Annotated in this window: 45 protein-coding genes and 2 tRNA genes (1 of these 47 running past the window's edge); 29 read left to right on the forward strand and 18 right to left on the reverse strand. The window is 71.3% G+C overall.

Features of this window, described 5'->3' with window-relative positions; translation table 11 throughout:
* Positions 1-313: 313 nt before the first annotated feature.
* On the reverse strand, positions 314-2,887 hold the full coding sequence (gene pepN, locus ABZY33_RS21030) for an aminopeptidase N (protein WP_356493133.1): 2,574 nt from the start codon (positions 2,885-2,887) through the stop codon (positions 314-316).
* A gap of 131 nt (positions 2,888-3,018) precedes the next feature.
* Between pepN (ABZY33_RS21030) and ABZY33_RS21035 the strand changes: the two genes are divergently transcribed.
* The gene (locus ABZY33_RS21035; RefSeq protein WP_356493134.1) at positions 3,019-3,531 is read left to right on the forward strand and encodes a DUF1203 domain-containing protein; all 513 of its coding nucleotides are present in this window, start codon (positions 3,019-3,021) and stop codon (positions 3,529-3,531) included.
* Between the two features lie 200 nt (positions 3,532-3,731).
* Here the strand turns inward: ABZY33_RS21035 and ABZY33_RS21040 are convergent, their stop codons facing one another.
* A complete protein-coding gene (locus tag ABZY33_RS21040) occupies positions 3,732-4,751 on the reverse strand; it encodes an aspartate-semialdehyde dehydrogenase (protein WP_356493135.1) in 1,020 nt (339 codons plus the stop codon).
* A 184-nt stretch (positions 4,752-4,935) separates the two neighbouring features.
* On the opposite strand from ABZY33_RS21040, the gene ABZY33_RS21045 reads away from it, so the two are divergent.
* Positions 4,936-5,463 carry a sigma-70 family RNA polymerase sigma factor gene (locus tag ABZY33_RS21045; protein WP_356493136.1) on the forward strand — a complete coding sequence of 176 codons (528 nt, stop codon included), beginning with the start codon at positions 4,936-4,938 and terminating at the stop codon, positions 5,461-5,463.
* 1 nt (position 5,464) lies between these two features.
* Positions 5,465-6,169 (forward strand): hypothetical protein, encoded by a 705-nt coding sequence (locus tag ABZY33_RS21050; protein WP_356493137.1) that lies wholly within the window; start codon positions 5,465-5,467, stop codon positions 6,167-6,169.
* 59 nt (positions 6,170-6,228) lie between these two features.
* On the opposite strand, the gene ABZY33_RS21055 is transcribed toward ABZY33_RS21050, so the two are convergent.
* Positions 6,229-9,558: a S8 family serine peptidase gene (locus ABZY33_RS21055; protein ID WP_356493138.1), complete on the reverse strand. Its 3,330-nt coding sequence runs from the start codon at positions 9,556-9,558 to the stop codon at positions 6,229-6,231.
* A gap of 268 nt (positions 9,559-9,826) precedes the next feature.
* Between ABZY33_RS21055 and ABZY33_RS21060 the strand changes: the two genes are divergently transcribed.
* Positions 9,827-10,279, forward strand: coding sequence for an NUDIX hydrolase (locus tag ABZY33_RS21060; RefSeq protein WP_356493139.1), 453 nt, complete (start codon positions 9,827-9,829; stop codon positions 10,277-10,279).
* A 250-nt stretch (positions 10,280-10,529) separates the two neighbouring features.
* On the forward strand, positions 10,530-12,290 hold the full coding sequence (locus tag ABZY33_RS21065) for a TIGR03767 family metallophosphoesterase (protein ID WP_356493140.1): 1,761 nt from the start codon (positions 10,530-10,532) through the stop codon (positions 12,288-12,290).
* 13 nt (positions 12,291-12,303) lie between these two features.
* Here the strand turns inward: ABZY33_RS21065 and ABZY33_RS21070 are convergent, their stop codons facing one another.
* On the reverse strand, positions 12,304-13,368 hold the full coding sequence (locus ABZY33_RS21070; protein ID WP_356493141.1) for a hypothetical protein: 1,065 nt from the start codon (positions 13,366-13,368) through the stop codon (positions 12,304-12,306).
* A 212-nt stretch (positions 13,369-13,580) separates the two neighbouring features.
* Positions 13,581-16,160 (reverse strand): aminopeptidase N, encoded by a 2,580-nt coding sequence (pepN, locus tag ABZY33_RS21075; protein ID WP_356493142.1) that lies wholly within the window; start codon positions 16,158-16,160, stop codon positions 13,581-13,583.
* A gap of 167 nt (positions 16,161-16,327) precedes the next feature.
* On the opposite strand from pepN (ABZY33_RS21075), the gene ABZY33_RS21080 reads away from it, so the two are divergent.
* The gene (locus ABZY33_RS21080; protein ID WP_356493143.1) at positions 16,328-16,969 is read left to right on the forward strand and encodes a DsbA family protein; all 642 of its coding nucleotides are present in this window, start codon (positions 16,328-16,330) and stop codon (positions 16,967-16,969) included.
* An 18-nt stretch (positions 16,970-16,987) separates the two neighbouring features.
* On the opposite strand, the gene ABZY33_RS21085 is transcribed toward ABZY33_RS21080, so the two are convergent.
* From ABZY33_RS21085 to ABZY33_RS21100, 4 genes are all read right to left on the reverse strand, one after another.
* On the reverse strand, positions 16,988-17,212 hold the full coding sequence (locus ABZY33_RS21085) for a hypothetical protein (protein WP_356493144.1): 225 nt from the start codon (positions 17,210-17,212) through the stop codon (positions 16,988-16,990).
* A 132-nt stretch (positions 17,213-17,344) separates the two neighbouring features.
* Positions 17,345-17,995 (reverse strand): superoxide dismutase, encoded by a 651-nt coding sequence (locus ABZY33_RS21090; protein WP_356493145.1) that lies wholly within the window; start codon positions 17,993-17,995, stop codon positions 17,345-17,347.
* A 247-nt stretch (positions 17,996-18,242) separates the two neighbouring features.
* Positions 18,243-19,664, reverse strand: a complete 1,422-nt coding sequence (locus ABZY33_RS21095; RefSeq protein WP_356493146.1) for an amino acid permease — start codon at positions 19,662-19,664, stop codon at positions 18,243-18,245.
* Positions 19,665-19,820: 156 nt separating this feature from the next.
* Positions 19,821-21,200 carry an amino acid permease gene (locus ABZY33_RS21100; RefSeq protein WP_356493147.1) on the reverse strand — a complete coding sequence of 460 codons (1,380 nt, stop codon included), beginning with the start codon at positions 21,198-21,200 and terminating at the stop codon, positions 19,821-19,823.
* A 279-nt stretch (positions 21,201-21,479) separates the two neighbouring features.
* Between ABZY33_RS21100 and ABZY33_RS21105 the strand changes: the two genes are divergently transcribed.
* Positions 21,480-22,076 (forward strand): biotin transporter BioY, encoded by a 597-nt coding sequence (locus ABZY33_RS21105; RefSeq protein ID WP_356493148.1) that lies wholly within the window; start codon positions 21,480-21,482, stop codon positions 22,074-22,076.
* 3 nt (positions 22,077-22,079) lie between these two features.
* Here ABZY33_RS21105 and ABZY33_RS21110 read toward each other — a convergent pair whose 3' ends face one another.
* Both ABZY33_RS21110 and ABZY33_RS21115 read right to left on the reverse strand, forming a co-directional pair.
* Positions 22,080-23,414 (reverse strand): FAD-binding protein, encoded by a 1,335-nt coding sequence (locus ABZY33_RS21110; RefSeq protein WP_356493149.1) that lies wholly within the window; start codon positions 23,412-23,414, stop codon positions 22,080-22,082.
* A gap of 71 nt (positions 23,415-23,485) precedes the next feature.
* Positions 23,486-24,922, reverse strand: a complete 1,437-nt coding sequence (locus tag ABZY33_RS21115) for an amino acid permease (RefSeq protein WP_356493150.1) — start codon at positions 24,920-24,922, stop codon at positions 23,486-23,488.
* Between the two features lie 194 nt (positions 24,923-25,116).
* On the opposite strand from ABZY33_RS21115, the gene ABZY33_RS21120 reads away from it, so the two are divergent.
* Positions 25,117-25,605 (forward strand): ribose-5-phosphate isomerase, encoded by a 489-nt coding sequence (locus ABZY33_RS21120; RefSeq protein ID WP_356493151.1) that lies wholly within the window; start codon positions 25,117-25,119, stop codon positions 25,603-25,605.
* A gap of 97 nt (positions 25,606-25,702) precedes the next feature.
* Positions 25,703-26,530, forward strand: coding sequence for a DNA-formamidopyrimidine glycosylase family protein (locus ABZY33_RS21125; RefSeq protein WP_356493152.1), 828 nt, complete (start codon positions 25,703-25,705; stop codon positions 26,528-26,530).
* Here ABZY33_RS21125 and ABZY33_RS21130 read toward each other — a convergent pair.
* Positions 26,527-27,756, reverse strand: coding sequence for a GNAT family N-acetyltransferase (locus ABZY33_RS21130; protein WP_356493153.1), 1,230 nt, complete (start codon positions 27,754-27,756; stop codon positions 26,527-26,529). The genes ABZY33_RS21125 and ABZY33_RS21130 overlap by 4 nt on opposite strands.
* A gap of 141 nt (positions 27,757-27,897) precedes the next feature.
* Between ABZY33_RS21130 and ABZY33_RS21135 the strand changes: the two genes are divergently transcribed.
* Positions 27,898-29,070, forward strand: coding sequence for a PP2C family protein-serine/threonine phosphatase (locus tag ABZY33_RS21135; protein WP_356493154.1), 1,173 nt, complete (start codon positions 27,898-27,900; stop codon positions 29,068-29,070).
* A 406-nt stretch (positions 29,071-29,476) separates the two neighbouring features.
* Here ABZY33_RS21135 and ABZY33_RS21140 read toward each other — a convergent pair whose 3' ends face one another.
* Positions 29,477-30,643: an acyltransferase family protein gene (locus ABZY33_RS21140; RefSeq protein ID WP_356493155.1), complete on the reverse strand. Its 1,167-nt coding sequence runs from the start codon at positions 30,641-30,643 to the stop codon at positions 29,477-29,479.
* 668 nt (positions 30,644-31,311) lie between these two features.
* Between ABZY33_RS21140 and ABZY33_RS21145 the strand changes: the two genes are divergently transcribed.
* On the forward strand, positions 31,312-31,506 hold the full coding sequence (locus ABZY33_RS21145; protein ID WP_324769983.1) for a hypothetical protein: 195 nt from the start codon (positions 31,312-31,314) through the stop codon (positions 31,504-31,506).
* Positions 31,507-31,594: 88 nt separating this feature from the next.
* On the opposite strand, the gene ABZY33_RS21150 is transcribed toward ABZY33_RS21145, so the two are convergent.
* Positions 31,595-31,665 (reverse strand) — tRNA-Gly (locus ABZY33_RS21150).
* 163 nt (positions 31,666-31,828) lie between these two features.
* Here ABZY33_RS21150 and ABZY33_RS21155 point away from each other — a divergent pair.
* From ABZY33_RS21155 to clpX, 5 genes are all read left to right on the forward strand, one after another.
* Positions 31,829-31,905 (forward strand) — tRNA-Pro (locus ABZY33_RS21155).
* A gap of 174 nt (positions 31,906-32,079) precedes the next feature.
* Entirely contained in the window at positions 32,080-33,474 is a 1,395-nt protein-coding gene (tig, locus tag ABZY33_RS21160) for a trigger factor (protein ID WP_356493156.1), read from the forward strand.
* 308 nt (positions 33,475-33,782) lie between these two features.
* Entirely contained in the window at positions 33,783-34,388 is a 606-nt protein-coding gene (locus tag ABZY33_RS21165; protein WP_356493195.1) for an ATP-dependent Clp protease proteolytic subunit, read from the forward strand.
* 71 nt (positions 34,389-34,459) lie between these two features.
* On the forward strand, positions 34,460-35,119 hold the full coding sequence (locus tag ABZY33_RS21170; protein ID WP_356493157.1) for an ATP-dependent Clp protease proteolytic subunit: 660 nt from the start codon (positions 34,460-34,462) through the stop codon (positions 35,117-35,119).
* Between the two features lie 194 nt (positions 35,120-35,313).
* Positions 35,314-36,600 carry an ATP-dependent Clp protease ATP-binding subunit ClpX gene (clpX, locus tag ABZY33_RS21175; RefSeq protein WP_356493158.1) on the forward strand — a complete coding sequence of 429 codons (1,287 nt, stop codon included), beginning with the start codon at positions 35,314-35,316 and terminating at the stop codon, positions 36,598-36,600.
* Between the two features lie 75 nt (positions 36,601-36,675).
* Here clpX and ABZY33_RS21180 read toward each other — a convergent pair whose 3' ends face one another.
* Positions 36,676-37,653: a hypothetical protein gene (locus ABZY33_RS21180; RefSeq protein WP_356493159.1), complete on the reverse strand. Its 978-nt coding sequence runs from the start codon at positions 37,651-37,653 to the stop codon at positions 36,676-36,678.
* A gap of 115 nt (positions 37,654-37,768) precedes the next feature.
* On the opposite strand from ABZY33_RS21180, the gene ABZY33_RS21185 reads away from it, so the two are divergent.
* Complete coding sequence (locus ABZY33_RS21185; RefSeq protein ID WP_356493160.1) at positions 37,769-40,399, forward strand: valine--tRNA ligase; 2,631 nt, start codon at positions 37,769-37,771, stop codon at positions 40,397-40,399.
* Between the two features lie 71 nt (positions 40,400-40,470).
* Here the strand turns inward: ABZY33_RS21185 and ABZY33_RS21190 are convergent, their stop codons facing one another.
* Positions 40,471-41,016: a hypothetical protein gene (locus tag ABZY33_RS21190; protein WP_356493161.1), complete on the reverse strand. Its 546-nt coding sequence runs from the start codon at positions 41,014-41,016 to the stop codon at positions 40,471-40,473.
* Positions 41,017-41,110: 94 nt separating this feature from the next.
* Positions 41,111-42,118 carry a rod shape-determining protein gene (locus ABZY33_RS21195; RefSeq protein WP_356493162.1) on the reverse strand — a complete coding sequence of 336 codons (1,008 nt, stop codon included), beginning with the start codon at positions 42,116-42,118 and terminating at the stop codon, positions 41,111-41,113.
* A gap of 133 nt (positions 42,119-42,251) precedes the next feature.
* Here ABZY33_RS21195 and ABZY33_RS21200 point away from each other — a divergent pair, with 133 nt between their 5' ends.
* The 10 genes from ABZY33_RS21200 (at position 42,252) to ABZY33_RS21245 (ending at position 55,082) form a co-directional block, all read left to right on the forward strand.
* The gene (locus ABZY33_RS21200; RefSeq protein ID WP_356493163.1) at positions 42,252-43,787 is read left to right on the forward strand and encodes a folylpolyglutamate synthase/dihydrofolate synthase family protein; all 1,536 of its coding nucleotides are present in this window, start codon (positions 42,252-42,254) and stop codon (positions 43,785-43,787) included.
* A 6-nt stretch (positions 43,788-43,793) separates the two neighbouring features.
* A complete protein-coding gene (locus tag ABZY33_RS21205) occupies positions 43,794-44,138 on the forward strand; it encodes a DUF4233 domain-containing protein (protein WP_356493164.1) in 345 nt (114 codons plus the stop codon).
* Positions 44,139-44,384: 246 nt separating this feature from the next.
* On the forward strand, positions 44,385-44,798 hold the full coding sequence (ndk, locus tag ABZY33_RS21210; protein ID WP_356493165.1) for a nucleoside-diphosphate kinase: 414 nt from the start codon (positions 44,385-44,387) through the stop codon (positions 44,796-44,798).
* A 328-nt stretch (positions 44,799-45,126) separates the two neighbouring features.
* On the forward strand, positions 45,127-46,146 hold the full coding sequence (locus tag ABZY33_RS21215; RefSeq protein WP_356493166.1) for a rod shape-determining protein: 1,020 nt from the start codon (positions 45,127-45,129) through the stop codon (positions 46,144-46,146).
* Between the two features lie 118 nt (positions 46,147-46,264).
* Entirely contained in the window at positions 46,265-47,215 is a 951-nt protein-coding gene (gene mreC / locus ABZY33_RS21220; protein WP_356493167.1) for a rod shape-determining protein MreC, read from the forward strand.
* Positions 47,216-47,233: 18 nt separating this feature from the next.
* Entirely contained in the window at positions 47,234-47,908 is a 675-nt protein-coding gene (gene mreD, locus ABZY33_RS21225) for a rod shape-determining protein MreD (protein ID WP_356493168.1), read from the forward strand.
* Between the two features lie 74 nt (positions 47,909-47,982).
* Entirely contained in the window at positions 47,983-50,160 is a 2,178-nt protein-coding gene (gene mrdA, locus ABZY33_RS21230; RefSeq protein WP_356493169.1) for a penicillin-binding protein 2, read from the forward strand.
* Between the two features lie 6 nt (positions 50,161-50,166).
* Positions 50,167-51,366 (forward strand): rod shape-determining protein RodA, encoded by a 1,200-nt coding sequence (gene rodA, locus ABZY33_RS21235; protein WP_356493170.1) that lies wholly within the window; start codon positions 50,167-50,169, stop codon positions 51,364-51,366.
* A gap of 178 nt (positions 51,367-51,544) precedes the next feature.
* Complete coding sequence (locus ABZY33_RS21240; protein WP_356493171.1) at positions 51,545-53,059, forward strand: CYTH and CHAD domain-containing protein; 1,515 nt, start codon at positions 51,545-51,547, stop codon at positions 53,057-53,059.
* A gap of 40 nt (positions 53,060-53,099) precedes the next feature.
* Positions 53,100-55,082 (forward strand): TIGR03960 family B12-binding radical SAM protein, encoded by a 1,983-nt coding sequence (locus tag ABZY33_RS21245; RefSeq protein ID WP_356493172.1) that lies wholly within the window; start codon positions 53,100-53,102, stop codon positions 55,080-55,082.
* 76 nt (positions 55,083-55,158) lie between these two features.
* On the opposite strand, the gene ABZY33_RS21250 is transcribed toward ABZY33_RS21245, so the two are convergent.
* Positions 55,159-55,746, reverse strand: coding sequence for a TerD family protein (locus tag ABZY33_RS21250; RefSeq protein WP_356493173.1), 588 nt, complete (start codon positions 55,744-55,746; stop codon positions 55,159-55,161).
* Positions 55,747-55,873: 127 nt separating this feature from the next.
* On the opposite strand from ABZY33_RS21250, the gene ABZY33_RS21255 reads away from it, so the two are divergent.
* On the forward strand, positions 55,874-56,875 hold the full coding sequence (locus ABZY33_RS21255) for a hypothetical protein (protein ID WP_356493174.1): 1,002 nt from the start codon (positions 55,874-55,876) through the stop codon (positions 56,873-56,875).
* A gap of 46 nt (positions 56,876-56,921) precedes the next feature.
* Positions 56,922-57,671: the 5' portion of a TIGR03936 family radical SAM-associated protein gene (locus ABZY33_RS21260; RefSeq protein WP_356493175.1), read on the forward strand. Its footprint extends 33 nt past the window's final position; 750 of the gene's 783 nt are visible here — the first part of the coding sequence; it begins with the start codon at positions 56,922-56,924; its stop codon lies beyond the right edge, outside the window.

Below are 57,671 nucleotides of genomic sequence, written 5' to 3' on the forward strand. Positions count from 1 at the left end.
GGCTGGTCGCGCAGTTCCCCGCGCCCCTGAGATGCGCACTGCGTGCGCCATCTCCGGGGCGCCCCTGGGGGGGGGCAGCGGCGAAGCCGCAAGCCCCCCAGGGGCGCGGGGAACTGCGCGAGAAGCCCCACCGGCGCGTCAGCCGAAGGACAACCGAGGGGCGCGAGGAACTGCGCGAGCAACCACGGCGGCGCGGCAGTCGAAGGACAACCGAGGGGCGCGGGGAACTGCGCGAGGAGCCCCGCCGGACGCGCGGCCGGACCGGAAGCCCCCCGGGCCCCGGGCCGGCCAGGACCCGCACCCCGCGGAGCGGCTACGCGTCGGCGGACTGCGCCCGCAGCGCCCGGTCCACCCCCGCCCGCGACTCGGAGACAAGACGCCGCAGCGCCGCGCTCGGCGACCCCGACGCCAGCCACGCGTCCGTCCGCTCCAGCGTCGCCCCGGACACCTGCACCGCCGGGTACAGACCGACCGCGATCTGCTGCGCCATCTCGTGGGACCGCGACTCCCAGACCTCCTGGAGCACCTCGAAGTACTTCTCGGTGTACGGAGCCAGCAGCTCCCGCTGGTCGGTCTGGACGAACCCGCCGATCACGGCCTCCTGCACCGCGTTCGGCAGCGTGTCCGACTCCACGACCGAGGCCCACGCCTCCGCCTTCGCCTCGGGCGTCGGCCGCGCGGCCCGGGCGGTCGCCGCGTGCCGCTCACCGGCCGCCGTACGGTCCCGCTCGTACTCGCTCGTGATCTCCGCCTCGTCGAACCGGCCGACCGCCGCGAGCCGCTGCACGAACGCCCAGCGCAGCTCCGTGTCGACGGCCAGCCCCTCGATGGTCTGCGCGCCCTCCAGCAGGCCCTCCAGCACGTCGAGCTGCTCCGGCGTACGGGCCGTCGCCGCGAAGGCGCGGGCCCACGCCAGCTGGTGGTCGCTGCCCGCGTCCGCGGTCCGCAGATGCGTCAGCGCCGCCTCGGTCCAGCGGCCGAGCAGCGTGTCCCGGTGGGCCGGGGCCGCGTACATGTCGATGGCCAGCTTCACCTGGCGGTGCAGCGACTGCACCACGCCGATGTCGGACTCCTTGGCGATCCCGGCCAGCACCAGGTCCAGGTAGGCGCTGGTGGACAGCTCGGCGTCGCGCGTCATGTCCCAGGCCGACGCCCAGCACAGCGCGCGCGGCAGCGAGGACTCGAAGTCGCCGAGGTGCTCGGTGACGACGGCGAGGGAGCGCTCGTCGAGCCGGACCTTGGCGTAGGAGAGGTCGTCGTCGTTGAGCAGGACCACGGCGGGGCGGCGCTTGCCGACGAGCGCGGGCACCTGCGTCGACTCGCTCGCGGTGACATCGAGTTCGATCCGCTCGCCGCGCAGCAGCTTGCCGCTGGCCTCGTCCAGGTCGTAGAGGCCGATCGCGATGCGGTGCGGGCGCAGCGTCGAGGTGCCCTTGGCGCCCTCGGGCAGGGCCGGGGCCTCCTGGCGGACCGCGAAGGACGTGATGACGCCGTGCTCGTCGGTCTCGATCTCGGGACGCAGGACGTTGATGCCCGCCGTCTCCAGCCACGCCTTCGACCAGGCCTTCAGGTCCCGGCCGCTGGTCTCCTCCAGGGCACCGAGCAGGTCGGACAGGCGGGTGTTCCCGAAGGCGTGCCGCTTGAAGTACGCCTGCACGCCCTGGAAGAACTCGTCCTCGCCGACGTAGGCGACGAGCTGCTTGAGGACGGAGGCGCCCTTGGCGTAGGTGATGCCGTCGAAGTTGACCAGGACGTCGTCGAGGTCGTTGATCTCGGCCATGATCGGATGCGTGGAGGGCAGCTGGTCCTGCCGGTAGGCCCACGTCTTCATGGAGTTGGCGAACGTCGTCCACGAGTGCGGCCACTTCGACTCCGGCGCGTACGCCTGGCAGGCGGCCTCCGCGTAGGTGGCGAACGACTCGTTCAGCCACAGGTCGTTCCACCACTCCATGGTGACCAGGTCGCCGAACCACATGTGCGCCAGCTCGTGCAGGACCGTCGCCGCCCGCACCTCGTACGCCGCGTCCGTCACCTTGGAGCGGAACACGTACTGGTCGCGGATGGTGACCGCGCCCGCGTTCTCCATCGCGCCCGCGTTGAACTCCGGCACGAACAGCTGGTCGTACTTGGCGAACGGGTACGCGTAGTCGAACTTCTCCTGGAACCAGGCGAAGCCCTGCCGCGTCACCTCGAAGATCGCGTCCGCGTCGAGGTGCTCGGCGAGGGACGGGCGGCAGTAGATGCCGAGCGGCACGCGCTGCCCGGTCTCGGCGTTCTCGTACGCCGAGTGCACCGCGTGGTACGGGCCGGCGATGAGCGCCGTGATGTACGTGGAGATGCGCGGCGTCGGCTCGAAGCTCCAGACGTCGTTCTCCGGTTCGGGCGTCGGCGAGTTCGAGATCACCGTCCAGCCGCTCGGCGCCTTCACGGTGAACCGGAACGTCGCCTTCAGATCCGGCTGCTCGAAGCTCGCGAACACGCGCCGCGCGTCCGGCACCTCGAACTGCGTGTACAGATAAGCCTGTTGGTCGACCGGGTCGACGAAGCGGTGCAGCCCCTCACCCGTGTTCGTGTACGCGCACTCGGCGACGACCCGCAGTTCGTTCGCACCCTCCTCCAGACCGCTCAGCGCGATGCGCGAGTCCTGGAAGACGGCGGCGGCGTCGAGGGAGCGGCCGTTGAGGACGACCTCGTGCACGGCCGGCGCGATGAGGTCGATGAACGTCTCGGCGCCCGCCTCCGCGCTCTCGAAGCGCACGGTGGTCACCGACCGGTAGGTGCCGCCCTCCTGCGCGCCGGAGAGGTCGAGATCGATCTCGTACGAGTCAACGGTGAGCAGCTTCGCCCGCTGCTGCGCCTCTACGCGGGTCAGATTGGTGCCAGGCACGCGGTCATCTCCTAGTGCGGTTGCGTGATCGACGCTTGTGACGTCGCCGGTCATCCTTCCACGGAGGGACGGACGAGCGCGATGTCCGTTTTCCGCCGGTGGGCAGGCGCGCCCGGTACGAGGCTGTGGCCATGACCAGGTACACCGCACGCCCCATCGGAGCGACCGCCCTCAAGGAACTGCGCACGACCGACGACGCGGGCCGGCCCTGCGTCCCGTACACCGCCACCGCCGGCGACGCGGGCTCCCCGCTGCGCTGCTGCCTGACGCCGGTCCGCGCGGGGGAGCGGATCGCGCTCGTCTCGTACGCGCCGCTGCGCCGCTGGGCCGCCGTGACGGGCGCGGACCCGGGCGCCTACGACGAACAGGGCCCGGTCTTCCTGCACGCGGACGCGGCGGACTGCGCGGGCTACGTCCCCGACCCCGGCCACTACCCCTTCGACCGGCCCGGCGCCCTGCGCACCCTGCGCCGCTACGACGCCCGCGGGCACATCGCGGGCGGCCGCCTCCTGGAGATCCCGGCCGCCGCGACGGCGGGCTTCGACGCGGCCCTCGACGAGGCGTTCGCCGACCCGGCCGTCGCGCTGGTCCACGTCCGTGCCGTCGAGTACGGCTGCCTGCACTTCGAGGTACGCCGACCTTGAGTACGAGTGCCGGGTCCGGGCAGCCAGGGGCGGGCTGTCCGGTCGGGTCGCGGGTGGTCGGCTGTCCGCGGCTCCGGTGGGGCTCCTCGCGCAGTTCCCCGCGCCCCTGGAAGGCGCACTGCGCGACCGGCCACGGCACGAGCCGCACCCGGCGACGGCCAGGGCCCGGCAGACGCGACCCCGCGTCAGACCCCCCGCACCTACTTGGCCCGGAGCTCCTCGGCCACCAGCTCCGCGATCTGCACGGCGTTCAGCGCAGCGCCCTTGCGGAGGTTGTCGTTCGAGATGAACAGCGACAGACCGTGCTCGACCGTCTCGTCACCACGGATGCGGCCCACGAAGGAGGCGTCCTTGCCCGCGGCCTGGAGCGGCGTCGGGATGTCGGAGAGCTCCACGCCGGGCGCGCCGCCGAGCAGCTCCGTGGCGCGCTCGGCGGAGATCGGGCGGGCGAAGCGGGCGTTCACCTGGAGCGAGTGGCCGGAGAAGACCGGGACGCGCACGCAGGTGCCGGAGACCTTGAGCCCGGGGATCTCCAGGATCTTGCGGGACTCGTTGCGGAGCTTCTGCTCCTCGTCCGTCTCGTTCAGACCGTCGTCGACGATGTTGCCGGCCAGCGGCAGCACGTTGAACGCGATGGGCCGCTTGTAGACGTCCGGCTCGGGGAAGTCCACGGCACCGCCGTCGTGCGTGAGCTTGTCGGCCTCCGCGACGACCTTCTGCGCCTGCCCGTGCAGCTCGGCGACCCCGGCCAGGCCCGAACCGGAGACGGCCTGGTACGTGGCGACGACCAGCGCTTCGAGGCCGGCCTCGTCGTGCAGCGGGCGCAGCACCGGCATGGCGGCCATCGTCGTGCAGTTCGGGTTGGCGATGATCCCCTTGGGACGGTCCGTGATCGCGTGCGGGTTCACCTCGGAGACGACGAGGGGGACCTCGGGGTCCTTGCGCCAGGCCGAGGAGTTGTCGATCACGACGGCGCCCTGTGCTGCGACCTTCTCCGCCAGCGCCTTGGACGTGGCGCCGCCGGCGGAGAAGAGCACGATGTCCAGGCCCGTGTAGTCGGCCGCCGAGGCGTCCTCGACCGTCACGCCGTCCACCACGGTCCCGGCGCTGCGCGCCGACGCGAACAGGCGCAGCTCGTCGACCGGGAAGGCCCGCTCCACGAGGATCTTGCGCATGACCGTGCCGACCTGACCGGTGGCTCCGACGATTCCGACCTTCACAGGGGTTCCTCCGTGCTTGCGTGCGGCCAACCGGCCTGGCGGGTGCGTCCATGATGCGTCTGTCCAGACCCGACTTGTCCAATCGATTGTCCGCGGTCCGGGACGCGTGGGGTTCACCACAGGCGGGAGCGAACGTTCCGGGCGCCCGGCGCGTCGTAGGTCACACGCGGGCAGGGGAGGGGCAGTGCTGCGCAGAAGACCCGGCAGAGGTGCCGAGGACCGTCCGGACGACCCGCTGGACGCCGCCGTAGAGGACCGGGTGCGGGCCGTCCTGTCCCTGGGCGGGGTGGCCCACGCCGATCTCCCGGACGGGGTGCAGCAGGTACGGCTGCGGCTCCTGGAGCGGGCGGCGAAGGGGCAGGAGGCGCCGCGGTCCGTATCGGCCTGGGCGGCGGTCGTCGCCTCGAACCTGGCCATGGACTGGCACCGGGCCCGCCGCCGCCAGGAGCGGCTGGGGGAGCGGCTCGCCGCGCTGCGCCAGGAGGACGCCGGGGACGCGGCCGACACCCGCGTGCTGTCGCTCACCGTCGCCGAGGGCCTGGACGCGCTGCCGGACCCGCTGCGGCAGGTGGTCGTGCTGCGCTTCTACGCGGACCTGCCGGTGCGGGAGATCGCGGCCGAGCTGGGGGTGCCCGAGGGCACCGTCAAGAGCCGGCTGCACACGGCCGTCCGGCTGCTGCGGGTCCGGCTGCACGAGCAGGAGGTGGTGTGAGGTGGAGGACGACGACGCACGCGAGGACCGGCTCCTGCGGCTGGCCCTCGCCGGTGAGCCCGCGGCCACGGACGATCCGGGTCTGGCGGCCGTCGCGGCGGACGTGGCGTTCCTGCGGGACCAGGTGCGCCGGCTCGGCGACACGCTCGCGGCCCGCCCGGAGCCGACACCGTCCCGCCCGGTACCGGTCCGGCCGCCCGCGCCGGCCCGTCGGCGCAGGCCGCTGCGGATCGCGTTCGCCGGGCTCGCGGCGGCCGGCGGTCTGGCGGTGGCGGGCGCCATGGTGTGGGCCCTGGCGCAGAGCGGCGGCGGGCTCGACTCCGCCGCCGACAAGCCGGCCGCCGCCGGCGGCGGCAAGGTGAGCCCGGAGGGGTTCGTCGCCTGCTCCCGCCTCATCGCGGAGGGCACGGTGGTGGCGGTGGAGCGGCTCCCCGGCACCGGCCAGGACCGGATCACGCTCCGCGTGGACCGCTACCTCAAGCCGGAGTCGGGCGGCGCACGGACGCTCACGTTCCCGGTGGACCACGACGCGCGGCCGCGCCCGAAGGCCGGGGACCGGCCGCTCATCGCCATCCCGGCGGGCGGCGGGCGGCCGCGGACCTGGGTCACGGGCGCGGACCGCGAACGGCTGCGCGCGACGGTGCTGACGGCGCTGCCGGGTTCGCGCGGCGTCCGGTGCGACCGCACGCCCGCGCCCGGCGGCTGAGACGGCGACGGGGGCGGACGCCACCGGCGTCCGCCCCCGCGCTCACCCCACGCCGCGTGCTACGGCGTGACCTTCTCGATCTTCACGCTGCCGACGCCCGCGGCGACACCGCGCTCGTTCAGCAGCCGCACCTCGCCGAAGAACTCGCGGCCCTCCGGCGCGGCGGCCGCGGCGGTGACCTCGGCGGCCACGTCCGTGGACGCGCCGTTGGCCAGCGTCACGGTCTTCGCCTCGTCGACCTTCACCGAGCCGAGCGCCGGCGAGAAGAAGACATCGACGTAGTCGTAGGCGGTCGAGCCGGACGGCACCGAGTAGCCCGCCACCACGACCGTGTACGTGCCGGCGGCCGGCTTCGGGATGCTCACGGCCTCCTCGGAGTCACCGTCGGCGGACGTCGCGACGACGGCGCCGGAGGAGTCCTTGACCGTGAGGTCGAGGTCGGCGGCCTGGTCGGAGACGTTGCCGATGGAGACGTCGAGCTTCTCGGCGCCCGCGGGCACCTCGACCGTCGAGGTCTGCGTGGTCCCGTCCGCGATGGTCGGCCGGGCCGACTTCGACGAGCCGAGCGGGCCGCCCTGGAGCGTGCCGCCCTTGATGGCGGCGAAGTCGTTCGTGACCTTCCAGTCCACGGCGGCCGGGGTACCGACCTTCGCCTCGGGCAGCGTCCGCACCGCCGGGTCGAAGGTGGCGCCGAGCACCGACGCCTCCAGCGTGTACGGGTTGTCCAGCAGCGGCGACGTACGGCGCGCCTCGACCTCGATCTCCCAGACGCCGGCCTGCGGGTCCGCGTAGGAACGCAGGTCCGGGCGGCAGGTGTTGGCCGGGTTCTCGTAGTTCGGGTAGCAGCTCGGCGTCGACGTGTCGTCGACCGGGACGCCGTAGGGGTGGATGGAGATGAAGCGGGTCTGGCTGGTGGCCTTGAGACCGCTCATCCGCACCTGGAGCGCCTTGGCGCCCTCGGGCACCGTCAGGAAGTACGACGTGGTGCTGTTGCGCTGCACCGAGCCCTTGCCGGTGACGGTGTACGCCGGCTTGGCCAGCGGCGTCGAGACGACGACGGTCGCCATGACCTGCTGGTCGACGCCCTCGGTCCGCGGGTCGTCGACCTCCAGGACGGCGCTGCGCAGCCCGGCCGAGTCCGGACGCGCCTGCACCTGCACCGTGACGGGCTTGTCCAGCGGCAGCCAGACGTGGCTCGATCCGGCGATGCGGAAGGTGTCACCGGAGTTGTTCTTCAGCGACAGCTTGTGCAGGACCGGCTTCGACGAGCCCGACGTCCGCGTGAGCGTGACGTCGTAGGTCTTCTTCTGCCCGGCCTTCAGACCGCCCTCGCGGTCGTAGATGCCGGTGCCGAAGCCCGGCGTCTTCAGGGCGTAGTCGATCGCGGTGTCGACGGGCGCCTTCACGGTGTACGTGTGCGCGCTCGCCCCGTCCTCGATCGCGTCCCAGGCGTTCTCGATGTCGATGAGCCCGGAGCCCTCGGCGTACGCCTGCTCACCCCTGATGTGGTCCGCGGTCGAGGTCAGCGCGGTGCGCAGCTTCGCCGGGGTCAGGTCGAGGTGGGCGCGCTTGGCGGCGGAGAGCAGCAGCGCGGAGGCGCCGGCGGCCTGCGGGGAGGCCATCGAGGTGCCCTGGAGCATGGAGTAGCCGGCCGGGAGCGTGTAGCCCGCCTCGGCGACCGGGGCGCCGGGCAGCCAGGTCTGGGTGGTGTTGATCGCCGCGCCGGGCGCCGTGATGACGGGCGCGAAGCCGCCGTCCTCGCGCGGGCCGCGCGAGGAGAACGGCATCATCGCGTACGGCTTGTCGACCTTGGAGCCGTAGTTGGCGGCCCAGGTCTCCTTGGAGATGGAGGCGCCGACCGAGAGGACCTTGTCCGCGAGGCCGGGGTCGCCGATGGTGTTGGCGCCGGGGCCGGAGTTGCCGGCGGAGATCACGAGCTGGACGCCGTAGGTGTCGATCAGGCGCGTGTACAGCGCGGCGCGGGCGTTGTTGCCGTCGTTGAGCGCGGGCAGTCCGCCGATGGACATGTTGACGATGTCCACGCCGCGGTTGGCGACGAGGTCGATCATGCCCTCGGTGAGCGCGACGTTGGTGCAGCCGCCGGTCCAGGTGCAGGCGCGCGAGGAGACCAGCTTGGCGCCGGGCGCGGCACCGTTCATCTTCTTGTTGCCGAACAGGCCGTTGGCCGAGGTGATGCCCGCGACGTGCGTGCCGTGCTCGGACTCGATGACGCCGATGTTGACGAAGTCGAGCTTCTTGCCGACCCAGTCACCGCCGTAGGGGTCCATGGGGACGTCCTTGCGGATCTCCACCACGAACGGGATGCGCTCGACGACGTCCGTCTTCGGGTCGTCCTTGCCGAAGTACCCGATCTGGTAGCCGTCCTTGTACGGCTTCATCGCGGTGTCGTCGGTGAAGTCGCCGTTGTCGTTCAGGTCGACGGTGACGGTGCCGGCCTTGGCGTCGTAGAGCACGCCCCACTTGTCGGTGGTGTCGCCGTCGCGGTTCAGGTCGCCCTTGGCGTCGCCGCCGGTGGTCGCGGACTCGGCGAAGGTGCTGAAGCCGAAGGTTCCCGAACCCGCCTTGTACGTACGGCCGTTGACCGAGAACGTCGGACCGGAGACCGAGGTGGCCATCGGGCGCCAGGTGGCGTCGCTGTCCACGATCGGGTCGGTCGAGGTGACCCAGTCGACGATCTTGCGCTCGCCGGTCGTGGTCTTCTGCAGCGCCGGGTGGCCCAGGTCCACGCCGGAGTCGAGGATGCCGATGGTGACGCCGCGGCCGTCGGCCTTCGGGTGGTCCTGCACGAAGTCGACGGCGCCCGTCTCGAAGGACGGGTTGTACGGGTTCTTGGCCGGCGTGTTCCTGCCGGGCCCGCTGTACGAACCCTTCGCGCCCGCGGCGCCCTTGGCGGTGTCGCCCGCCGGGGTCGGGTCGTCGAGCTGGATCTCCTGGCGCAGGTCGATGCCCTGCACCGAGCCGAGCTTCGCGGCGGCCGCGATGGCGGCGTCCGCCCGGCCGGTCGGCACGGTCGCCCGCACGTAGCCGAGCTTGTCGTAGGTGCGGCCCACGGAGCCGCCCTTGACGGCGTCGAACTGCTTCGCCACCTGCTCGGTGGCGCCGGGGGCGGTGGCGACCATGAGGGTCACGTTCTTCGTGCCGTCGGCCTTCGCCTCGGCGAGCAGCTGCGCGTCCTGCGCGCCGAGCTTCTCGGCCGCGGACTTGACGACGGGGTCGGCGGCGCCGGCGCCCGCCGGGTCCGCGTCGGCGGCGAGGGCCATGGGTATCGGCCCGGCCGCGGTGAGCGCGGCCACCAGACCTGCGGCGGCCGCGAGCCGGGCCGCGCGTCTCGCGCCCGATATGGGGGCGCGCTGGGGATCGGGGGTCATCAGCATCCCTGTGGTGAAGGGGAACAAGAAGGGTGGTGTGCACAAGGCTCCGGAATACGGTGCCGGATGACCGCTCAGCCTTACTTAAGTGACCACCTTTTGGGGAGAGTTGACCGGGGCGGGATGGAGCCGTGGCGTACTTCCGCCACCCGCCATCCGGTGCGAACCGGGTCCGATCGGGGTTTATCGGCGCCCACTTCTGAACGCTGTGTGGAGGTTCTGCACTCTTCGTGGTCGGCCGGGGAGCGTCCTGGCTTAGCGTCGGGGGATGCACCACAGAGAGCTGAGGGTCGCGGCGTACGCCGTGTGCGTGCGCGACGGGCAGATCCTGCTCGCCCGCTGGGTGGCCAGGGACGGCGGCAGGCGCTGGACGCTGCCCGGCGGCGGCATGGACCACGGCGAGGACCCGTACGACACGGTCGTGCGGGAGGTGGACGAGGAGACCGGGTACGCCGTCGAGCCCCGCACCCTGCTCGGCGTCGACTCCGTCCTGCGCCGCCACCCGCGCAGGCTCGGCACGGCCGCCGACCACCACGCGCTGCGCCTCGTCTACGACGCCGCCGTCACCGGCGGCACCCTGCGCGACGAGGAGAACGGCTCGACGGACAAGGCCGCCTGGCACGACCTCGGCGCCGTCGGGGAGCTGGACCGCGTCGAACTCGTCGACACCGGACTGCGGCTGTGGCGCGAACGCCCGCCGGACGGGCACCTCCTTCCCTGAAAGGTGAACGCGGAGTGACGGCGAGGGGGGTGCGTCCCCCCGCGCGCATGACGGTTCGGGCCGTCCTTCACCACCCCGCCGGACCGCGGTGATCCACGTACCGTGATCGGCGTTGTGCGTTGCGTCGCCGTTCACGCGCAGGCCACCCCCGCTGCCAACGATCCAGGAGGAGCGGGAAGCGTGGCCCGGGCCCCCGGCGCCACCGGCCCGCCGTCACTGTCGACGCGTTCGCACCCGGGGAGACCGCGCCATGCCGCGCACACGCTCTGTCATCAAAGCCGCCGCAGCCCTCGACCGCCGGGCCCTGCTGGCCGCCACCGGCGCGGTGACCCTGACCGCCGGAGTCGGCTACGCGCTCGGCCCGGGCGGCCCGCGCGCCGCCGCCGGACCCGCCCCCGCCCGGAGCCTGGCCGCCCGCGAGGCGCCCGCCGCCCCGCCCACCCCGTACACCCGTGGCACCACCCTCGACACCCTCGCCGCCGCCCCGGCCGGGTCCGGCTACCGCCGCCTCGGCTCCGGACCGGGCTGGCCGCGCGTGGTCCGCTCCGACCTGGCGGCGCCCCGCTCCGGGCGCGCCGCCCGCCGGACCGCGCTCGCCGCCTTCGTCCAGCTCACCGATCTGCACATGGTCGATGTGCAGCACCCGCTGCGCTACGAGTACCTGCGCGCGCAGACGGCCAGCGCCTGGCGGCCGCAGGAGGCGCTCTCGGTGGCCGGGGCGGTCGCGCTCGTGGAGCGGGTCAACACCCTGCGCGGCGGCCCCGTCACGGGGTCCCCGCTGGGGTTCGCCATGACGACCGGCGACAACACGGACAACAACGCCCGCTCCGAACTCGACTGGTTCCTCACGGCGATGAGCGGCGGCCGCATCACCCCCGGCACCGGCGACCCGCGTCACTACGAAGGGGTCCAGAACAGCGGCCTTCCGCTCTACTGGCAGCCGGACGCCGCCCTGCGCGACACCGACAAGCAGCGGCACGGCTTCCCCCGCATCCCCGGTTTCCTCGCCGCGGCCACCGCCGAACTGCGCAGCCCGGGCCTGAACGTGCCCTGGTACTCCACCGTCGGCAACCACGACTCCCTGCCCGGCGGCTGCTACGCGCCCGGCGACTCCTTCTTCGCCGAATTCGCCGTCGGCGGGCGCAAGCTGATGGAGCTGCCCGCCGCCGAGGCCAAGGCGGTCTGGGACAACGTGGAGAAGGGTGGTGACCCCAGGGGGACGGCCTTCCGGCAGCTGCTCACCGCCCACGCCCGCGCCATGCGCCCGGTCACCCCGGACGAGGCCCGCGCCCCGTTCACCCCTGCCGAGTACCTCGCCGCGCACCTCGACCCGGCCCGCACCGGCCCCGGCCCCGTCGGCCACGGCTACACGCGGGAGAACCTCGCCGCGCTCACTCAGTACTACACGTTCCGCGTCTGCGACGGCGTCCTCGGCGTCAGCCTCGACACGACCGACCCCGGCGGCCACTACGAAGGATCACTCGGCACCGGCCAACTGCGCTGGCTCACGCAGCAGTTGCAGGGCGCGGAGGCAGACGGCGACCACGTGATCGTCTTCTCGCACCACACCAGCAAGAGCATGCGCAACCTGCGCGAGGACCCGCACCACCCCGGCGAGAAGCGCCACGGCGGCAAAGAGCTGGCCGCGCTGCTGGCCCGCCACCGCCCGGTCCTCGCCTGGGTCAACGGCCACCACCACAAGAACGTCATCACCGCGCACCCCGGCGAGCACGGAGCCGGCGGCTACTGGGAGATCTCCACCGCCTCCCACGTCGACTTCCCGCAGTTGGCCCGGGTCATCGAACTCACCGACAACCACGACGGCACGCTCTCCCTCTTCACCACCTGCGTCGAGTCCGCCGCCCCGCACCGCACGGACTTCACCGACCTCAGCCAGACCGGCCTCGCCGCCCTCTACCGGGAACTCTCCCTGAACGCCCCGGGCGCCCGGCAGGACCTCGCCGGCACCCCCGGTGACCGCAACACGGAACTGGTGCTGCGCAAGCGCTAGTCGTGCGGGCGCCCTACCGGGGCAGCACCACGACGTACGCCGCCGGATCGCGGTCGACCGCGGCCATCAGCGCGGTCCGCACCACCACCGCCTGCTGCTCCAGGGACTCGCGCAGCTTCCTCGGCGTCAGGTGCACGACGCTGATCCCGAGCCGCTCCAGGTGCTCGCGCTTGCGGACGTACGCGCTGAACACGTCCGGCTCGTCCGGCCGCGGTGTGCGGGTGTCCAGCTCCACGGCGACCGCCTGGTCGGGCCAGAACGCGTCGACGCCGCCCAGGTGCGGGCCGCCGGGCAGCCGCAGGTCCACGTTCCACAGCGGGTCCGGCAGCCCGTACTCGCGCACCATCGCATACAGCCGGTCCTCGGCGATCGCCCGGCCCTCCGCGAGCAGCGAGTCCACGGCGTCCACCACGTGCGGCCGGGTGAGCAGCCGGGCCAGCGTCAGCTCCCGCACCACGGCGGCCGGCTCGCAGTGGCCGCCGCGCACCGCCTCGGTCAGCAGCCGGCGCACCGCGCCGGCCTCGGTGAGCTGTCCGATCGCGTCCGCGAGGGCCCGCGGCACCGGCGCGACCGGAACGCCCGACAGCTGGACGGGGTCCGGCAGGCCCGTGGCGCGCACGAGCCGGGCGAACTCGGTGGAGCGCAGCCGCCGGGTGCGCGGCACCAGGACGTCGATGTGGCCGAGCGAGGGCAGCGGGGGAGCGGAGACGAACCCGTGCAGGGCCAGCGCCGCGAGCCCCGTCACCAGGGCGTCGGCGCAGGGCGGGGTGGGCGGGCCGGGTGTCCGGCCGGCGGGCTGCGCCGGGACGCCGCCCGCCGCGTGCCGGGCGCCCGGGGTCCGGCCGGCGTACAACAGCACGGCGTGCAGCCGCTCCTCGCTCGTCGGCGGGCCCGGGTGGAGCAGGAACACCCCGGGCAGCAACCGCTGCCAGGGCCCGCCGGCCCGGCACTGCTCCTGGGCCGCGGCGGCGGTGACCCCGTGCGCCTTCAGCTGTCCGGCGCTCATGACGCGCCGCTGGGACTCGACGAGATGACGGAGGGGGCGGGGGGACAGGGGCGCCGGGGTGTTGTGGTTCATGACCCGGACCTTCCCGGACAGAAGGCCCCCGCTAACCGCTGTTACAAGCGCGTTGCTCAAACCGGACAAGTTCGCCCTAAAGTCCGGGTGTCCGGCTGCCGAAAGGGCCTGGCGGCAGCCGGGTTACGGCCAGTCATACCCACATTCCGTAACACCCGTGCCACGCCCCGGCGCCGGGCTCTCGTCAACCCGGCGCCGCGTGTTCACCCTTGTCAGGCCGCCGCCGCGGCGTCACACGCCTGCCCGCGCAGCGCCCGCGCCAGATCGTCGCGGGCCTCCAGGACCAGGCGCCGCAGCGCCGGCGCGGCCCCGTCGTGCGCGGCGAGCCACGCGTCGGCCTGCGCCAGCGTCTGCGGCGAGTCCTGGAGGGCCGGGAACAGCCCCCGCACGACGTCCATCCCGATCTGGATCGACCGCTCCTGCCAGACGCGCTCGATCACCGCGAAGTACTTCTGCGCGTACGGCGCCGTCAGCTCCCGCTGCGACGGCTGCTGGAACCCGGAGATGACCGCCTCCACCAGCGCGTTCGACAGCGCGTCCGACTCCACCACCTGCGCCCACGCCTGGGCCTTCACCGCCGCCGAGGGCCGCGCCGCCAGGCATCGCACCTGGTGCCGCTTGCCGGACGCGGTGTCGTCGCGCGCCAGCTCCGCACCGAGCACCGCCTCGTCCGCGACGCCGTACGCGGCGAGCGTGTCCAGGAACGCCCAGCGCAGCTCCTGGTCGACCTCCAGGCCGTCGATCTTCGCGGTGCCCGCCAACAAGCCCTCCAGAAGCTGGAGATCGGCCGGGCCGGACGCGACGGAGGTGAAGAACCGCGCCCACGTCAGCTGGTGCTGGCTGCCGGGCCCGGCGATCCGCAGCTCCCGCAGCGCGCCCTCGGCGAGCAGCCGGCCGCCCTCCTCGCGCCACTGCGGCGCCGCGTAGTGCGCGAGCGCCGAACGGGCCCAGGCGTGCAGCATCTGGAGCACCCCGATGTCCGACTCGCGCCCCGCGAACCGCAGCACCAGATCGACGAAGTCGCGGGCCGGCATGAGCGCGTCCCGCGTCAGGTTCCACAGCGCGGACCAGCACAGGGCGCGGGCCAGCGGGTCGGTGAGGTCACCGAGCCGCTCGCGCAGCGTGGCCAGCGAGGTCTCGTCGAAGCGGATCTTGCAGTACGTGAGGTCGTCGTCGTTGACCAGCACCAGCTCCGGCGCCTCGGCCCCGGCCAGCTCGCCGACCACGGTCCGCGGCCCGTCCACGTCGACCTCGGCGCGCGCGTACCGCTCGAGGGCGCCCTCGGCCGTGCGCCGGTACAGGCCCACCGCGACCCGGTGCGGGCGCAGCTCGGGGTGGGACTCGGCGGCCTCCTGGAGCACGGCCAGCTCGGTGATGCGGCCCTCGGCGTTCAGCACGGTCTGCGGGGTGAGGGAGTTGACCCCGGCCGTCTGGAGCCAGGAGCGCGACCACGACGTCATGTCGCGCCCGCTGGTCTCCTCCAGGACCGACAGCAGGTCACCGAGGCGCGTGTTGCCGTAGGCGTGCCGCTTGAAGTAGCGGCGCGCGCCCTCCAGGAAGGCGTCGCGGCCGACGTAGGCGACGAGCTGCTTGAGCACGCTCGCGCCCTTGGCGTACGTGATGCCGTCGAAGTTGAGCTTCGCGTCCTCCAGGTCGCGGATGTCCGCGGTGACCGGGTGCGTGCTCGGCAGCTGGTCGGCGCGGTAGGCCCACGCCTTGCGGTTGTTGGCGAAGGTGATCCAGCCGTCCGTGAACCGGGTCGCCTCCACCATCGAGAACGAGCCCATGAAGTCCGCGAAGGACTCCTTCAGCCACAGGTCGTCCCACCACCGCATGGTGACGAGGTCGCCGAACCACATGTGCGCCATCTCGTGCAGGATCACGTTGGCCCGCCGCTCGTACGACGCCTGCGTGACCTTGCCGCGGAAGATGAACTCCTCGCGGAAGGTGACCATGCCCGGGTTCTCCATGGCGCCGAGGTTGTACTCGGGCACGAAGGCCTGGTCGTACTTGCCGAAGGGGTACGGGTAGTCGAAGTGCTCGTGGAAGAAGTCGAGCCCCTGCTTGGTGACGAGGAAGACGTCGTCGGCGTCGAAGTACGGCGCGAGCCCCTTGCGGCACATGGCGCCCAGCGGCACGACGAGCTTGGAGCCGTCCGCGAGGACGCGCTCGTAGGTGTCGGTCACGTAGTGGTACGGACCGGCCACCACGGCGGTGATGTACGTCGAGATCGGCTTGGTCTCCGCGAACTGCCAGACACCGTCGATCAGCTCACCGGCCCCGTTCGACCAGACCGTCCACCCCTCGGGCGCCCGCACGCTGAAGCGGTAGGGCGCCTTGAGGTCCGGCTGCTCGAAGGTGGCGAAGACGCGGCGCGCGTCGGCGGGCTCGTACTGGGTGTAGAGGTAGACCTCGCCGTCCTCGGGGTCGACGAAGCGGTGCATGCCCTCGCCGGTGCGCGAGTAGGCGCACTGGGCGTCGACCACCAGCTCGTTGTCCTCGGCCAGGTTCTCCAGGTGGACGCGGCTGCCGTCGAACACGGCGGCCGGGTCGAGGTCCTCGCCGTTCAGGGACACCGCCGTCACCGACGGCGCGACGAGGTCGACGAAGGTCGACGCGCCCGGGTCGTCCGCCCGGAACCGGACCGTGGTCACGGACCGGAACGTCCGCGGTCCCTCGCCGCCCGCCGCGCCGACCGCCGACCGCAGGTCGAGGGCGACGTCGTACCCCTCGACGGACAGCAGGCCCGCGCGCTCGCGGGCCTCGTCGCGGGACAGATTCTCTCCGGGCACGGCGGCACTCCTTCGTGACGGTCTCATGTGGCCAGTCCGGGCCCTCGTGGGGCCGTTCGAACGCCTTTGATCCTCGCACGCGGCCCCCGCGGCGGACATCCGGGAATGCGGCCGGCGCGGGTCGCGTTGGCGCAGGCGAGACCACTCGGTGACTTCTGAGGAGAGCCATGTCCACTGTGGACGAGAAGACCCCCGTCGACTTCTGGTTCGACCCGCTCTGCCCCTGGGCCTGGATGACGTCCCGCTGGGTCCTTGAGGTCGAGAAGGTGCGCGACATCAAGGTCCGCTGGCACCTGATGAGCCTCGCCGTGCTGAACGAGCCGCGCCTGGACGAGCTGCCCGAGGAGTACCAGGAGATGATGCGCACCCAGGCCTGGGGCCCGGTCCGCGTCGTCATCGCCGCGCAGCAGGAGCACGGCCCGGAGGTGCTCGGCGACCTGTACACGGCGCTCGGCACCCGCATCCACAACCGCGGCGAGGGCCCCACGAAGGAGGCCGTCGCCGGCGCCCTCGACGAGGTCGGCCTGCCCGCCTCCCTCCTCGACCACTGGGACGGCACCAAGTACGAGGAAGAGCTGCGCGCCTCGCACAAGGAGGGCATCGACCTGGTCGGCCAGGACGTCGGCACCCCGGTGATCGCGGTCCCCGGCGCGGACGGCAACCAGGTCGCCTTCTTCGGCCCGGTCGTCACCCCTGCCCCCAAGGGCGAGGAGGCGGCCAAGCTCTGGGACGGTACGCTGCTCGTCGCCTCGGTCCCGGGCTTCTACGAGCTGAAGCGCACGCGTACGCAGGGCCCGGTCTTCGACTAGTCGTCTCGTCCTGGCCGTCTAGTCGTCGATGTCGGCGGGCAGGCGCAGTCCCTGCCACGTCCTGAGGTGCCGGCGCACCGTCCGGCACCCGGCCGTGGCGCACCGCCAGGCCGCGTGGATGTCCGCCGGGCTCATCCCCTGGGCCGCCAGGACGGCCTCCTCCTTCGCCTTCAGCTGACGGAAGGGCCGGGGGCCGCCGCCGCACGTGGGGCACGCCCACTCCATCCATGCCGCTTTCACCATCCGGTCACGGTCCCGCGGAATGGCGCATACCGACAGACCCCGCGAGTCACGTCCTCGCGGGGTCTGTCGTTTTTTCCGCCCGCCCGGCGTGAAAGGTGAGAAGACGATCACGAGGCGGGACGCTTCAGGGGCTCAGGGGGCGAGCAGCAGGGAGTTCACGCGCTCCGTGGCGGCGGCGTACCGCTTGGCGACGTCCTGCCAGTTCACGACCTGCCACATGGCCTCGATGAAGTCGACCTTCTGGTTCTTGTACTGGAGGTAGAAGGCGTGCTCCCAGGCGTCGAAGACCAGGATCGGCGTCGAGCCCTGGCCGACGTTGCCCTGGTGGTCGTAGACCTGTTCGACGATGAGGCGGTTGCTGAGCGGTTCGTAGGCGAGCACGCCCCAGCCGGAGCCCTGCGTGGTCGCCGCGGCCTTGGTCAGCTGGGCCTTGAACTTGGCGAAGGAGCCGAAGGACTCGGTGATCGCGTCCGCGAGGTCGCCGACCCCGTCCGCGGCCAGCGGCTCGCCGCCGCCGCCGTCCTTGGGGCTGTTCATGTTGTGCCAGTAGATGCTGTGCAGGATGTGTCCGGAGAGGTGGAAGGCCAGGTTCTTCTCCAGGCCGTTGACCGCGCCCCAGCTCTCCGTGTCACGCGCCTCCGCCAGCTGCTCCAGGGTGTCGTTCGCCCCCTTCACGTACGCCGCGTGGTGCTTGTCGTGGTGCAGCTCGATGATCTGCGGGTTGATCACCGGCTCGAGCGCCGCGTAGTCGTACGGGAGTTCAGGAAGCGTGTAGATCGCCATGTCGTCCGAGTCCTCCGGCTGCAGGGTGCTGCTGTGCAGAGCTTATTGCAATCAATGTGCAAGTGCAGGCTAACAGCAGCAAGCTCCGGAGTTGATCAGCCCTTCGACCTGGGGCCTGTCTTCAAACTCCCGTCGTCGCCCGCAGCGCGGGGCAGACGGGAGTTTGAAGACAGGCCCTGAGCCGGGCCCGCACGCGTACGGCCCCCGGAGCGGGTGCTCCGGGGGCCGTACGCAGGGACGGGCGCGGTTACTTCGTCGCGGTCAACCGCTGCCGCGCGTAGCCGACGACCGCGAGGAGCACGGTGAGCCCGCCGGCGTAGTAGAGCTGCTCGCGGGTGCCCTCCTCGCGGGCCATCAGGACGAAGACGACCGCCATGCCGGCCAGCGCCACCCAGGTCAGGTACGGGTACGCCCACATCTTCACGACCAGCTTCTCGGGCGCCTCGCGCTCCAGGCGGCGGCGCAGGATCAGCTGCGAGGCCGCGATGAAGAACCAGACGACGAGGATGAGCGCGCCGATCGTCTTCAGCAGCCACTGGAAGATGTCGTCCGGGCGCCAGTAGCTGAGCAGGACGCAGACGAAGCCGAAGACCGCCGACAGCAGGACCGCGATCCGCGGCACTCCGCCGTGGACGCGCCCGAGCACCTTGGGGCCCTGGCCGCGCGCGACGAGCGACCCGGCCATCCGGGACGCGCCGTAGATGTTCGCGTTCATCGCCGAGAGCAGGGCGACGAAGACCACGATCTTCATGATGACCCCGGCGGCCGGCAGGTCCAGGTGCTCCAGCGTGGCGACGTAGGACCCCTTGTCCGGGTCGACCAGTGCCTGGTCGGACCAGGGGATGAGCGCGACGACCACGACCATCGAGCCGACGTAGAACAGCGCGATCCGCCACATCGCCGTCCGCACGGCCTTCGCGACGCCCTGCACCGGGTGCTCGGACTCGGCGGCGGCGATGGTGACGGTCTCCAGACCGCCGTACGCGAAGACGGAGGCGAGCAGCCCGGCGATCAGCCCCTCGGTCCCGTTCGGCATGAAGCCGCCGTGCCCGGTGAGGTTCTCCGTTCCCGGCGCGTCGTTGCCGAGCAGCCCCGCGATCGCCAGCACGCCGATGACCAGGAACGCGACGATCGCCGCGACCTTGAGCGTGGCGAACCAGAACTCGAACTCGCCGAAGTTCTTCACCGCCGAGACGTTGGTGCCGGTGAAGACCAGCATGAACAGGGCGACCCAGAGCCACTCCGGCACCCCGGGCACCCAGCTGTGCGCGATCTGCGCCGCGCCGATCCCCTCCAGTCCCACCGCCACGCAGAGCAGGAACCAGAACGCCCAGCCCGCGGTGAACCCCGCCCAGGGCCCGATCGCCCGCTCGGAGTGGACGGAGAAGGAGCCGGAGGCCGGGTAGGCGGCCGCCATCTCGCCCAGCATGCGCATCACGAGCATCACCAGGGCGCCCGAGATCGCGTAGGCGAGGACGATCGACGGGCCGGCCGCCGCGATGGCGGTGCCGGAGCCGACGAAGAGACCGGCGCCGATCACCCCGCCGAGCGCGATCATGGAGAGGTGGCGCTGCTTGAGGCCGGGCGCGAGCGACGAGGTGTCGTCCGGCTGGTCGCCGGGCGGTGTGCCCGTGCTCTCTGCGCTGGGCCGCGCGGACGTCCGAGACATGAAATGCCCTGTTCAGTAGCGGAGACGGGGGATCGGGTAAGGCTGAGGTAAAGCGGCCACAGTCTGGGCGGCGGCCCCGCTCACTGGGAATACGTTTCCGCTATACGGACACGACGCTCACACCCCGCGACGGCCGTGTCGACGAACGGTGAAGGATCAGCCACGCCGCGCGCGCAGCTCGCGCACGCCCGCGACCGCGAGGACCACGGCGGTCGCCCCCGTCGACCACAGCAGCTGCGGCCGCGCCGTGTCATCGGTCAGCATCAGCCCGAAGACGACGGCCATCGCCGCCAGCGCCGCCCAGGTCAGATAGGGGAACGCCCACATCTTCAGCACGAGCCGCTCGGGGGCCTCGGCCTCCAGGCGCCGGCGCAGCCGCAGCTGCGACGCCGCGATCAGCGCCCAGACGAAGAGCAGCACCGCGCCGACCGAGTTGAGCATGTAGAGGAAGACGGTGTCCGGCCACTCCAGATTGAGCAGCACGGAGACGAAACCGAACGCCACCGACGCCAGCACCGCCCGGCGCGGCACCCCGCCGTCCACCGCGAGCAGCGCCCTCGGCGCCTCGCCCCGCTCGGCCAGCGAGAAGACCATGCGGGAGGAGCCGTAGAGATTGGCGTTCAGGGCCGACAGCAGTGCCACGAAGACCACGATGTTCATGATCTGGCCCGCCGACGGGATACCGATGGAGTCGAGAACGGTGACGTAGGGGCTGATGCCGGCCTGCTGCGCCGTCCACGGCAGCACCGTCACGATGACCAGCATCGAACCGACGTAGAAGAACAGGATCCGGAAGACCGCGCTGCGCACGGCCCGCGCCACCGAGCGCACCGGGTCCTCGGACTCCGCCGCCGCGATGGTCACCACCTCCAGGCCGCCGAACGCGAAGACGACCGCGAGCACCCCGGACACGACGCCCTGCCAGCCGCGCGGCAGGAACCCGCCGTCACCGGTCAGGTGCGTAAGGCCCACCGGGTCGGTGTCGGGCAGCAGCCCGCAGACCGCCAGCGCGCCGAGGACCAGGAACGCGACGATGGCGACGACCTTGAGCGTGGCGAACCAGAACTCGAACTCGCCGAAGTTCTTCACCGCCGCCAGGTTCGTCGCGGTGAACACCACCATGAACAGCAGCACCCACGCCCACTGCGGCACCCCCGGCACCCAGCCGTGGGCGATCTGCGCGGCCCCCGTCGCCTCCACGGCGAGCACCACCACCAGCAGGAACCAGTACAGCCACCCCACGCTGAACCCGGCCCACCGGCCGAGCGCCCGCTCCGCGTGGACCGAGAACGCACCGGACGCCGGCATCGCCGCCGACATCTCCCCGAGCATCCGCATCACGGACATCGCGAGCGCCCCCGCGATCAGGTAGGACAGGACGATCCCCGGCCCGGCGACCGCGATCCCGGCCCCGGAACCGACGAAGAGCCCGGCGCCGATGACGCCGCCGAGCCCGAGCATGGTCAGATGGCGCTGTTTGAGCCCGCCCGCGAGGGGTTCGTCCGGAGCTTCGGCGGGGGTGACGTGGTCGTGCATGGGTGATCGGCCGGCTCTCGGGACTCACAGGCGAATTGGCGGGAACCCACAGTCTCCCCGCCGCCCGCCCCGCACCGCAAAACGGCCCCTGACCGCGCATGCCGTCAGTGACGAGCATCACCCCGTACGAGGTGTACAGATGCCGCTTTGTGCGGAGCCCACCAACACCCGGCCCGCGCCTTTGTCGACCGGCGACCGTGATCGGCCCGGCCGCCCTGGGATAGCGTCACACCGTCCCACCCTGCCCGACCTCACGGTCCTGCGTACCTCGGAGTCCCCATGAGTACCGCCGCAGCAGTCGCCCGCCCGGGCAAGGTCCTGGCCGACCTCCTCCCCGCCTCCCGCACCCGGACCGCCGTGGCCGCCAAGAGCGCGGCGCTGGTCCTCGGCGGCGCCGCCCTCACCGGCATCGCCGCGCAGATCGCCGTCCCCGTGCCCGGCTCCCCCGTTCCGGTCACCGGCCAGACCTTCGCCGCGCTCCTGGTCGGCACCGCGCTCGGCGCCCGCCGCGGCTTCCTGTCGCTGGCCCTGTACGCGCTCGCGGGCATGGCGGGCCTGCCGTGGTTCGCCGAGGGCGGCTCCGGCGCCTCGATGCCGTCGTTCGGCTACGTGCTCGGCATGCTGCTCGCCGCCACCGTCGTGGGCTCCCTGGCCCGCCGCGGCGCCGACCGCTCGGCGCTGCGCACCGTGGGCACGATGCTGCTCGGAGAGGCGATCATCTACGCGGTCGGCGTCCCCTACCTGGCGCTCTCCACCGGCATGAGCGCGACCGCGGCGATCGCCGCGGGCCTCACCCCGTTCCTCATCGGCGACGCCCTCAAGGCGGCCCTGGCGATGGGCGTGCTGCCCACCGCCTGGAAGCTCGCCGACAAGTAGGCCCTAGCCGAGGTCGCAGCCCCTCCGGAAGAGGTTCGCCGGGTCGTACGCGGCCTTCAGATCGGCGAGCCTCTTTCGCGTATCCGCGTCGTACAACCCCTCCGTGCGCTCCCCGCCGCCGAAGGCGAAGTTCAGGGACCGCCCGAGCGAGTACTCGGCCACGGCACCGAACGCCTCTGCCTGATGGGCCCGCGCGGCCTCCTCGGACGAGCCGTCGAGCGGCGACAGGATCCGCAGCAGCCACGCCGCGTCCCGGTGGGGCACCGCGTTCGGCGCGGGCCGCGCCAGGGCGCCGCCCAGGTGGTTGAGCTGGACCACGTGCATCGCGTCGGCGGCCGGCCCGCACCGCGCGAACACCTCCGCGACCGCGTCGGCGTCCAGTTCGCTCAGGAACACGCTGTCCCCGTAGTAGGCGTGCGGGAACTCCGGGTCGTTGTGGATGGTCGGGCTCTCGGCGTACGGCATCTCGCGCAGGGTGTCCGTGACGGCCGGCCCGAGCGCGGCGCGCAGCGGGGCCACGAGCCGCTCGCCCTCCTCGGCGCTCCCGGTGAACGCGACCCGCACCGAGACCACGTACTGCCCGCGCAGGTGCCCCGGCAGCGCGGGCAGGTCCGGGTAGACGAGCGCGGCCACGGACGAGGTGAGCGCGGCCGGCACGGTCGCCGCCCACCGCGTGTACGCCGCCAGCAGGGCCGCGGGGTCGGTGGCCCGGCCGTCATGGGCGAGGAACCCGCCGTACAGCCGGGTCACCGGGACGAGGTCCACCTCCAAGGCGGTCACCACGGCGAGACCGGGCCCGCCGCCGAGCAGGCCCCAGTACAGCCCGGGGTCGGAGCCGGCGGTGACGTGCCGGGCCGTGCCGTCGGCGGTCACCACGTCGAGGGAGCGCACGTGGTCGGCGGTATAGCCGTACTCCCGGGCCAGGATGCCCAGGCCGCCGCCGAGGACGTAGCCGACGGCGCCCACGGTCGGCGCCGATCCGCTGAGCGGGGCGAGCCCGTGCGCGGCCGCCGCCTCGGCGACGGCGCCCCACCGGGCGCCCGCCCCGATCCGGGCGGTGCGGGCCACCGGGTCGACGGTGACCTCGTCGAGGCGGCGGGTGGTGACGAGGACCCCGCCGTCGGTGTCGCCCGGCAGCCCGTGCCCGGTGGCGTGGACGCCGACGGGCAGACCGGCGGCCGCCGCGTACCGCACGGCGGCCACCACGTCGTCCGCGCGGGCCGCCGCGCGGATCACGTCCGGCCGCTGGACGTACCCGGTCTGGAACCCGGCCAGTTCCTCGGCGTAGCCGTCCTGGCCGGGGCGCAGGGTGGCGCTGTCGTAGTCATGCGTCGTCATGGCGGGTACTGTCCCCGCAAAACCTGACAGGTGCCGTCAGCTTTTCCGGGAGTGCTCCCGGCCGGCCCGGGTCAGCGGACCCGCTGCACCCGTTCCCGTACGAACGAGATGGCGACGACGACCACGGCGACCAGCAGGGAGAGCAGCACCTGCTCCCGCCCGGCGTCGTCGGTCAGCATGTAGACCAGCACGAACGAGATCATCGCGATCGTCGCCCAGGTCAGGTACGGGAACAGCCACATCTTCACGACGAGCTTCTCCGGCTGCTCGCGCAGGATGATGCCGCGCATCCGCAGCTGCGTGAAGCAGATGACGAGCCACACGAACAGGGCGACCGCGCCGGAGGAGTTGAGCAGGAAGTCGAAGACGGTGTCCGGCCACTGGTAGTTGAACCAGACGGCGAGGAAGCCGAAGACGACGGAGCCGAGGATCGCGGTCCGCGGCACCCCCCGCGAGGTGGTCCGCGCGAACGCCTTCGGCGCGTCCCCGCGCTGCCCGAGCGAGAAGGCCATCCGGGAGGCGGTGTAGAGCCCGGAGTTCAGGCACGACAGGACGGCCGTCAGCACGATGACGTCCATGACCTGGCCGGCGTGCGGGATGCCGATGGAGTTGAGCGCGGCGACGTAGCTGCCGTCCTTGAGGATCGAGGCGTCGTTCCACGGCAGCAGGGTCAGCACGACGAAGATCGAGCCGAGGTAGAAGATGCCGATGCGCCAGATCACCGAGTTCGTGGCCCGGGTGACGGCCTTCTGCGGGTCCTCCGACTCACCGGCGGCGAGCGTGACGATCTCGGAGCCCATGAAGGAGAAGACGACCATCAGGACGCCGGTCAGGATCGCGCCGGGCCCTTCGGGGAAGAACCCGCCGGCGTCGGTCAGGTGCCCAAGCCCCGTGCCCGGGTTGTCGGAGCCCGGCAGCACGCCGAAGACGGCGAGCAGGCCGACGATCACGAACGCGCCGATGGCGACGACCTTGATCCCGGCGAACCAGAACTCGAACTCGCCGTAGCTGCCGACGGCCGCCAGGTTCACGGCGGTGAGCACGAGCATCACGATCAGCGCCCAGCCCCACTGCGGCACCCCGGGCACCCAGCCGTTGAGGATCTTGGCCCCGGCGGTCGCCTCCACGGCGAGCACCACGACCCAGAAGAACCAGTACAGCCAGCCGATGGAGAAGCCGGCCCAGCGGCCGAGGGCCTGGTCGGCGTAGGCGGAGAAGGAGCCGGAGGTCGGCCGCGCCGCGGCCATCTCGCCGAGCATCCGCATCACGAGGACGACCATCGCGCCGACCAGGGCGTAGGAGATCAGGATGGCGGGGCCGGCCGCGGCGATACCGGAACCCGACCCGACGAAGAGTCCGGCGCCGATGACACCGCCGATGGCGATCATCGACAGGTGGCGGTTCTTCAGCCCGGCCTGGAGGCCGCCCGTGCCGCCGGGGCCGGTGCCCGACCCGGTGGGGTCGCCGGGCGAGGTGTCTTCCGTCGCAAGGGATGACTGCGAGGTCATGAACGGATCCTTAGGTTCTCGGGGTACGAGCCCTGGCATTCAAAGCGCAGAAGCGTCCGGGGTGGAAGACCTGACTCCGGATTGTTGTCTTCGTTACGTCGCCCTCACGCCGCCCTCACCTCCACCGGACCCACCGGCCCCGAGTCCGCCCCCGGTCGCGGCTACCCGGCCCGCGACGTGCCACACTCGGACCCATGCGCGTGTACCTCGGCTCGGATCATGCCGGCTACGAACTCAAGAACCACTTGGTCGAATGGCTCACGGCCCATGGCCACGAGCCCGTCGACTGCGGACCCCACATCTACGACGCCCTGGACGACTACCCCCCGTTCTGCCTCCGCGCCGCGGAGCGCACGGCGGCGGACCCGGACTCCCTCGGCATCGTGATCGGCGGCTCCGGCAACGGTGAGCAGATCGCCGCGAACAAGGTCAAGGGCGTCCGTGCGGCCCTCGCCTGGAGCGAGCAGACCGCGGCCCTCGGCCGCGAGCACAACGACGCGAACGTGATCTCCATCGGCGGCCGGATGCACACCGAGGACGAGGCGACGAAGTTCGTCGAGATCTTCCTGAGCACCCCGTACTCGAACGAGGAGCGCCACCAGCGCCGCATCGACATGCTGGCGCGCTACGAGGAGACGGGCACCCTCCCCGAGATCCCGGCCCACCACCCGCAGCAGCCGTAGGCCCGCCGGCACGACCAAGCCCCTCCGGCGACCGGGGAGCGGGGTCCGGGACAGCGCCCCCGTGTCCTGGACCCCCACCCTCCTGAAAGGATCCGGCATGCCCGAGGGCCACACGATCCACCGCCTGGCCCAGGACCACGCGGAACGCTTCGCGGGACGAAAAGTCCAGGTCAGCAGCCCGCAGGGCAAGTTCTCCGACGCGGCCGCCCTACTGACCGGCCAGGAACTCACCCGCACGGAAGCCCACGGCAAACACCTCTTCCTCCGGTTCGGCGAAGAGAGCTGGGTCCACATCCACCTGGGCCTCTTCGGCAAGTACACCCTCGGCGACGCCCCGGCACCGCCGCCCACGGACACCATCCGCCTGCGCCTGCGCACCGACGCGTCCTACGCGGACCTGCGCGGCCCGACGGCCTGCGCCCTGATCACCGGCGCCGAGAAGCAGGCGATACACGAGCGGCTCGGCCCGGACCCGCTGCGCCCCGACGCCGACCCGGCGAAGGCGTACGCGCGCATCTCCCGCAGCCGTACGTCGATCGCCGCGCTGCTGATGGACCAGAAGGTCATCGCGGGCGTCGGCAACGTCTACCGGGCCGAGGTCCTCTTCCGCCACGGCATCGACCCCTACACCCCGGGCAAGGACCTCGCGCCCGGCCTGCTCGCCGCGGTCTGGGACGACCTGGTGCTCTTGATGCGCGAGGGCGTGCGCCTCAACCGCATCGACACGGTCCGCCCCGAGCACACCCCGGAGGCGATGAACCGCCCGCCGCGCGTCGACGACCACGGCGGAGAGGTCTACGTCTACCGGCGGGCGGCCCTGCCCTGCCACCTGTGCGGCACCGCCATCCGCACGGCGGAACTGGCGGCCCGCAACCTCTTCTGGTGCCCGGCCTGCCAGCCCGCCACCACCCGAGGCGCGGTCTAGAACCCGTGCTGGAGCCAGGGCGCGACCGGTGAGCCGAACGCCACCGACGCCTCCGTGAGCGCCCCCGGCCGCAGTTCGCGCACCCGCCCGGCCCCGGCCAGCTCGGTCAGCGACGCGTCCCCCAGATAGGCCGCCCCCAACTCCCGTACGGACAGAGCGAGATCGGCCGGCTCCCGGGTCCGCTCGCAGGACGCGCCCTGCGCGTCACCGGCCAGCCGCCAACGCCCCGCGTTCCAGGGGCAGAACGCGTCCTCGACCTCGAACACGACGTCCACGGGCGTGAGATATGTACGCGCTTCGAGGGCGGCGCCGACCTCCACCAGGCGTACGTGCAGCGAGTCCCGCACCCGGACCGCGCACCGGCGGATGTCGGAGACGAGGGAGAACAGCGGATCGTCCACCGGCCGGTTGCGCACCTCCACCGTGTCCGTCAGGTCGATGTCGCACAGCAGCCGCCACAGCGCCGCGTACGCCGCCGGGTCGAGCGCCGTGACCTCCCGCACCTGGACGCGGCCCTGCGGCACCGAGCCCCGCGACTCCGGCTTGTTGTGGAACCGGGCGTAGCCGGCCGTCCGCCCGTCCCGCTCGGCGACGACACACTGCAGCGGGGAGGCCCCGTTCCGCTCCTCCGGCGGATCGAGCAGCGCCAGCCGCTCCCAGCCGTCGCCGCGCGCGAGCATCCCGGGCCGGGTGCCGACGGTGCGCCGGTACACCTCCTCGCACCGCCCGGCCGCCTCGCCCGGGTCGGCGAACCGCAGCCGTACCTCGTCCGTCCCCGCCGGGGCGGCGATCCGCACCCGCGAGGAGTCCACGGTCAGCGCCGCCTGCCGGGTGGCGATCCCGTACCCGAACCGCCCGTAGATCGCGGGCTCGGACGCGGTCAGCACCGCGAGCGGCTCACCCCAGGCCCGTACGTCGTCGAGCTGGCGGCGCATCATCGACGTGAGGATGCCGCGCCTGCGGTGGGTCGCGGCGACGCTCACCATCGTCACCCCCGCCGCGTCCACGAACGCGCCGCCCGGCACCGACACCCGGAACGCGAAGGCGCCCGCGGTGCCCACGCACTCCGCGCCGTCCCACACCCCGATCGAGCGGTCGAGCCGGGTCAGCTCCTCCCACAACCGCCGCTCCTGCGGCGCCTCGGCCACCCCGCCGAACGCCATCTCCAGCCGGGCGTACCAGTGCTCCCACTCGTCCCGGGCCAGGACCCGTACGTCGGTCGTCATATGCCATGCCTAGCAGGGCAAGCGGGAGACGAGCGAGCGAATTTCCCCGGCCGGCGGTCCCCGGCCGAAGGTGCCCGGACCGGGGGACAAGTGGGACCACCCGTGCACAGGTCCTGGTCCGATGGATAAGGTCCACGAGCGATGGCGGTACGACGAGAGCGGGGCGCGCGAGAGCAGCGCGCGGCCGCGGAGACGTTCACGGCCCGGATGAGGAAGCGCGCACACCGGGTCCGCACCGCCCTGCGCAGATCCGGGGTCGACTACTTCCGGGGCGACGGCTCGGACTGGATCGCGCTCGCCGCGCTGATGCTCACCATCCCGCTGATCACCTGTTTCACCATCCTCGACCCGGTCTGGTGCACGCCGACCGTCCTCGTGCTGCCGATCGTCGCGGGCGGCCTGGTGCTGCGCCCGGCCAGCCTGCTCGGCCTGTACGCGGCCGCCGCGGCGGCGCTGATCGTCGAGTCCGTCCAGCTGGGCCCGTACTCGCAGCGGGCGGCCGGGGTCACCCCCGGCACCGTCCTGACGGTCGCCGCCTGCGGCTTCTTCGGGCTGCTCATAGCGCAGTTCCGCAGCCGCGTCGGAGTGCCCTGGCGGCGCGGCGGCACGATGCTCTTCGACCTGCGCGAGCGCATCCGCACCCAGAGCCGGCTGCCGAAGCTGCCGCAGGGCTGGCACCGCGAGATGGCGCTGCGGCCGGCCGGCGGACAGTCCTTCTCCGGCGACTTCGTGGTCGCGGCCCGTACGAACAACGGCCGCACCCTGGAGGTCGTCCTCACCGACGTCTCCGGCAAGGGCATGGACGCGGCCTCCCGCGCGCTGCTCCTGGCCGGCGCCTTCAGCGGGCTGCTCGGCTCGCTGCCGCCGCACGCCTTCCTCCCGGCCGCCAACGGCTACCTCCTGCGCCAGGACTGGGACGAGGGCTTCGCCACCTCGATCCACCTCGTCCTCGACCTGGAGTCCGGGGACTACGAGCTGTACTCCGCCGGGCACCCGCCGGGCCTCCAGCTCAGCGCCGGCACGGGGCGCTGGGAGGAGAAGGCGGCGGAAGGGCCGCTCCTCGGGGTCTACGACCTCGCCGAGTTCGACGCGACGAAGGGGACGCTGCGCCCCGGCGATGTCCTGATGCTCTTCACCGACGGTCTGGTGGAGACCTCCGAGCGGGACATCACGGAGGGCATCGACCGCCTCACGGGTGAGGCGGACCGGTATGTCTCCGGGGGCTTCCACGGGGCGGCGTGGCACCTCATCGAAGCGGTGGCCAAGGACGTCAACGACGACAGGGCGCTCCTCTTGATCTGCCGAGACGCGTAACCCGGCGCTCCGGGGGCCGACCCAGTCAGTTGCCCCGCGCCCCGGCGGGGCGTCTCGGCAGTTCCCCGCGCCCCTGGGCAGTCGGTCGGCCGCGCCCCGTCGTGGCTGGTCGCGCAGTTCCCCGCGCCCCTCAAAGGCAGTTCGCCGGCTGACGCGCCGTCGTGGCTGGTCGCGCAGTTCCCCGCGCCCCTGAGATGCGCACTGCGTGCGCCATCTCAGCAAGGCGCCCCATGGGGCAGCGGCGAAGCCGCATGCCTCAGGGGCGCGGGGAACTGCGCGAGCAACCACGATGGCGGCGCGGACGAAGTCTTTTCAGGGGCGCGGGGAACTGCGCGACCAGCCACGACGCCGGTCAGCCGACCGAACGAGCGGCCGGGCGGCTGACCCAGAAGTACGCGGCGAGCGCCTAGCCCTGATGACGCGCCCGGGCCAACCGCGCGGCATCCTTCTTGAAGGCCCACTCCATCTTCGGCTCCATGGCGAAGCGGAAGACGCGCCGCACCGGCGGCGTACACAGCACGGTGACGACCGCCGCGGCAACGACGGTGACGGCGACCTCCCCGTACGGCTCATGCACCCAGCCCGCATCGAACCATCCCCAGAACCGGGACCCCTTCGCCAGGAACCCGTGCAGCAGATAGCCGTAGAGGGTCCCGGCCCCGAGCACCGTGAACCACATCCTGCGGCGCGGCACCCACGCGAAGAAGCACGCCGTGAGCACCAGCGAACAGCCGAGCAGGGCGAGCGTCATGACGACACCGGCCCACCACGGCGCGCCCAGCTCCTGCGCGCTGTCACGGTGGTAGAACCACGCGGACGTCATCCGCGGCGCCGCCCAGTAGGCAAGGGCGAGCGCGGCCGCCACGACCGGCACGGACAGGATCCGCACCTCGCGCCGCCGCACCAGCTGGAAGTGGACCGGCTTCAGGAAGAGGCCGAGGACGAAGAAGGGCAGGAACTGCAGCACGCGCTGGAGGTCCAGGTCGTCACCGATGTCGGGCGAGACCGAGGCGAGCACGGCGATCGCGAGGGCCACCGGGACCGGCCAGCGGATGACCTTCCACAGGGGAGTGGTCAGCCGCCACACGAAGAGCGCCACCAGGAACCAGGTGAGGAACCAGGGGTCGAGCAGGCTGAACGGGTAGTCCGGGTCGTCGCCCGCGGTCCGCTTGAAGAGCGTGTAGGCGACCTCGAAGAGGATGTACGGCACGGCGACCCCGGTGATCAGGCGCCGCAGCCGGTCCGGCCGCATGTCGAAGCTGCGGGAGAAGTAGCCGGAGACGAGGATGAACGCCGGCATGTGGAACGTGTAGACGAACATGTACAGCGCTTCGGCGGTACGGCTGCCGTCGGTGAGCGGTTCCCAGCAGTGGCCCATCGCGACGAAGACGATGGCCAGGTACTTGGCGTTGTCGAAGAAGGCGTCCCGCTGCTTCCCTCCGGCGGCGGCGGCCGGAGCGGCGCTCGGAGCGGTGGCCGGTGCGGCGGACGGCGGGGACGCGGGGGCGGCGGCGGGGGCGGCCTCGGGGAGCGGGGAGCGGTGCGAACCGTACGGATGCAGGGAGTGGGTCACAGGCCCGCCCACCGGGGACTCGGGGAGACGATCCGGGACCGCACCGCACCGGTGGGGATCATGGCAGTGTGGAACATCTGAGGCACCCTAGTGGCGCCCGAGCGAATTCGTGAAACTCTCAACGCGAATCCTCCTTATCGACCCCGCCTACCCCGGATTCGCCGAAGTCCGCCTGTCGGCGCGAAACCATCGGCCCGCGGCCGAACTGTCCGCTATCGCACCGCTCATCCCCCTTAAACATCGCATAACGCCCCTGAACGACTCCGGGTGATTGTCTGAATAGTCGCAAAAGTCCCTGCGGGAAGAAGCGCGGATAAGGGGGCGGGAATTCAGCCGCCGGGACCCGCCCCATTTCCGTGGACGCACCGCGATGGAATTGCGGGAAAACCATGGGTGGCATGCGGCGGGCATGTGTGGGCCGCATGTGCGGTGAGCGAAACGATCAAGCCGAATTCCGCGCCCCGGCGCCCCCCGCGGGAGCCCGGCCGGCCCGCTCGCCGCATGCGCCCCAAGGCTGCCGGGCCCGCGCGCCCCCGCACGCGTGTGGCCGACGATGCGTCACAGGCCGCATGACGGGGCCGTGTTGGTGGCACGATGGTTCTGGCGGGGGGTGTGCGGGGCTGTGCCCCCCGGGCCGGGAGAGCGGACCGACCTAGGGTGTGATCAGTGTGGCCATTTCGCTGTCAGTGGTGCTGTTGTTGGCGATCGTCCTCGTGGTGCTCATGCGCGGCGGCTCGCTGAAGGCGGGGCCCGCCATCGTGGCGGTGCTCTTCGGCTTCTTCCTGGCGTCGACCGGAATGGCCCCTGCCATCAACAACTTCCTCAACTCCGTCGCGAGCAGCATCAGCGCGATAAATTTCTGAGGCACCGGCGGACGCGCACCGGCCGGGGGCGTGAAAAAGCCCCCGGCCCGGTCCCGCCGTGGCGGAACCGGGCCGGAGGCCTTCGAAGAGCGGGCGACGGGAATCGAACCCGCGTAGCTAGTTTGGAAGACTAGTGCTCTACCATTGAGCTACGCCCGCACAGCTTGCGCCCCAGGTCACCGACCGCGGCACGGAAGGCATCGTAGCGGGTTCCGGGCCCCGCTCGCACACCCCTGGTCACCGTCCGCCGCGCGCCCCCGATGCGCCCCCGCAATGCGGGAGCCGCGCCGCCTGCGGGCATGTACCCTACGTGTCGCACCGACGGGGTGTGGCGCAGCTTGGTAGCGCGTCCGCTTTGGGAGCGGAAGGCCGTGGGTTCAAATCCCGCCACCCCGACCAGCGTTGCCGCGGCGACACGACGACCGCGGACCCTCCACGGGCGTCACCGCCGGACCGGCCCCCAAGATCGCATTGTGGGTGTGTCCCGGCGTGCCGTTACTATGCAAGCTGCATGCCCGTGTGTCTCTTAAGCCGGGCACGATCCCTAAAGTCAGCCCCCAAGGAGACCGAACCGTGAAGAGCGCCGTCGAGACCCTGAACCCGACCCGGGTTCGGCTCAGCATTGAGGTGCCCTTCGAGGAGCTCAAGGACAGCCTCGACGCGGCGTACAAGAAGATCAACCAGCAGGTCACGGTGAAGGGCTTCCGCAAGGGCAAGATCCCCGCCCGCATCATCGACCAGCGGTTCGGCCGCGGTGCGGTTCTGGAGGAGGCCGTCAACGACGCCCTCCCGAAGTTCTACACGGACGCGGTCAACGAGGCGGAGCTCAACGTCCTGGGCCAGCCCGAGGTCGACATCACGGAGCTGAAGGACGGCGAGACGCTGAACTTCACCGCCGAGGTCGACATCCGCCCGGCCATCGAGATCCCGGACTACTCCGGGATCGAGGTCGAGGTCGACGCCGTCGAGGTCACCGACGAGGACGTCGAGAAGTCCGTCGCGCAGCTCCAGGAGCGCTTCGCCTCGACCTCCCCGGTCGAGCGGGCCGCCGAGGACGGCGACGTCGTGACGATCGACCTGGAGGCCAAGGTCGACGGCGAGGTCCTGGAGGACGGCGTCGCGTCCGGTGTCTCGTACACCATCGGCTCGGGCGAGCTCCTCGACGGCATCGACGAGGCCGTCAAGGGCCTGGAGGCCGGGGCCGAGGCCACCTTCACCTCCGAGCTGAAGGGCGGCAGCGCCGAGGGCAAGGAGGCCGAGGTCACCGTCAAGGTCACCCAGGTCGCCGCCCGTGAACTCCCGGCCCTGGACGACGAGTTCGCCCAGCTCGCCTCCGAGTTCGACACCCTCGACGAGCTGAAGGCCGACAGCCGCAAGCGCCTCGAGAACATGAAGCAGTACGACCAGGCGACCCAGGCGCAGGAGCGCGTCCTGGAGAAGCTGCTCGAGCTGGTCGAGGTCCCCGTTCCCGAGAAGCTGCTCGAGGACGAGGTCCAGACCCGCAAGCACAACCTCGAGCACCACCAGCTCGGCCAGATGGGCCTCGACATCGCGAAGTACCTGGAGATCCAGGGCAAGACGGTCGAGGAGTTCGACGCCGAGACCCGCGAGCAGGCGGTCAAGGGCATCAAGACGCAGTTCGTCCTCGACGAGCTCGTCAACAAGGAGAAGCTGAACGTCAGCCAGGAGGAGCTCACCGAGCACCTCATGCGCCGCGCCGCTTCCTCCAACATGTCGCCCGACCAGTTCGCCCAGGCCGTCGTCGAAGGCGGCCAGGTCCCGATGCTGGTCGGCGAGGTCGCCCGCGGCAAGGCGCTGGCCGTCGTCGTCGAGGCCGCCACGGTCAAGGACACGAACGGCGAGGTCGTCGACCTGGAGGACGACGAGGACGCTGCCGCCGAGGAGCAGGCGGCGGAGTCCGCCGAGTCCACGGAGACCGCTGAGTCCAAGGAGTCCACGGAGGCCTGATCTCCGCGAGGCTTGAGCGAAGGCCCCCGGGACCGAGGTCCCGGGGGCCTTCGTGCCCCGCCCAGAGGCGCGGGGAACTGCGCGACCAGCCACGTACAGGCCGCGGTCGCCGTAGGACCTCATGAGGCACGCACACCCTGCGCTCACAGCGAACAGCTCACTTCGCGGGATTCCCCGGAGGGACCCGCGCGTTAGGGTCCATGAATACGAGGGCAGGGGAGTCTCCGAGCGAGGGCCCCGGCCTCAGTAAGAGACGCAAGACGGCACGTGGCCGTCAGAGACGAGCAGGTGGATACGTGACGAATCTGATGCCTTCCGCCGCCGGCGAGCCGTCCATCGGTGGTGGCCTCGGCGACCATGTCTACAACCGGCTGCTCGGCGAGCGGATCATTTTCCTCGGCCAGCAGGTCGACGATGACATCGCCAACAAGATCACCGCGCAGATGCTGCTCCTTGCCGCCGACCCGGACAAGGACATCTACCTCTACATCAACAGCCCCGGTGGCTCGGTGACCGCCGGCATGGCGATCTACGACACCATGCAGTACATCCCGAACGATGTCATCACCATCGGCATGGGTATGGCGGCCTCGATGGGCCAGTTCCTGCTCACCGGCGGCACGGCGGGCAAGCGCTTCGCCCTGCCGAACACCGACATCCTGATGCACCAGGGCTCCGCGGGTATCGGCGGTACGGCCTCCGACGTCAAGATCCAGGCGGAGTACCTGCTGCGTACGAAGCACCGCATGGCGAGGATCACGGCCGAGCACTCCGGCCAGACCATCGAGACGATCATCCGTGACGGTGACCGCGACCGCTGGTACACCGCCGAGGAGGCCAAGGAGTACGGCCTCATCGACGAGATCATCTCTGCCGCTACGGGTGTTCCGGGCGGCGGCGGCACAGGCGCCTGACCGGTCGCGCACCGGCACGGCTCCGGCCCCCTCGCCCACTGCCTCCCTCACCAGGACGGAACACGGACCCCATGAACAACATCCCCGGCAGCGGCCTCTACACGGGCCCGCAGGTCGACAACCGCTACGTGATCCCGCGCTTCGTCGAGCGCACCTCGCAGGGCGTGCGTGAGTACGACCCGTACGCGAAGCTCTTCGAGGAGCGCGTGATCTTCCTCGGCGTGCAGATCGACGACGCGTCCGCCAACGACGTCATGGCGCAGCTGCTGTGCCTGGAGTCGATGGACCCGGACCGCGACATCTCCATCTACATCAACAGCCCCGGTGGCTCGTTCACGGCCCTCACGGCCATCTACGACACGATGCAGTTCGTGAAGCCGGACATCCAGACGGTCTGCATGGGCCAGGCGGCCTCCGCCGCCGCGGTCCTGCTCGCCGCCGGCACCCCCGGCAAGCGCATGGCCCTGCCCAACGCGCGCGTGCTGATCCACCAGCCCTCCGGCGGCACCGGCCGCGAGCAGCTCTCCGACCTGGAGATCGCGGCCAACGAGATCCTCCGGATGCGGACGCAGCTGGAGGAGATGCTGGCCAAGCACTCGACGACCCCGCTGGAGAAGATCAGCGAGGACATCGAGCGTGACAAGATCCTCACGGCCGAGGACGCGCTCGCGTACGGCCTGGTCGACCAGATCATCTCGACCCGCAAGATGAACAACGACGCAATCGCCTGACAAGGCGTTGTATCGTCTGCCACTCCCCGGCACGGTTCACCCGGGCGTTCGCGGCTCCTCGACCCGTCGGGGACGCTCGTTCGAAGTGAACCGTGCCAAGGGGGGCCCGAACGGGGGGCCCGGCAAGGTACCGTCGGATACAGGCACCAGGAGCCGCTGAACGTGGCGTCTCCCAGGCGAAGGGGAAGCACCTCGTGGCACGCATCGGTGACGGCGGCGATCTGCTCAAGTGCTCGTTCTGCGGAAAGAGCCAGAAGCAGGTCAAGAAGCTCATCGCAGGCCCCGGTGTATACATCTGCGACGAGTGCATCGACCTCTGCAACGAGATCATCGAGGAAGAGCTCGCGGAGACGAGCGAAGTGCGCTGGGAGGAACTGCCCAAGCCGCGCGAGATCTACGAGTTCCTCGAGGGCTACGTCGTAGGCCAGGAGGCCGCCAAGAAGGCGCTCTCCGTGGCGGTCTACAACCACTACAAGCGCGTCCAGGCCGGGGAGAACGGCGGGGCGGCGGGCCGCGACGACGCGATCGAACTCGCGAAGTCCAACATCCTGCTCCTCGGCCCGACCGGCTCGGGCAAGACGCTCCTGGCGCAGACGCTGGCCCGGATGCTGAACGTGCCGTTCGCCATCGCCGACGCCACCGCGCTCACCGAGGCCGGCTATGTCGGCGAGGACGTCGAGAACATCCTGCTCAAGCTCATCCAGGCCGCCGACTACGACGTCAAGAAGGCCGAGACGGGCATCATCTACATCGACGAGATCGACAAGGTGGCCCGCAAGTCGGAGAACCCGTCGATCACGCGTGACGTCAGCGGCGAGGGCGTCCAGCAGGCGCTGCTGAAGATCCTCGAAGGCACCACGGCCTCGGTCCCTCCGCAGGGCGGCCGCAAGCACCCGCACCAGGAGTTCATCCAGATCGACACGACGAACGTGCTGTTCATCGTGGGCGGCGCCTTCGCCGGTCTGGAGAAGATCATCGAGTCGCGGGCCGGCGCCAAGGGCATCGGCTTCGGCGCGACGATCCACTCCAAGCGCGAGCTGGAGGAGAAGGACCAGTTCCAGGAGGTCATGCCGGAGGACCTGGTGAAGTTCGGGATGATCCCCGAGTTCATCGGCCGCCTCCCGGTCATCACGTCGGTCCACAACCTCGACCGCGAGGCGCTGCTCCAGATCCTCGTCGAGCCGCGCAACGCCCTGGTCAAGCAGTACCAGCGCCTCTTCGAACTCGACGGGGTGGAGCTGGACTTCGAGCGCGAGGCCCTGGAGGCCATCGCCGACCAGGCGATCCTGCGCCGCACCGGCGCGCGCGGCCTGCGCGCCATCATGGAGGAAGTCCTCCAGTCGGTGATGTACGAGGTGCCGTCCCGCAAGGACGTGGCCCGCGTCGTCATCACGGCGGAGGCCGTCCACTCGAACGTGAACCCGACGCTCATCCCGCGCGAGGTGCGGGGGCCGGGCGCGGGTGAGCAGAAGTCCGCGTAGCGGTTCGGCAGGCGATACGGCGGAGGGGCCCGGTCGGTGATCCGACCGGGCCCCTCCGCTGTGCTGTGAGGGCCGTCAGGCCTTGACGCGGACCTCGGTGCGGAACTTCGTGGTGGTCTGCGAAGCGGCCTTCAGGTCCGGCCTCTTGCCGGACATCATGTCCGCGACCTCGACCACGGCGACCACCGCGACGGTGCTGTGGTCACCCCAGATGCACACCGGCATGTAGATGACCTTCGGGCCCTTCTCGGTGGAGGAGGGGTCCGTGGGCTCCACCTTCATCTCCTGGCACTTCAGGATGAAGTCGTCCGTGCTGAAGTCGGTGGGGCTGTCGAGGAGCGTGCTCTTGCTCTTGCTCTTGTCGCTGTCGTCGCTCTTGGCCATCTCCAGAGCGCCCTGGGAGAACATGCCGTCGACGAGCTTGTCCGGGTCGTCGATCTCGCCGTAGGCGCCCGCGAAGTTCAGCGCCTTGCCGGCCAGCGGGTTCGAGGTGTCCTGAACCGAGTAGTTGGCGCCGACGGACTTGCCGTTCTTGAGGCCGTCCTTCTCGGCGTCCTTCATGTCGCTCTCGTCGAAGCCGCCCGAGTCGGAGGTGCCCTTCTTGAACTCACCCAGCACCGTCGCCGGGGTGGTCAGCTTGTGCGCGCCGTCGTCGGCGACCGACACGCTGCCGCCGCTCGTGCCGAAGAGGAGGTACGCACCCACGCCGATCGCCGCCACCACGGCGACCCCCGCGATGATCAGGCCCGTCTTCTTCTTGCCGCCGGCCTGCGGCGGACCCGGCGGGTACTGGCCGTACGGGGCCTGGGGCTGCTGCCCGTAGGGGCCCGGCTGCTGCGGCTGGCTGTAGGGCTGCTGGGGCGGAACCCCGGGCAGAGCCTGCTGCGGGTAGCCGTAGCCCGGCTGCGGAGCCTGCTGCGGGTACCCGTAGCCGGGCTGCGGGGCCTGGGGCTGCTGCCCGTACGGACCCGGCTGCGGCTGCTGGCCGTAGGGGCCGGGTTGCTGCGGCTGCTGCGGCTGGCCTCCGTAAGGGCCCGGCTGGTTGTGGCTCATTGCTTGGGTTCCTCCCCGAGGTTTATGTGCTCCCGACATCCTGACGTACGCGCGTGCGGTTCGGTCCCGCGGATTCGGTTTCAGTACGAGCTTGTGACCCCTCTAAACTGACCCCGTGACCGAGAACTCTCAGCAGCAGAACCCAGCGCCCACCTCCGAACTGCCGACCCAGTACGCGCCGGCCGAGGTAGAGGGGGCGCTGTACGAGCGCTGGGTGGAGCGCGGCTACTTCACCGCCGACGCCACGAGCGAGAAGGAGCCGTACTCGATCGTCATCCCGCCGCCGAACGTGACGGGCGCCCTCCACCTCGGCCACGCGTTCCAGGTCACGCTGATGGACGCCCTCACCCGCCGCAAGCGCATGCAGGGGTACGAGACCCTGTGGCTGCCCGGCATGGACCACGCGGGCATCGCGACGCAGAACAAGGTGGAGCAGCAGCTCGCCGAGGAGGGCAAGTCGCGCCACGACATCGGCCGGGCGGCCTTCGTCGAGAAGACGTGGCAGTGGAAGAGCGAGTACGGCGGCCGGATCCTGGGCCAGCTCAAGCGGCTCGGCGCCGGACTCGACTGGACGCGCGAGCGGTTCACCATGGACGAGGGGCTCTCCCGCGCCGTCCAGAAGATCTTCAAGGACCTGTACGACGACGGCCTGATCTACCGCGCCGAGCGCATCATCAACTGGTGCCCGCGGTGTCTGACCGCGATCTCGGACATCGAGGTCGACTATCAGGACGACGACGGCGAGCTGGTCTCCCTGAAGTACGGCGAGGGCGACGAGACGGTCGTCGTCGCCACCACCCGCGTCGAGACGATGCTCGGTGACACCGCCGTCGCCGTGCACCCCGAGGACGAGCGGTACGCGCACCTCATCGGCAAGCGGATCAAGCTGCCGCTGACCGACCGGACGATTCCCGTGGTCGCGGACGCGCACGTGGACCCGGAGTTCGGGACCGGCGCCGTGAAGGTGACCCCGGCGCACGACCCGAACGACTTCGCGATCGGCCAGCGCCACGACCTTGAGACGCTGACGGTCATGGACGAGCGGGCGGTCATCACCGTGCCCGGCCCGTTCGAGGGGCTGGACCGCTTCGAGGCGCGCTCCGCGATCGTCGCCGCGCTGCGCGAGCAGGGCCGCATCGTGGCCGAGAAGCGCCCGTACGTGCACTCCGTCGGGCACTGCTCGCGCTGCAAGACCACGATCGAGCCGCGCCTGTCGCTCCAGTGGTGGGTCAAGGTCGACACGCTCGCGAAGGCCGCCGGTGACGCGGTCCGCGACGGGCGCGTCGCGCTCCACCCGAAGGACATGGAGAAGCGGTACTTCGACTGGGTCGACAACCTCAACGACTGGTGCATCTCGCGCCAGTTGTGGTGGGGCCACCGCATCCCCGTCTGGTACGGCCCGGACGGCGAGGTCGTCTGCGTCGGCCCCGACGAGCAGGCGCCGGGCACCGAGGCCGAGGGGTGGACGCAGGACGAGGACGTCCTCGACACGTGGTTCTCGTCGGGCCTGTGGCCGTTCTCCACGCTCGGCTGGCCCGAGGAGACCGAGGACCTCGCGAAGTTCTATCCGACGGATGTGCTCCTCACCGGGCACGACATCATCTTCTTCTGGGTCGTGCGGATGATGATGTTCGGTCTGTACGCGATGGAGGACCAGGTCCCGTTCAAGACGGTCGCCCTGACCGGTCTGGTCCGCGACGAGTTCGGCAAGAAGATGTCGAAGTCGAACCCGAACGCGGTGGACCCGATCGAGTGGATGGACGCGTACGGCTCGGACGCGGTCCGCTTCACGCTCGCCCGCGGCGCCAACCCCGGTGCGGACGTGCCGATCGGTGAGGACTGGGTCCAGGCCTCGCGGAACTTCGCGAACAAGATCTGGAACGCGACGCGCTTCGCGCTGATGAACGGCGCGACCGTCGAGGGCCCGCTGCCGGAGCCCGGGCAGATGACCGCCACCGACCGGTGGATCCTCTCCCGGCTCAACAAGACGGTCGCCGAGGTCGACGCGTTCTACGACGACTTCCAGTTCGCCAAGGTCTCCGACGCGCTCTTCCACTACGCGTGGGACGAGGTCTTCGACTGGTACGTCGAGCTGTCGAAGACGACGTTCATGGCGGGCGGCGAGCCGGCGAAGGTGTCGGGCCGGGTCCTCGGTGAGGTCCTGGACGTGACGCTGCGGCTGCTCCACCCGATCGTGCCGTTCGTCACCGAGGCGCTGTGGACCACGCTGACCGGCGGCGACTCGGTCGTCGTCGCGGACTGGCCCAAGGACAGTGGCTTCCGGGACGACGCGGCGGAGCGGGAGATCGAGACGCTGAAGCAGGTCGTCACCGAGGTCCGCCGCTTCAAGGGCGAGCAGGGGCTGAAGGCGGGCCAGCGCGTCCCGGCGCGGCTCACGCTCGACGGCACCGCGCTCGCCCCGCACGAGGCCGCCATCCGCCAGCTGCTCAAGCTCCAGCCGGAAGGCGAGGAGTTCCAGGCGACGGCGACGCTGCCGGTGGCCGGCGCCGAGGTGGCGCTCGACCTGTCCGGCGCGATCGACGTGGCGGCCGAGCGCAAGCGGCTCGCCAAGGACCTCGCCGCCGCCGAGAAGGACAAGGCGCAGGCCGAGGGGAAGCTGGGCAACGAGAAGTTCCTCGGCAAGGCCCCGGAGCACGTCGTCACGGGCATCAAGGCCCGCCTCGTCAAGGCGGACGAGGACATCGCCCGCATCCAGGCGCAGCTGGAGCGGCTGCCGCAGGCCTGAGCCGCGGCGCCGCGTACAGGAGGGCCCCGGAACCGGTCGGTTCCGGGGCCCTCCCGCGTGGCAGTCCCCGGTCAGGGCCAGCTGAGGCCCAGACGGCGCAGCTCGACGTCGGCCAGCGCGTCCAGGACCGCCGGGTCGGCCTCCCGCCAGCCCTCCGCGAGCCGGCCGGGCCCCGCGTCGGTGAAGCGGGCGAGTTCGTCGAGGGGCCGGACCAGGGCGCGCAGGGCGAGGAGTTCGCGTCCGTCCTCGGTGGCGGCGAGTTCGCGGGCGGCGGCGGCCTGCCGCGTCCAGCGCAGGCGGCGCGGCAGCCACAGGGCGCACAACAGTCCGACCGGGACGGCGAACAGGGCGACGGCCACGAGCACGGCGAGGCTCTGCACGGGCGCCGGACCGGCGGGCGCGGCGTCGGCGAGCCGGCCCCCGGCGTCGTGCAGGGTGCCGGTCATCCGCGGCCCGAGCAGCGGCAGCCCGGCCCGTTCGTGCGGGGCGGGCCGGGCCGCGAGGACGAGCCGGTGGGCGGTCACCGCGGTCCCCGCCCACAGGGCGATCCACAGCAAGGCCGCGCCGTCACCGATGATCTGCCGTGCGCGGCGGCCGGGTCGATGTGCGTACCACATGGTGCGAGGGGTACACCGCGGGCACGGGCCGGGCCGCTCACCGCGCCGTGCGGCGGCGCGCATTACGGCAGATGGACCTGGGGCGGGCGGCCCGCTACGCCGCGCTCATCACTCGCTGCAACTCGTCGAAGTCGTCCACGCACTTGCCACACCCCAGGGCCACGCTGTGCAGCGGGTCCTCAGCGACGAAGACCGGGATGCCGGTGGCGGAGGTCAGCCGCAGGTCCAGGCCGGGCAGCAGGGCGCCGCCGCCCGTCAGCACGATGCCGTGCTCCATGACGTCCCCGGACAGCTCCGGCGGGCACTCCTCCAGGGTCGCCTTCACGGCCGTGACGATCGCCTCCACCGGCTCGTCGAGCGCGGCGCGCACCTCTTGTACGGTCAGCTCGACCGTCTTGGGCAGCCCCGCGACCTTCTCGCGCCCCCGCACGGTGAACGCCCGCAGCTCGAAGGCCTCCTCGCCGGGGACGGGCCACGCGGAGCCGATCGCGACCTTGACGTCCTCCGCGGTCCGCTCCCCGATGAGCAGCCCGTGCTCCTTGCGTACGTGGTCGGTGACGGCCTCGTCGAGCCGGTCCCCGCCGACCCGCAGCGACCGGGCGGTGACCACGCCGCCGAGCGAGATGACGGCGACCTCCGTCGTGCCGCCGCCGATGTCCACGACCATCGACCCGCGCGGTTCGCCCACCGGGAGCCCGGCGCCGATCGCCGCGGCCATCGGCTCCTCGATCAGGTGGACGGCCCGCGCCCCCGAGCGCTGGGCGGCGTGCACGATGGCCCGCCGCTCCACGGGCGTGACCCCGCTGGGCACGCAGACGACCATGCGGGTGCGCGGGCGCCGGCCGGGCACGGCCTTGCGCACGAAGTGCCGGATCATCTCCTCGGCCGCCTCGTAGTCGCTGATGACGCCGCCGCGCAGCGGCCGGATCGCGGTGATCGAGCCGGGGGTGCGGCCGATGGTCTCCTTCGCCTCGCTGCCGACGGCGAGCACACCGCGGCCGCCTTCCTTGACGGCGACGACGGAGGGTTCGTTCAGCACGATGCCCTGACCGCGTACGTAGAGCAGAGTGTTGGCGGTGCCGAGATCGATGCCGATGTCCATGATCGCCAAGTTTGCCGCCTGTCGCGGCGATCCGGCGGGACCAAGGTCCTGAAACGGACAGGTCTTACGTCCTGACCCGGCGCCACGGGTGGCGTCGTCCGCGCTGTCGGCGCTCCTCCGTAGACTGGCGGGCGTGAGTGACCTCCCTCCGCGCGACAGCAGCGACGACGAGCCCGCCGGCCACCCCGACTCCGACGCCTTCGAGGAGATCGTGGGCGCCGAGACCGAGCGCGACCCCGACCTCGCGGTGATCGAGGCGGGCAGCCGGACCCTGCGTACCCGGGGCGGCGCGCCGGCGGGGGACGAGATCCCCGCGCGCCCGCAGGACCCGGAGGTGGAGAAGGCGCTGCGCGCGGTGGAGGCCGACCTCGCCACGCGCTGGGGCGAGACGAAGCTGGAGCCGTCCGTCAGCCGCATCGCCGCCCTGATGGATGTGCTGGGCGAGCCGCAGCGCGCGTACCCCTCGATCCACATCACGGGGACGAACGGCAAGACGTCCACGGCCCGCATGATCGAGGCCCTCCTCGGCGCCTTCGACCTGCGCACCGGCCGGTACACGTCGCCGCACGTGCAGTCGGTCACCGAGCGCATCAGCCTCGACGGCGCCCCGATCACCCACGAGCGCTTCATCGAGACGTTCGAGGACATCAAGCCCTACGTCGACATGGTCGACGCCCAGCAGGAGTACCGGCTCTCCTTCTTCGAGGTGCTGACCGGGATGGCCTACGCGGCCTTCGCCGACGCGCCGGTGGACGTCGCGGTCGTCGAGGTCGGCATGGGCGGCAGCTGGGACGCGACGAACGTGATCGACGGATCGGTCGCCGTCATCACCCCCATCGACCTCGACCACACCGACCGGCTCGGCTCCACACCCGGTGAGATCGCGGGTGAGAAGTCCGGGATCATCAAGCAGGACGCGACCGTGATCATGGCGCAGCAGCCGGTGGACGCGGCGCAGGTGATCCTCAAGAAGGCCGTGGAGCGGGACGCGACGGTCGCGCGCGAGGGCCTGGAGTTCGGGGTCGTGGCGCGCCAGGTCGCCGTCGGCGGGCAGCTCGTGACGTTGCGCGGGCTCGGCGGCGAGTACGAGGAGGTCTTCCTGCCGCTGCACGGCGCGCACCAGGCGCACAACGCGGCGGTGGCGCTCGCCGCCGTGGAGGCGTTCTTCGGCATCGGCTCGCAGCAGGCGCGCCCGCTGGACATCGACACGATCCGCACGGCGTTCGCCGCGGTCACCTCGCCGGGCCGCCTCGAGGTCGTGCGCCGCTCGCCCACCGTCGTCCTGGACGCGGCGCACAACCCGGCGGGCGCGCGGGTCACCGCCGAGGCGGTCAGCGAGGTCTTCGACTTCAGCCGGCTCATCGGTGTGGTCGGCGCGAGCGCCGACAAGAACGTGCGGGGGCTGCTCGAAGCCTTCGAACCGATCTTCGCGGAGATCGTCGTCACGCAGAACTCCAGCCACCGGGCGATGGACGCCGACGACCTCGCGGCCGTCGCGGTGGAGGTCTTCGGGGACGAGCGGGTGCAGGTCGAGCCGCGGCTCGACGACGCGCTGGAGGCCGCGATCACGCTCGCCGAGGAAGAGGGCGAGTTCGCGGGCGGGGGAGTGCTCGTCACCGGGTCCGTGATCACGGTCGGCGAGGCCAGGCTGTTGCTGGGGAAGGGCTGATCCGCTGTGCGTACGTTGTGTTCCTCGACCCTGATCGGTGAGTTCTTCGTCATCGGCTTCGCCGGGCTCGTGGCGATGAAGGACCCGGATCTCTCCGGCGCCCTGGTGTGGACGGTGTGCGGCGTCGCCATGCTGCTCACCGTGGTGCTCTGCGGCATGCTGTCCCGGCCGGGCGGTGTCCAGCTGGGCTGGGTGTTGCAGGCCGTGCTGATCGTGAGCGGTTTCTGGGTGCCGCTGATGTTCTTCCTGGGGGCGTGCTTCGCGGCGCTGTGGTGGGCGTCGATCCACTTCGGCCGCAAGATCGACGAGGCGAAGGCCCGCTGGGCGGCGGAGCAGTCCAGCGCCGCGTAAGTCTTGTGCGTGGCCGCGCGCGCCGTCGTCGTGGCTGGCCGCGCAGTTCCCCGCGCCCCTGAGGTACACGGCTTCGCCGTGACCTCCCCGGGGAAGGCTGCGCGCAGCGCATGCCTTCAGGGGCGCGGGGAAGTGCGCGACCAGCCACCCTCGACCCGCACCCGGCAACCTCCCGGCAGCGCCACGGCGGGGCCCCTGTAATCTCAGGCCCACCTCATTACCAGGCCGCACAAGGAGTCCAGCCGAATGACCCAGCGCACGCTCGTCCTGCTCAAGCCCGACGCAGTCCGCCGTGGCCTGATCGGCGAGATCATCGGCCGTATCGAGCGCAAGGCCGGCTGGACCATCAGCGCCCTGGAGCTGCGCAGCCTGAGCCAGGAGACGCTGGAGCAGCACTACGGCGAGCACCAGGGCAAGCCGTTCTACGAGCCGCTGGTCGCCTTCATGTCCTCGGGCCCGGTCGTCGCGCTGGTCGTCGAGGGGGAGCGGGTGATCGACGGGGTCCGCCAGTTGGCCGGTCCGACCGACCCGATCGCCGCCGCGCCCGGTTCGATCCGCGGCGACCTCGGCGTCATCGTCCGGGAGAACCTGATCCACGCCTCGGACTCGGAGGAGTCCGCCGCGCGCGAGCTGAAGATCTTCTTCCCCGACCTGGGCTGACGGCCGCGGTCTCGACTGGTGAGACCCGCCGGATCTTCTTTCTGACGCCGTGTCAGTCGCCCGCCGGGACTGACCTGGAGCGGCCCGAGAAATTGGGCCGCTCTTTGGCATATGCGGCCCGATCGGGGGAACGCAACCCTCCGTCGGCACGTCCCCATTAGCGGGGCGGGGGTTCATCTGCTGACAATGGCGAAGACCCTCGCGCCGTGATCGTGCAGGCGAGACTACGATGGAAGCCTCCACGCCACACGCGTCCACCTCTCGCCTACCTGACAAGCAATCAAACGCTCCACTTGGGAAGGCCAGACGAATCCTGATGGGGAACTCAATGTCGTTCATCGGCCGTGACATGGCTGTCGACCTCGGGACCGCCAACACGCTGGTGTACGTCAGGGGTCGTGGGATCGTGCTCAATGAGCCGTCCGTGGTCGCGATCAACACCAACACCGGTGGCATCCTCGCGGTCGGCGCCGAAGCCAAGAAGATGATCGGGCGCACGCCCGGCAACATCGTGGCGGTGCGCCCGCTGAAGGACGGCGTGATCGCCGACTTCGAGATCACCGAGCGCATGCTCCGCTACTTCATCCTGAAGATCCACAAGCGGCGCTACCTCGCCCGGCCCCGCGTCGTCGTCTGCGTGCCCTCCGGCATCACCGGGGTGGAGCGCCGCGCGGTCATCGAGGCATCCTCGCAGGCCGGTGCCCGCCAGGTGCACATCATCGAGGAGCCCATGGCCGCGGCCATCGGCTCCGGCCTCCCGGTCCACGAGGCCACGGGCAACATGGTGGTGGACATCGGCGGCGGCACCACCGAGGTCGCCGTCATCTCGCTCGGCGGCATCGTCACGGCCCAGTCGATCCGCGTCGCGGGCGACGAGCTGGACAACGCGATCATCCAGCACATCAAGAAGGAGTACTCGCTCCTCCTCGGTGAGCGGACCGCCGAACAGATCAAGATCACGATCGGCTCCGCCTACGACCTCGACTCCGACGAGCACACCGAGATCCGCGGCCGCGACCTCGTCTCCGGCCTGCCGAAGACCGTGGTCATCTCGGCCGCCGAGGTCCGCAAGGCCATCGAGGAACCGGTCAACGCGATCGTGGACGCGGTCAAGACCACCCTCGACAAGTGCCCGCCGGAGCTCTCCGGTGACGTCATGGACCGCGGCATCGTGCTGACCGGTGGCGGCGCCCTGCTGCGCGGCCTCGACGAGCGGCTGCGCCGCGAGACCGGCATGCCGATCCACATCGCCGAGAACCCGCTGGACAGCGTGGCGCTCGGCTCCGGGAAGTGCGTCGAGGAGTTCGAGGCGCTCCAGCAGGTGCTGGACGCCTCGCCCCGCAGGTGAGACAGGATGACGACGTCCGCCGTACGAGTGGCTGCCACTTCGTGCGGCGGATCGTTGATATAGAGGCAAGGCAGAAGAATCCCCCCTATTCCTACTCAGGAAGGCACGGCCGCCGTACGTGAGGGACACACGAGAGAGCCGGCTGCTCCTGGTGCTGCTGATCGCCATCGCGTTCGCACTGATCACGGTGGACATCCGCGGCGGTGAGGACTCACCGGTCGACGGTGCCCGCCAGGCCGCCGCGAAGGTCTTCGGCCCGGTGGAGAACGGCGTCTCCGGCGCCGTCGACCCCATCGGCAACGCCGTCGGCGCGGTCCGCGACTCCGGCAACCGGCACGACCGCATCGGCCGGCTCGAACGCGAGAACGCGGCGCTGAAGGCCAAGCTCGGCAGCGACGACCGCAACCGCAGCAAGATCCGCCAGCTCGACACCATGCTGAAGACCGCCGGCGCCGGCCAGTACGGCATCAAGGGCGCCCAGGTCATCGCCATAGGGTCCGCCCAGGGCTTCTCCTGGACCGTCACCATCGACGCGGGCGCGAACGACGGACTCAAGCGCGACATGACCGTGCTGAACGGACAGGGGCTCGTCGGCCGCGTCACCACCGTCGGCCCCGGCACCGCGACGGTGCTGCTCGCCAACGACCCCGACTTCACCGTCGGCACCCGGATGGAGAAGAGCGACGAGCTCGGCTTCACCTCCGGCCAGGGCGACCGCCCGCTCCGCGTCCAGCTGCTCAACGGCAAGGCCAAGGTGAAGAAGGGCGACCGCGTCGTCACCTTCGGCTCCCAGGCCGACAAGCCCTTCGTCCCCGGCGTCCCGGTCGGCACGGTCGTCCGCGTCGACCCCTCCGGCGGCGACCTGACCCGCACGGTCTACGTCCGGCCGTACGTCGGGTTCACCAAGCTCGACATCGTCGGCGTCGTCGTGCAGCCCCCGCGCACCGACCCGCGCGACACGGTGCTGCCGGCCAAGCCCGCCAAGCCCAAGCCGGCCCCGACCGTCACCGTGACCGCCACCCCGTCCGCGCCCGCGGGCGCCGCCGCCGACAACGGCTACGAGCAGTAGTCAGGAGGAGCAAGAACCATGCGCTTCAACCGGATGCTGCTCTCCACCACCCTCGTCGTCGTCGCCCTGGTCATCCAGGTCTGCGTGCTGGCACGACTCCAACTCCCGGGCGCCGTACCGGACCTGCTCCTGCTGACCGTCCTCGGCCTCGCCCTGGTCTACGGGCACGTCGGCGGCGCCCTCGTCGGCTTCGGGGCCGGGCTGCTCGCCGACCTCGCCCCGCCCGCCGACCACGCCGCGGGCCGCTACGCCCTGGTGCTCTGCGTCATCGGCTACCTAGCCGGCCTCGCCAAGCCGGAGAACGGACGGCTGCGTTCGGCCGCGGGCCCCATGCTCGTGGTCGTCGCCGCCGCCGTCGGCACCACCCTGCTCTACGCGGGCGTCGGCGCTCTCGTCGGTGACACCGCCGCCCGCCATGTCGGCCTCGGCGGCCTGCTCTTCACGGCCGCCCTCTACGACCTGCTGCTCGCACCGTTCGTCGTCCCCGGCGTGATGGCGCTGGCCAGACGCGCGGACCACGACCCGCTGGCCGAGAACGCGGGCGGTTCCGCCAAGGCCGCCGACGTCTCCGCCGGATGGCTCTCCACCGGCACCGGCCTGCGCATCGGCAACCAGCGCGGCGGACTGCGCGTGAAGACCGCCAAGGCCCGCGCCGCCCGCGCCGGCCGCATCAAGGGGGTCAAGCGCCTGTGATCCCACGGCGGTCGACGCACAGCTTCCAGGTGTACACGTACTCGTACTCGTACTGAGAGGGGGAGCCCACCACCGTGACCAACATCCCCGAGACGGGCCGGACGCCGCGTGTCCAGATCCGGCTCATCGTCCTGCAGATCCTCGTCCTCTCCCTCCTGCTGACCCTCGGCGGCCGCCTCTGGTACCTCCAGATCCGCAACGGCGACGAGTACGCCAAGGAAGCCTCCGGCAATCACGTGCAGCAGGTCGTCACCCCTGCCGTGCGCGGCTCGATCCTGGACGCCCGCGGCGTGCCCATCGCGGACAACGAGACCCGCCTCGTCGTCTCCGCCTCCCGCACCGACCTCATGAAGATGAAGGACGACGGCGAGGGCGTCCTCACCAAGCTCGCCGGCGTCCTCGGGATGAAGCCCAAGGACGTCGAGGAGAAGGTCCGGCTCTGCGACGCCAAGACGCCGCAGCCCTGCTGGAACGGCTCGCCGTACCAGCCCATCCCGATCACCGACGAGGCCACGCCCCGCCAGGCGCTGCAGATCCGCGAGCGCGGCGAGGACTTCCCCGGCATCACCGCCGAACCGACCGCCGTGCGCCGCTACGCGGGCCCCGGCGGCTCCAACACCGCGCAGGTCCTCGGCTACCTCTCCCCGGTCACCGACGACGAGATCAAGAAGGCCGAGAACACCGACTCGCCCTACCTCCGCTCCGACCAGGTCGGCCGCTCCGGCCTGGAGCGCACGTACGACAAGGAGTTGCGCGGCAAGGCCGGCGTCACCCGCTACGAGGTCGACAACCTCGGCCGTGTCATCGGCCGCGCCGAGAGCGACAAGGCCGAGTCGGGAGCGAACGTCGTCACGTCGATAGACGCACGCGTGCAGTCCGTCGCCGAGTACGAGCTGAACGAGGCGATGAAGGCGGCCCGCAAGGAGCACGACAAGAACACCGGAACCAACTACAAGGCCGACTCCGGCGCCGTCGTCGTCCTGGAGGCCAAGACCGGCCGCGTCGTCGCCATGGCCTCCAACCCGGCCTACGACCCGAACGCCTGGGTCGGCGGCATCTCCGGCAAGGACTACGCCGAACTCACCGGCAAGAAGTCGAACTACCCGCTGCTCAACCGGGCGATCCAGGGCCAGGCGGCCCCGGGCTCGATCTTCAAGGTCGTCTCCACCTCGGCCGCGGTCAAGGCGGGCTACGACTTCAACGGCCACTACCCCTGCACCAGCTCGTACTCCATCGGCGGCCAGGTCTTCAAGAACTTCGAGTCGGAGAACTACGGCCCGATCAGCCTGGGCCGCGCCCTGGAGGTCTCCTGCGACACCGTCTTCTACGGGCTCGCCCACAACGAGTGGAAGAAGGACGGCGGCCTCAAGGGCAACAAGGACACCCAGGACTGGTTCTACAAGACGGCCCACGAGTTCGGTCTCGGCAAGGAGACCGGCATCGACCTGCCCAACGAGGTCACCGGCCGGGTCCCCGACCGCCAGTGGAAGCAGCGGTTCTGGAAGGCCAACAAGGACTCCTGGTGCAAGACGGGCAAGAAGGGCGGCGACTACGTCCAGCAGCTCAACTACGAGAACTGCCTCGAAGGCAACCTCATGCGCGCCGGTGACGCCGTCAACTACTCCATCGGCCAGGGCGACACCCTCGTCACGCCGATCCAGATGGCGTCGATCTACGCGGCGATCTCCAACGGCGGCACACTGCACGCGCCCGAGGTCGGCAAGGCCGTCATCAGCGCCGACGGCAAGCACATCTCCGAGATCGAGCCGAAGACCAACGGCAAACTGCCGATGAGCCACCGAACCCGCGACCAGATAGACCAGGCACTGGCGGGAGTGGCGACCCGCGGAACGGCCGCCTGGCGCTTCCAGAACTGGCCGCAGAAGCAGATCCCGATGCACGCCAAGACCGGTACGGCCGAGGTCTACGGCAAGCAGACGACGTCCTGGTTCGCGACGTACACCAAGGACTACTCGATCGTCATGACGATCTCCCAGGGCGGTACGGGCTCCGGCGCCTCGGGCCCGGCCGTCCGCAAGATCTACGACGCGATCTACGGGCTCGACAGCAACGGCAAGCAGAACCTGAAGAAGGCGCTGCTGCCCGAGCCGGAGAAGGGGCTGCCGAAGATCGGCGGCGACGGTTCGATCGACGCTCCGGAGATCAAGCCGTACGAGCCGCAGAAGGAAGTGCCACCCGGACAGGAGCTGGCGGCCGGGCTGCCCGGCTCCGCCTACAGCAGGAGGGACTGACCCCCGATGGCCGGCACCAACGGCTTCTCCGTCTCGGGGTACGGTCCCGAGCGCTCCACCCTCTCCCGGCTCCTGGCCCGCGACTCGATGATGCGCCGGCTCGACTGGCCGATACTCCTGTCGGCGCTCGCGCTCTCGCTGATCGGCACCGCGCTGGTCTACTCCGCCACCAGGAACCGCACCGAGCTGAACCAGGGCGACCCGTACTACTTCCTCCTCCGGCACCTGCTGAACACCGGCATCGGCCTGGGACTGATGGTGGGGACGATCTGGCTCGGCCACCGGACCCTGCGCACGGCGGTCCCGATCCTGTACGGGATCTCCGTCGTCCTGGTGCTGCTCGTGCTCACCCCGCTCGGCGCGACGGTCAACGGGGCGCACGCCTGGATCATCGTCGGCGGCGGCTTCTCCCTCCAGCCCTCCGAGTTCGTGAAGATCACGATCATCCTGGGCATGGCGATGCTGCTCTCGGCCCGCGTCGACGCGGGCGACCGCGACCATCCCGACCACCGGACGGTCCTCCAGGCCCTCGGACTCGCCGCCCTCCCGATGGCGGTCGTCATGCTGATGCCGGACCTCGGCTCCGTCATGGTCATGGTGATGATCGTGCTCGGCGTGCTGCTCTCCTCGGGCGCCTCCAACCGGTGGGTGCTCGGCCTGATCGGCGTCGGCGCGGCCGGAGCCGTGGCGGTGTGGAAGCTCGGGGTGCTCGACGACTACCAGATCGCCCGGTTCGCGGCGTTCGCCAACCCCGCGCTCGACCCCGCGGGCGTCGGCTACAACACCAACCAGGCACGCATCGCGATCGGCTCCGGCGGACTGTCCGGCGCGGGCCTCTTCCACGGCTCGCAGACCACCGGCCAGTTCGTGCCCGAGCAGCAGACCGACTTCGTCTTCACCGTGGCCGGCGAGGAGCTGGGATTCGTGGGCGCCGGCGCGATCATCCTGCTGCTCGGCGTCGTGCTCTGGCGGGCCTGCCGGATCGCCCGGGAGACGACGGAGCTGTACGGCACGGTCGTCGCCGCCGGGATCATCGCCTGGTTCGCGTTCCAGGCGTTCGAGAACATCGGGATGACCCTCGGGATCATGCCGGTGGCGGGGCTCCCGCTGCCGTTCGTCTCGTACGGAGGATCGTCGATGTTCGCCGTATGGGTGGCCGTGGGCCTGTTGCAGTCGATCCGGGTGCAGCGGCCGATGTCGGCGTAGGCGGTTCGGCGGGTCCCGGGTGGGCCCGTGCCTTCGTGGGCCTTCGCGCCGTAGGAGTGCGGGTGCTCCGGCGAGTGCCGCCTCCGTCCGGGTTGCTCGCGCAGTTCCCCGCGCCCCTGGCGGGGCGGCCCGCGCCGCCCCCCTTTCGGTGATCAGATGTGACGTCTAGATTCAACTCATGGCGGAGACCAAGCGCGAGATCGAGCGGAAGTACGACGCCCCGGCCGGCCCCTTCAGCCTGCCCGGCCTGACCAAGGTCCCCGGAGTGTCGGACGTCGTCGCCGGAGGCGTCGTGGAACTCGACGCCGTCTACTACGACACGGCGGACCAGCGGCTCGCCGCCCACCACATCACCCTGCGGCGGCGGACCGGCGGCGCCGACGCCGGCTGGCACCTCAAACTCCCGGTCGCCCTCGCCGCGGGCGTCCGGGACGAGGTGCACGCCCCGCTCTCCGACGACGTGCCGCACACGCTCACCGCCCTGGTGCGCTCCCGGGCCCGCGAGGCCCCGCTGGTGCCCGTGGTGCGGCTGCGCACGACCCGCGACGTGACCCACCTGACCGACGCCGACGGCACGCTCCTCGCCGAGGTCTGCGTGGACCTCGTACGGGCCGAACGGGTCGGCACCGACGCGACCGCCACCTGGACCGAGATCGAGGTGGAACTGGCCGACGGCGGCGACCCCGCCTTCCTCGCCAAGGTCGATAAACGGCTGCGCAAGGCCGGCGTCGAGCCCGCCGCCGCCACCTCCAAACTGGGCCGCGCCCTGGACGAGACCGGCGCCCGGGCGCCCGACGGGCCCCGCGCCGGAAAACCCGTCACCGCCGGGGACCACGTCCTGGCCCGGCTGCGCGAGCAGCACGACGCCCTGGTCGCCCTCGACCCTGCGGTCCGCCGCGACCTGCCGGACGCCGTGCACAAGATGCGGGTCGCCACCCGGCGGCTGCGCAGCGCCTTCAAGACGTACAAGAAGATCCTCGACCCGGCGGTCACCGGACCGGTCGGCGAAGAACTGAAGTGGCTCGCCGCGGAGCTGGGCGTCGACCGGGACCGCGAGGTGCTGACCGAGCGGCTCACCGAGCGGATCGACGCGCTGCCGCGCACGCTGCTCCTCGGACCCGTCCGCGGGCGGCTGCGGATCTGGGCCGTTGCCCGTCGCATCGGCTCACGCCGGCACTCCGTCGCCGTGCTCGACGGCCGGCGCTACCTGCTCCTCCTGGAGGCTTTGGACGCGCTGCTCGCCGCGCCGCCGCTGCTCCCCGCCGCCGGACGGCCCGCCGCGGCGGCGCTGGCCAAGGCGGCCCGCAAGGACCACGCCCGCCTCGCCGCCCGGATCGAGCGGGCCCTGGCCATCGCGCCGGGCACCGAGCGCGACCACGCCCTGCACGACGCCCGCAAGGCCGCCAAGCGCGCCCGGTACGCGGGGGAGACGGCAGTGCCCGCGGTGGGCAAGAAGGCGGCGAAGTTCGCCAAGCGGGTGAAGAAGGTGCAGTCGCTCCTCGGCGACCACCAGGACTCCGTCGTCGCCCGGGAGGCGCTGCGGGACCTGGCGATCCAGGCGCACGCCGCAGGCGAGACCGCGTTCGCCTGGGGTCTGCTGTACGGGCAGGAGCAGGCGGCGGGGGCCGACGGGGAGCGCCGGCTGCCGCAGGTGTGGGAGCGCGCGGCGAAGCACCGGCTCCCGGCGGGTTAGCCTTGAGGGTCACCCTGTCAGCTCACAAAGGTCCACGGTTATGCCTGCCGAAGCCGCCGCCGCGGCACCCGAAGTGGTCGAGTCTGTCTTTCCGCAGCTCGAAGCGCTGCTCCCGCATGTGCAGAAGCCGATCCAGTACGTCGGCGGAGAGCTCAACTCCACGGTCAAGCCGTGGGAGACCTCCGACGTCCGCTGGGCGCTGATGTACCCGGACGCCTACGAAGTCGGTCTGCCCAACCAGGGCGTCATGATCCTCTACGAGGTGCTGAACGAACGCGAGGGCGTCCTCGCCGAGCGCACGTACAGCGTCTGGCCGGACCTGGAAGCGCTGATGCGCGAGCACAAGGTCCCGCAGTTCACGGTCGACTCGCACCGCCCGGTCAAGGCGTTCGACGTCTTCGGCCTGAGCTTCTCCACCGAGCTCGGCTACACGAACATGCTGACCGCCCTCGACCTGGCCGGCATCCCGCTGGAGTCCAAGGACCGCACGCTGGACGACCCGATCGTCCTCGCGGGCGGGCACGCGGCGTTCAACCCGGAGCCGATCGCCGACTTCATCGACGCGGCGGTCATCGGCGACGGCGAGCAGGCCGTCCTCGACATGACCGAAATCATCCGCGCCTGGAAGGCCGAGGGCCGCCCCGGCGGCCGCGAGGAGGTGCTCTTCCGCCTCGCGAGGACGGGCAACATCTACGTCCCCGCCTTCTACGACGTGGAGTACCTGCCCGACGGCCGCATCGGCCGCGTCGTGCCGAACCGGTCGGGCGTGCCGTGGCGGGTCTCCAAGCACACCGTCATGGACCTCGACGAGTGGCCGTACCCGAAGCAGCCGCTCGTGCCGCTGGCCGAGACGGTGCACGAGCGGATGTCCGTCGAGATCTTCCGAGGCTGCACCCGCGGCTGCCGTTTCTGCCAGGCCGGCATGATCACGCGCCCCGTGCGGGAGCGAAGCATCACCGGCATCGGCGAGATGGTCGAGAAGGGGCTGAAGGCCACCGGCTTCGAGGAGGTCGGCCTGCTCTCGCTCTCCTCCGCCGACCACACCGAGATCGGCGACATCGCCAAGGGCCTCGCCGACCGGTACGAGGAGGACAAGATCGGCCTGTCCCTCCCGTCGACCCGGGTGGACGCCTTCAACGTCGACCTCGCCAACGAGCTGACCCGCAACGGCCGCCGCTCCGGCCTCACCTTCGCCCCCGAGGGCGGCAGTGAGCGCATGCGCAAGGTCATCAACAAGATGGTCTCGGAAGAGGACCTCATCCGGACCGTCGCCACCGCGTACGGCAACGGCTGGCGTCAGGTGAAGCTGTACTTCATGTGCGGCCTGCCGACGGAGACGGACGACGACGTCCTGCAGATCGCCGACATGGCGACGAGCGTGATCCAGAAGGGCCGCGAGGTCTCCGGCGCCAACGACATCCGCTGCACGGTGTCGATCGGCGGGTTCGTGCCCAAGCCGCACACCCCGTTCCAGTGGGCGCCCCAGCTCTCCGCCGAGGAGACGGACGCCCGGCTCACCAAGCTGCGCGACAAGATCCGCGGCGACAAGAAGTACGGCCGCTCCATCGGCTTCCGCTACCACGACGGCAAGCCCGGCATCGTCGAGGGCCTGCTCTCCCGCGGCGACCGCCGCATCGGCTCCGTCATCCGCGCCGTCTACGAGGACGGCGGCCGGTTCGACGGCTGGCGCGAGCACTTCAGCTACGACCGCTGGATGGCCTGCGCCGCCAAGACGCTGCCCGCCTTCGGGGTGGACGTCGACTGGTACACCACGCGTGAGCGCACGTACGAGGAGGTCCTGCCCTGGGACCACCTGGACTCCGGTCTCGACAAGGACTGGCTCTGGGAGGACTGGCAGGACTCGCTCGACGAGACCGAGGTCGAGGACTGCCGCTGGACGCCTTGCTTCGACTGCGGCGTCTGCCCGGCGATGGACACCAGCATCCAGGTGGGCCCGACCGGCAAGAAGCTGCTGCCGCTGACGGTCAAGAATCCCGCGGGGGCCGCGCCGCACACGCACTGAGCGTACGGACAGCGAGGGGCGGCCGGTCCATCGACCGGTCGCCCCTTCTCCGTACCCCGCGGGGTACGCGCGGCGCTTACTTGCTCACGGCGAACCGCATCAGGGCGATCTCGTCACCCTGCTTGATCTTGCCCGTCGTGTTGATGACCTCCAGCTTCCAGCTGCCGCCGGGGGCGCGGACCGCCTTGGCCACCGCGCAGCCGTTGTCCGCGCTGAGCATGCTGGGCCAGATGTCGGCGACCTGCTGGCTGCTGCCGCCGGTGGCGTCGTACACCTTGATGCTGACGTTGCGCGCCTTCTGGAACGAGCTGCCCTTCTTGAACGCGGCCGCGACGAAGATGATCGCCGTGATGTTCTGCGGGATCCGCGCGAACTCGACCGTGACCGTCTCGTCGTCCCCCTCGCCCTTGCCGGTCTGGTTGTCCCCGGAGTGCACCAGCGAACCGTTGCCCAGCGGGTCCAGCGAGTCGAGGCCGGCCAGGCGGACCGGGTCCGCGCCCTGCATGGCGATGGCGATCAGGTCGAGGTCCGTGCCCTGCTTGCGGCGCAGGGTGCCGAGGACGCCGCCGCTGCTCCCGGAGGTGGGGTCCCAGGAGACCCCGATGGACAGGTGCGTGACTCCGTCCAGGTCGGCCGGGCCGTCTTCCTTCGTCAGCGTGATCATGCGGGGTGCCCCTCGTGGTCGGTGGTTACTGCGCAAAGTGTGCCTATACGAGGGGTCCAACGTCCATGTGCTCCACGGAGTGCCCGGAACCTGCATCCACGGCGCCGTTCTCACCGTCCTGACATGCATGGACCTGGAGAAGCATCCCGAGCCCGAGGGCTGTCTCGTCGTCGCGATCCGGCTGCCGGTGCGCATCGTCGCACTCGTCCTCGTGCTGCCCGTCCGGCTCACGTGGGACGCGCTCACCGTCACCGCCCGCGTGCTCCACGACCGCGTTCTCGTGCCCCTGGTGCGGGTGCTGGTCGTCGTGCCTGCGCGCTGGCTGTACGCGTGCGTGCTGGTGCCGCTCGGCGCGGCCCTTGCCTGGCTCGTCCGAGTGCTCGTCGTCGTCCCCGCGTGCTGGCTGTACACGTGGGTGCTGACGCCGCTGGGGCGGGGGATCGCCTGGGTGGGGCGGGGAGTCGGGGTGGCGTTGCGGTGGTTGGGTGCGGCGGTGTTCGTGTGGCCGTGGGTGGCGCTGTGGCGGTACGGGGTGGTGCCCCTGGCTGTCGCGCTCACCTGGCTCGGGCGGGTGCTCCTCGTCGTCCCGTGCGCCTGGGTGTACGCCGCGCTGCTCACTCCCCTCGGGCACGCCCTCGCCTGGACGGCCCGCACCCTGGCGCGTGGCCTCGGGACACTCCTGAGGTGGATCCTCGTGGTGCCCGCGCTGGCCCTGTGGCGCCATGTCCTGGCCCCCGTCGGCCGGCTCCTCGGCGTCCTCGCCCGCGAGACCGGCGCGGCCCTCGGCCACGCCTGGCGCGTCGCCGGACACGTCTCGCTCGCGGTAGGACGCTTCCTCGGCCGGCTCCTGAGGTGGCTGCTCCTCGACCCCCTGCGCTGGACGTACCGCACCGTGCTCACCCCGCTCGGGCACGTCGTACGCGACCAGGTGTGGCGCCCCGCGGCCCGGCTCGCCCGCGAGGTCCGCGCCAGTGTCCGCCAGGCCCGCGCCGATGTCCGCCGCGCCCTGTCCGGGGCTCCGCGCCCGTCCGAGAGCCTGCCGGAACCGCAGGTCAGGGGCGGGTGGGAACCGAAAGCCGCGCACACACGTAGTCTGGGTGACAGCACGACCGTACTCACGAAGGACTAGGACACTGGGCAAGCGACAGCCCGTAGGCCCGCCGCCCGCACCCGCGGTGCAGCGCATCCGACTGCGTTACACCAAGCGCGGCCGCCTCCGGTTCACCAGCCACCGAGACTTCCAGCGCGCCTTCGAGCGTGCGCTGCGCCGCGCCGAGGTGCCCATGGCGTACTCGGCGGGGTTCACGCCGCATCCGAAGGTGTCGTACGCCAATGCCGCACCCACCGGCACGGGCAGTGAGGCCGAGTACCTGGAGATCGCGCTCACCGCGCCGCGCGACCCCGGCACGCTCAAGGATCTGCTCGACGAGTCGATGCCGATCGGCCTCGACATCGTCGACGCCGTCGAGGCCCGCACCCCGGGCCTGGCCGACCGGCTCGCCGCCTCCGTGTGGGAGCTGCGGCTGGACGGCGTGAGCGTCGACGAGGCCGCGCGCGCCGCCGAGGCGTTCCGCGCCGCGGAGAGCGTCGAGGTCCAGCGCCGGACGAAGAACGGCATCCGTACGTTCGACGCCCGCGCGGCCGTGGCCGCTCTGGAAGCCGTCGATGCGCCGGTCGATAGGCCCGGCGACAAGGCCTGTGCGATACTGCGCCTGGTTGTTCGGCACGTGACGCCTGCCGTACGACCCGACGACGTCCTGTCCGGTCTCCGCGCCGTGGCTGACCTGGCGCCGCCGGTCCCCGCAGCGGTGACCAGGCTGGCGCAGGGGCCTTTCGATGAAGAGACCGGCACGGTGACCGACCCGCTCGCGCCCGACCGCGAGGCAGTCCAGGCCCTCCGCACGGAGGCCGCGGGATCTGCCGCC

The sequence above is a fragment of the Streptomyces sp. NPDC006552 genome (assembly GCF_040611655.1).
In the GTDB taxonomy this organism is placed as follows: Bacteria; Actinomycetota; Actinomycetes; order Streptomycetales; family Streptomycetaceae; genus Streptomyces.

Bases quoted from the DNA above. Each gene is read 5' to 3' on its own strand.
- ABZY33_RS21070 (WP_356493141.1), bottom strand. From the start codon at position 13,368: ATGAACCACAACACCCCGGCGCCCCTGTCCCCCCGCCCCCTCCGTCAT.
- mreD (WP_356493168.1), top strand. From the start codon at position 47,234: ATGCGCTTCAACCGGATGCTGCTCTCCACCACCCTCGTCGTCGTCGCC.
- ABZY33_RS21135 (WP_356493154.1), top strand. From the start codon at position 27,898: ATGGCGGTACGACGAGAGCGGGGCGCGCGAGAGCAGCGCGCGGCCGCG.
- ABZY33_RS21195 (WP_356493162.1), bottom strand. From the start codon at position 42,118: ATGGACATCGGCATCGATCTCGGCACCGCCAACACTCTGCTCTACGTA.
- ABZY33_RS21095 (WP_356493146.1), bottom strand. From the start codon at position 19,664: ATGTCTCGGACGTCCGCGCGGCCCAGCGCAGAGAGCACGGGCACACCG.
- ABZY33_RS21165 (WP_356493195.1), top strand. From the start codon at position 33,783: ATGCCTTCCGCCGCCGGCGAGCCGTCCATCGGTGGTGGCCTCGGCGAC.
- ABZY33_RS21255 (WP_356493174.1), top strand. From the start codon at position 55,874: ATGGACCTGGAGAAGCATCCCGAGCCCGAGGGCTGTCTCGTCGTCGCG.
- ABZY33_RS21060 (WP_356493139.1), top strand. From the start codon at position 9,827: ATGCACCACAGAGAGCTGAGGGTCGCGGCGTACGCCGTGTGCGTGCGC.
- ABZY33_RS21090 (WP_356493145.1), bottom strand. From the start codon at position 17,995: ATGGCGATCTACACGCTTCCTGAACTCCCGTACGACTACGCGGCGCTC.
- ABZY33_RS21055 (WP_356493138.1), bottom strand. From the start codon at position 9,558: ATGACCCCCGATCCCCAGCGCGCCCCCATATCGGGCGCGAGACGCGCG.
- ABZY33_RS21115 (WP_356493150.1), bottom strand. From the start codon at position 24,922: ATGACCTCGCAGTCATCCCTTGCGACGGAAGACACCTCGCCCGGCGAC.
- ABZY33_RS21130 (WP_356493153.1), bottom strand. From the start codon at position 27,756: ATGACGACCGACGTACGGGTCCTGGCCCGGGACGAGTGGGAGCACTGG.
- ABZY33_RS21170 (WP_356493157.1), top strand. From the start codon at position 34,460: ATGAACAACATCCCCGGCAGCGGCCTCTACACGGGCCCGCAGGTCGAC.
- ABZY33_RS21245 (WP_356493172.1), top strand. From the start codon at position 53,100: ATGCCTGCCGAAGCCGCCGCCGCGGCACCCGAAGTGGTCGAGTCTGTC.
- ABZY33_RS21105 (WP_356493148.1), top strand. From the start codon at position 21,480: ATGAGTACCGCCGCAGCAGTCGCCCGCCCGGGCAAGGTCCTGGCCGAC.
- ABZY33_RS21065 (WP_356493140.1), top strand. From the start codon at position 10,530: ATGCCGCGCACACGCTCTGTCATCAAAGCCGCCGCAGCCCTCGACCGC.
- ABZY33_RS21080 (WP_356493143.1), top strand. From the start codon at position 16,328: ATGTCCACTGTGGACGAGAAGACCCCCGTCGACTTCTGGTTCGACCCG.
- ABZY33_RS21180 (WP_356493159.1), bottom strand. From the start codon at position 37,653: ATGAGCCACAACCAGCCGGGCCCTTACGGAGGCCAGCCGCAGCAGCCG.
- ABZY33_RS21120 (WP_356493151.1), top strand. From the start codon at position 25,117: ATGCGCGTGTACCTCGGCTCGGATCATGCCGGCTACGAACTCAAGAAC.
- ABZY33_RS21085 (WP_356493144.1), bottom strand. From the start codon at position 17,212: ATGGTGAAAGCGGCATGGATGGAGTGGGCGTGCCCCACGTGCGGCGGC.
- ndk (WP_356493165.1), top strand. From the start codon at position 44,385: ATGACCCAGCGCACGCTCGTCCTGCTCAAGCCCGACGCAGTCCGCCGT.
- rodA (WP_356493170.1), top strand. From the start codon at position 50,167: ATGGCCGGCACCAACGGCTTCTCCGTCTCGGGGTACGGTCCCGAGCGC.
- ABZY33_RS21110 (WP_356493149.1), bottom strand. From the start codon at position 23,414: ATGACGACGCATGACTACGACAGCGCCACCCTGCGCCCCGGCCAGGAC.
- ABZY33_RS21215 (WP_356493166.1), top strand. From the start codon at position 45,127: ATGTCGTTCATCGGCCGTGACATGGCTGTCGACCTCGGGACCGCCAAC.
- ABZY33_RS21250 (WP_356493173.1), bottom strand. From the start codon at position 55,746: ATGATCACGCTGACGAAGGAAGACGGCCCGGCCGACCTGGACGGAGTC.
- ABZY33_RS21240 (WP_356493171.1), top strand. From the start codon at position 51,545: ATGGCGGAGACCAAGCGCGAGATCGAGCGGAAGTACGACGCCCCGGCC.
- ABZY33_RS21035 (WP_356493134.1), top strand. From the start codon at position 3,019: ATGACCAGGTACACCGCACGCCCCATCGGAGCGACCGCCCTCAAGGAA.
- ABZY33_RS21100 (WP_356493147.1), bottom strand. From the start codon at position 21,200: ATGCACGACCACGTCACCCCCGCCGAAGCTCCGGACGAACCCCTCGCG.
- ABZY33_RS21190 (WP_356493161.1), bottom strand. From the start codon at position 41,016: ATGTGGTACGCACATCGACCCGGCCGCCGCGCACGGCAGATCATCGGT.
- ABZY33_RS21125 (WP_356493152.1), top strand. From the start codon at position 25,703: ATGCCCGAGGGCCACACGATCCACCGCCTGGCCCAGGACCACGCGGAA.